This is a genomic window from Paraburkholderia sp. RL17-373-BIF-A (genome assembly GCF_046030175.1).
Taxonomy (GTDB): Bacteria; Pseudomonadota; Gammaproteobacteria; order Burkholderiales; family Burkholderiaceae; genus Paraburkholderia.
The window spans coordinates 57672-113519 of record NZ_JARESO010000029.1; the positions used below are offsets into that span (position 1 = coordinate 57672).

Consider the following 55848-nt stretch of genomic DNA (forward strand, 5'->3'; position numbering starts at 1 on the left):
TGGCCGTGCGCGGCCATGGTGAGCGTGTTCGAATAGGCGCTCACCACCATGTCAGCACTGCCGCCGAGAAGCGCCTGCAAAGTTTGCGGACCGCCCGCATACATGCTGCGTTCGACGTCGAGTCCTTCGTCCTTGAAATAGCCCTTGGCGAGTGCGATTTCGAAGGGATAGTAGGAAATCACGGAACTGGTGGTCGCGATGTCCAGATGGGTTTTCTCCAGCCCGCCCTGCGCGTGGCTGAGCGTGGCCATGCCGAGCGTCAATAGCGCGCAGCACAGCGTACGGAAAGTGTTTTTCATGTCGGTGTCTCCTTGTATTTGATATCGGCCTGTCTACCGCTCCGCATATGTCAGGGCGGTGCGCTTGTGCGTGCCTCGAACGCGGCGATCCGGTCGGCGAACTGCAAGGTGTAGTCCACGCCATCGATCCCCAGCAGCAGGCATTTGCGATTGAACGGATCGACTTCGAACCGGTAGTCGGCATCCCGCGTGCCGACGAGCTGACGCTCCAGATCGATCGACAGCGTCGTACCCGGCGCGTCTTCCAGCATCGCGAGCAGGCCGGCGACCAGCTCCGGCGGCAGCACCACGCACAGAACACCGTTTCTGACGCAGTTGTTGAAGAAGATATCGCCAAAGCTCGCGGCAATCACCGCGCGAATGCCGTAGTCCGCAATCGCCCAGACCGCCATTTCGCGCGACGACCCGCAACCGAAGTTCGGTCCGGCAACCATGATTTGCGCGTCGCGATAAGCGGCCTGGTTCAGCGCAAAATCGGCCCGCTCGTTGTCGTGGTCGTCAAAACGCAAGTCGTGGAAAAGATACTGGCCAAAGCCCTCCGCGCGTTGCTTGCGTAAAAAGCGCGCGGGAATGATCTGATCCGTGTTCACGTTCGAACTGGCAATAGGCAGCGCGACGGCTTCGACGCGCAAGAACGGTTGCATGCACGGCTCCCTAAAGAAATTGACGCACGTCGGTCAGATGCCCGGCGATCGCAGCCGCCGCGGCCATGGCCGGGCTCATCAGATGGGTACGCGATTCCGGCCCCTGGCGGCCGACGAAATTGCGGTTCGAGGTCGAGGCGCAGCGTGCCCCCGGCGGCACGGTGTCGCCATTGGTCGCGAGACACATCGAGCAGCCCGGCTCGCGCCACTGGAATCCGGCCGCCACGAAGATGCGATCGAGGCCTTCGGCTTGCGCTGCGAGCTTTACCTGCGCCGAGCCCGGCACGACCAGCGCCGTGACGTGGGCGGCGATGGTTTTGCCCTTCACGATCGCCGCCGCCGAGCGCAGGTCCTCGATGCGGCCATTGGTGCACGAACCGATGAACGCATAGTCGATCTTCACGCCGTCGAGCGGCCCGCCGGCGCGGAGGCCCATATAGTCGAGCGTGCGCTCGATCACCGCGCGACGTTCCGGCTCGCCGGCGCTTGCCGGGTCCGGCACCGCGCCGCTGATCGGTAACGCATCCTCCACGCTGTTGCCCCAGGTGACCATGGGCGCGATGCGGGTGGCGTCGAGCGAAACCTCGGTATCGAAGGCGGCGTCCGGATCGCTGAAAAGCATGCGCCATTGCGCCAGCCGATTGTTCCAGTCTTCCCCCGCTGGTGCGAACGGCCGGCCTTTTATGTAGGCGAAGGTGGTCTCGTCGGGTGCGATGATGCCCGCCCTCGCCCCTGCTTCGATCGACAGATTGCACAACGTCAACCGCCCTTCCATCGACATCGCCGCAATCGTGCTGCCGGTGTACTCGATCACATGGCCCGTCGCGCCCGAGGCGCCGATCTTTGCGATCAGCGCGAGCGCCACGTCTTTCGCACTGACGCCGCGTCCGAGTTCGCCGTCGATCGTCACACGCAGGGTGAGCGGCATGCGTTGCCATACGCTTTGCGTCGCCAGCACGAGCGCGACGTCCGACGCGCCGACACCGAACGCCAGGGCGCCGAGCGCACCGTGCGTCGAGGTATGGCTGTCGCCGCACACAATGGTCATGCCCGGCAGACTCAAACCTTGCTCGGGCCCGACGACATGCGTAATGCCATGCCGCGGATCGTCCATGCCGAATAGCGTGATGCCTTCGCGCTGCGCGTTGCGGGTCAGCGAGGCGACCATATCACGCCGTTCGGGGCCGTCGACGTCGTCGAGCGTGCGTCCCGTGGTCGGCGCGTAATGATCGGGCGTCGCAAACGTACGGTCGGGACGGCGCACGGTGAGGTTCTTCGCGGCGAGCACCTGAAACGGGTTGCGCGAGCCTTCGTGAATCAGATTCCTGTCGATATAAAGGAGACTCTGGCCGGTATCGTCGCGCACGACTTCATGGCTGCTCCAGATCTTTTCGAACAAGGTCTTGCCTTGCATGATGGACACAATCCGTCTCCGTTAGTTGTCGGCGCGCGCTTTGGCCGATGCGCCCGAGGCCGGTTGCCAGATCAGCAGGCGCCGCTCGATACGCGTCACCAGTGTGTCGATCAGCAACGCGAAGACGGTCAGCACCACGATGCCGGCGATCACCGCATTGATGTTGAAGGACCCTTCGGCCTCCAGAATCAGATAGCCGATGCCGCGCGCCGAACCGAGGTATTCCCCCACCACCGCGCCGACGAACGCCATGCCGACCGCATTGTGCAGGCTCGAGAAAACCCAGCTGGCCGCCGACGGCAGATACAGATAGCGCAGCATCTGGCTGCGGCTCGCGCCCAACATCCGCACATTCGAATGCACCACCGGACTGACTTCACGTACGCCCTGAAATACGTTGAAGAACACGATAAAGAACACCAGCGTCGTACCCAGCGCGACCTTCGACCAGATGCCGAGGCCGAACCACAGCGCAAAAATCGGTGCGAAGATCACCCGTGGCATCGCGTTGGCGGCTTTGATGAACGGATCGAGCAGCCGCGCCAGAAAATCGTTCAACGACAGCAGCAAACCCACCACCACCGCCGCGCCGGTCCCGACCAGAAACGACAGCACGGTCTCCACCAGCGTCACCCACAGATGCGGCAGGATTTCGCCGCTCTGGAACCATCGCCAGACCTGCACGAACACCGGCCCCGGATCGCCGAAGAAGAACACCGGCATCACGCCGAGGCTCACCAGCAGTTGCCACAGGCCGAGCGTTGCAGCGAGCAGCAACAGACGCCACAGCAGCATCAGATCGCGCGGCGCACGCGTGTTTGTCGGGCGCTTCGTCATGCGCACGGCGCCTTCGATCGGTTCAGCGTTTGCTCTGTTCATAGCCTTTCAGCACCTCATCACGAAGAACGTCCCAGATCTGGGTATGCAGCGCCACGAAACGCTCGGAATTACGGATTTCGGACACCTCGCGTGGGCGCGGCAAATCGATCGGAAACTCTGCGATCGGCCGCGTGCCCGGCCCCGCCGACAAGACGACGACGCGGTCCGACAGCGCGATGGCTTCATCCAGATCATGGGTGATGAACAGCACCGACTTGCGGTCCGCCTGCCATAGCGCGAGCAGTTCGGATTCCATCAACTGGCGCGTCTGGATGTCGAGCGCGCTGAACGGTTCGTCCATCAGGATGAGCGGCGGATCGAGAATCAGCGCCTGCGCGAGTGCGACGCGTTTGCGCATGCCACCCGACATCTGATACGGAAACTTGTGGCCGTGCCCCGCGAGGCCGACGCGCGCCAGCCACAGTTCGGCGCGCTGCCCGGCTTCGGCGCGGCTGACGTTGGCGAACTGCAGGCCCGCGGAGATGTTGTCGATCGCGCGCCGCCACGGCATCAGCGCTTCGCCTTGAAACAGATAGGTCGCGTGACGGTTGATGTCCGTCACCTCGCGGCCGAAACTGAGCACCCTTCCCGACGATGGAAAAAGCAGACCCGCCGCCATGTTGAGCAAGGTCGACTTGCCGCAGCCGGTCGGACCGACCACAGACACGAACTCGCCAGGCGCGACGCTCAAGCTCGCGTTGTCGACTGCCGTATAGCATTGCTTGCCGGACGCATGCGAAAACGTGCACGTGACGTTTTCGAACGCGAGCGCGGCACCGGCCTGCGCGGCCGCCGGTGTCGGCAACGCATCTGCGCGTCGCGTGCCGGATGCGCCTGACGGTTGAACACCCGGCAGCGCGGATTGGATCAACGCGGAACGAATCATGGCCGTCAACCCGCGAGTGCCGCGACCACCGCATCGCCCATGGCGCGCGTCCCGACCTGGGTGCAACCCGTTTCCATGATGTCGCCGGTACGCGTGCCCGCCGCGACGACCCGGCGCACCGCCTCCTCGACGAGCACCGCTTCCGTCTCGCGTTTGAGCGTGTAACGCAGCAGCATTGCCGCGGAAAGAATCGTGGCGAGCGGATTGGCGATGTCGCGCCCGGCAATGTCGGGCGCCGAGCCGTGGATGGGCTCGTACAGCCCCTTGCCGCCGGGCGCCATCGAAGCCGACGGCATCATGCCGAGCGAACCCGCGAGCATCGCCGCTTCGTCGGAGAGAATGTCACCGAACATGTTGCCCGTGACAATCACGTCGAAGCGCGTCGGTGTGCGCAATAGCGCCATCGCGGCAGCGTCGATATAAAGATGCGTGAGTTCCACATCCGGATATTCGCGGCCCACTTCCGTCATGACGTCGCGCCATAGCTGCATGGTCTCGAGCACATTGGCTTTGTCGACCGAACACACCCGCCTGTTGCGCTGCTGCGCTGCTTTGAATGCGACGTGGGCAATCGCCCGCACTTCAGATTCGCGGTAACGCATGGTATTGATCGATTCGCGCTCGCCATTCGCGCTTTCCACCGGACCGCGCGGTTCGCCGAAGTAGATATCGCTCGACAGTTCGCGCACGATAAGCATGTCGAGTCCGTCGATCACTTCGGGCTTGAGCGTCGACACGGACGCGAGTTCCCGGATCGGCCGGACCGGCCGTAAATTCGCGTTCAGACCGAGTGTCCTGCGCAGTTGCAGCAACCCTGAGCGAACCTTATTCTTGCGCAGCCACTGTTCATACTCGGGGCCGCCTACCGAACCGAACAGGATGGCGTCGCAGCGTTGCGCCATCGCCAGCGTTTCGTCGGGCAGCGGCTTGCCGGTCGCCTCCACACCGCTCATGCCGATGGCCCCATACTCGAGTTCGAGTTCGAAGCGCCCGTTCGAGACCGCTTTCAGAACCTTGACGGCCTCGGGAACGATCTCCCGGCCCACTCCATCGCCCGGCAATACGGCAACCTTCATTGCGTGTCTCCATGATTAGTTGGGTACAGCGGCGCAATGCATCGAGCACGCCGCTGTTCTGGCCTCGATATTAGGAACAGCGGCACGGGCTCGCTATTTCCGTTTGACGAAGGGGGCTTGTCGATCGGCGACGCTCACAGCCGGCGTCAGCGAGCCGGCGGGCGTCGCGTGGACCGGCGAAAGGACGCCAACGCCTTACGTCATCGGAGCGCGACGTAAAATGACACAGGCTGTACGCGCGAGCCGCGCAGCGGATGCGCGGCGACCATGGCGCTCCTTCAACGCGATATTCCTGGGGAAAGCACTAACGCCGGCAGTGCTTTGATGTGTCGAAACAAACCGGACGCGATCACCTCGGCGGTCAACGTTCGGGCAGGGAACCTGTATGAGAATCGACCTTTACACGCTGCAACTGTTTGTCGCCGTCATGGAGACCAAGAGTCTCACGCAGGCCGCCGCGCGCGAGCACATAGCGGTGTCGGCCATCAGCAAGCGCATGTCGGACCTGGAAGCGATGCTCAATCAGCGTTTGTTCGAGCGGCGTCCCACCCGGCTCGAACCCACGCGGGCCGCCCATGTCCTGCTCCGTCACGCCAACACGATTCGCCGCAACATCCAGCAGCTTGAAGTGGAGATGACGGATCTGTCGGAAGAAGTACGCGGTACCGTCCGGATTGCCGCGAGCATCGCGGTGGTCACGCAATATCTGCCGCAGCAATTGCGTACATTCTCCGGATTGCATCCCGGCGTCAGTGTCGAACTCACTGACAGTCTGAGTCCGCACGCGATCAAGCTCGTTGCCGACGGGCAGGCGGACATCGGCATATTCGGCGATCCGTTCGCGGCAAACGGCTTGAGCACGCTGCCTTATAACGAAGAGAGGCTAGTTGCGGTGCTGCCCGTGGGACATGAACTGCTAGCGCGGCCGAGCCTGAGCTTCGCCGAGATGCTGCCGTTCGAGTTTGTTTGCCTGCGCAGCGAAAGCTCGTTGAGCACACTGCTTTTCGCAGCGGCGGCCCGGCTTGATCGGCAGATCAGCCGGCGCGTCCAGGTAAGCGGCAACGAAGCGGTCTGCTGCATGGTGGAGATGGGCATGGGCATTTCGGTGTTGCCTGCGCCGTGGCTCGAGCGCCACCCGAGTTTCGCCGGTATCGAAACCCGGACGCTCGATGAGCCTTGGGCGCAACGTCACCTTCACCTATGTTTCAATGGCGACCGGCATACGTTGAATGTTCCGACGCAACTGCTGGTCGAACATCTTCGTAAGGCAGACTAACCGGCGCTTGCTGCAGCACATCTTGCTCGAAGCACGCGAATCATGTGCAGGCCAGTGCCAGATTGATGGACCGGCGTCGTGAAGCGGTGAGCAAGACGAGATCGCTTTGTCACGGCCACCGCTTTGCTGCCGTCGTTATCAGCTTTCCGCTTCGCTGATATTTCCGGTTGAGCCTGAGCCTGCGCGACGTTGAGGCGTTATTGCTCAAGCGTGGTGTCGTGGTCACGTACGACACGGTCCGCCGCTGGGCGAGCTTGTCGCCCAGACGGCCAGCAAACTCTCCAACTGCGCCCTTCGCCAAACCGGGCATGATCATCAAGGGAATAAATCTGCGGCACTGGCTGTTTTACCAAGACTCTCATAGTCTAACGAGCTAACTACATGCCATCCATTAGGATCCCGCGGTTTCTTCACAATCCGTCGCAAGCGAACGCGCAGCCAGGTTTCCAGTGGACGTCGACCCAATACCATGGCGTTATGGTCGGACGTCGGCCGCTGCATCCCGCATCGTTTGTCGGTGCGACGCTCGAAGCCCTCGGCAAGATCGCTAGCGGTGCGGCCGGCCGCAGGCTGATGGATGAAATTGAACTGGCCGCGGCCCTGATCCACACTACTCTGCCGTACAAAGTCGCGATCATCCCGTCCGGCGACGGTCAGCGCGTCTCCATAGCTCCTGGTTCATTCGGAGCGCGGGTGTACGCTGGCACGAACGGCGCAAGTGCGTCGAACCTCGTGCGCGCGCAGGGCGCCCAACAGGTTGGAAGGACAAGCGCACCCGTTCCATTGACAGGCAACGTGTCCAACTTCAATGCGGCCGCGTGGGCAACCGCCCAGATGCGGTTTCTCGATGGCGATATCGGTTCGCCATCCATGATTCGTTGGAATCCGGGCAAGTACGACTCGCCGGACGGACATCGCCCTCCCTTCATTGGACTAGCCCATGAACTGATTCACGCACTGCGCAGCCTGAAGGGCGCGACCGCCGTCTATGCTGAAGCCGACGAGCGCGCGGTGACCGGCCTTCACCCGTATCCGGCAGGCCCGATCACGGAGAACGCGATCCGCGCCGACCACGGCATCGCGCCACGAACCCGGTATTCAGGCCTCCAACCGGGCGCACTGACGACGTGAACACGGTTAAAGTCGAACTGCCTGTGCCAGGTTTTCATGGCTTGATTAGGAAGCGATCTCTTCCTATTATACAACCCATGGACAAATCAGTCACACCTTCTCCGGGACCTCGCAGCCCCGGACGCCCACGGGAGTTCGATCTCGATCACGCGCTGGACAAGGCCATCGGCACGTTCAGCGAGAACGGCTATTACGCCACCTCGCTCGGCAAGCTCACGGCTGCGATGGAGATCGCCGAGGGCAGCCTCTACAAGGCCTTCCGGGACAAGCGCGGCGTCTTCCTGGCCGCATTCGAGCGCTACGTCATGCTGCGCAGCGAGCGGCTGGCGCAGGAGCTGGCAAACACACGAACCGCACGCGACAAGGTCAGGGCCATGCTCGCCGTCTATGCCGAAGGCAGCCACGGCAAGACCGGCCGGCGCGGCTGCCTCGTCGTGGGCAGCGCTGTCGATCTCGCAAGCACCGATCCCGAAATGGCGAAGCGCGTCGCCGCCGTGCTCGCGAGCCAGGAAAGGCGTCTCGTCGAGTTCATTCGAGAGGGACAAGAAGATGGCTCCGTTTCCTCGCTGGTCGATGCTGCCGTCACCGCCCGCCTGCTGCTGTGCGTGGTGCAGGGAATGCGCGTCCTGGGCAAGACCGGCCGCTCCCGTGAGGAGATGGCAAGTCTCGTCGATAGCGCGTTGAAGCTGCTCGACTGAGCATTTGCCTAATTTGGAAGAGGTCTCTTTCTATATGAAACCGGCCACGCCAACCGACCTCCGCGAAACCAGTCCCACCAGGCGGTTGGACGCGACCGCTGATCACCCAGACTCGACCAGGAGTACACCATGTCGCATGACGTCGTTCAAACCTCCGCCGCGGACACGTTGCCGCCCTTCGACCCTGCGACGTTCTGGACGCAGTTCCACCACGATACCGTCGTTATCAAGGGCGTGCGGCTGCATTTCGTCGAAGGCGGCCGCGGCGCGCCGATCCTGCTGCTGCCCGGCTGGCCGCAGAGCTGGTACGCATGGCGTTATGTGATGCCGCTGCTTGCCAAGGCCGGCCGACGCGTGATCGCGCTCGACCCGCGCGGCATGGGAGACTCCGATCGGCCCGCCTCTGGCTACGAGATGCGTACCGTGGCCGCCGAGCTTCATGGTTTCGTCGAGGCGCTGAAACTGACCGCCGACGGGCCTGTCGACATCGTCGGTCACGATCTTGGCACCTGGATCGGCTATGCCTATGCGGCCGAATGGCCGGGCGACGTGAAGCGGCTCGCCGTGTTCGACGCGGCGCTGCCCGGCATCACCCCGCCGCCTCCGGCCGGCATTCCCTCGGCGGAGGCGAATGTCAAGACCTGGCACCTGGCCTTCAACCGGCTCGATGATCTGCCGGAGATCCTGCTGCAGGGACGCGAGCGGGAGTTACTGACTTGGCTGTTCAGGGCCAAATCCACTCGTCCCTGGACGATCACGCCGGCGGATCTCGGTGAATATGTGCGCGTCAACGCCGCCCCTGGCGCGACGCGGGCGGCGCTTTCCTACCAACGACACAATCTCGGGCCCGAAGGAATCGCGCACACTCGGGCCCGCGCCGAGCGCATGCTCGCCATGCCGGTACTCGCTGTCGGCGCGGAGAGCGGAGTCGGAGCAATGTTGCTCGACACGATGCGCTTAGTCGCGGTGGATGTGCGGGGTGCTGTGTTTGCTGGCTGTGGGCACTATATGCCCGAAGAAGCCCCTCGCGCAGTCGCCGAGCAAATCATCAGGTTCATGGGTAAATGAATGCGGCCGCAAGCCCACTCGCGACGGCGCTGTCAAGTTGACGAGCGTAGGCTACATGTCTGAATCAAGAGTAGTTATCCTTATCAGATAACTAGGTTGGCTGCCGTTGAGACAGGCCGGTCCTGTCATTTGGCGAAGCGCTCTTTTAGTATGGCGCGATGACATGCCGCGTTCATCTGAAGTCTGGGCAGCGCGAAGTGCTGCCGGATCGGGCCGAAGCATGCGAGAAACGCCTGCGTGCGACGCGTCGCGAAAGCCGTACATGCGGCGCTCGCGCCTGCGGATTGGCTGGTGGCTATTCTCGGCGGTTGTTCACGCGAGCAGCCGCTTTGACAAAGGCGTGCTTTACCTGAGCGAGTTCAGGAATATCAGCCTCCAGCGACGCTGCGGTGTAGCAACTATCTCGAAGCGGAAAATCTCAGGAGCGGTGAGCCTCGGCCGTGAACCGACCGATCGCGTGCGGAGCCGCGTTGATGAAGGCGTCAATTGTTACATCGAGAACGGTTTGGCTTAGCTCGTGGTCCGTTGACGTGCCAAAGGCGCAACGCCGAATTCCATGATAGAAAATCCCACCGTGAAAGGACCATACGTAGTCAAGTTCGTCTTCCGTAATGGGAATGTCGACCCCAGACGCCATCCTGTACTCCGCGCGTAATTCCTCGCACAGCGGCATCAGAATGCGCTGCTCAAGGATACGGAAGTACCTGCGATTTATTTCCACGCCCGAAAGACCCGCGAAGACATAAAGTCTCATCCAATCTCGATTGAAGACCACCTTCAGGTATGAGTTATAAAATCGGACAAGCCGTTCCCGAAGCGGAAGTGACCGGTCACGGATCAGCTTGGGCCATTGACTGTCCCAACGTTGGGTGAACACGGCGTTGAACACCGCATCAATCAGATCATCTTTCGATTGGAAGTAACGAAACATGAGTGGCTGAGTGACTCCAATCTGTTTCGCCAGGTCATGGGTCGAACCAGCAAAGCCATGCTCGGAAAAGAAATTGATGCTCTCCCGGATTATCTGCGCCCGCCTCTCGTCTGGCGATTGCCGGCGCCGCTTTTCTGGCACCGCAGCGACAACAGCGCTGGTGCGGGTCGATTTCGCTCTGCCGTTCACGTTACCTTGCATCCTCTCGAAAGTCCGTTGCCATTTTGGGCTGTCCCGTGACTTGGATCTTGGGCATTGGCCGCCTGCTACGTTGTCAACTGGCTACCGACGTCCGCGATAGGCGTGGGTGCGTCTTTCACGGCTACTGGCAGTAATCCGGATTGCGCTGCCAGTTCATGGCGAACAAGCCGCTGCATTGAAACCAAGTAGCTCACACGCGGTGCACCGTCGACGCCGCGCCCTTAGCTATTATATCGACAATGTGCACAGTAGGCCCGGTATTGGGCGATAGCAGACCTTCTTCACGGGCTCCCACTATGCGTCGACGTTCATTATCACCGTGTGCCACACACCGCACGGTATATTGTTCAAAAAGGCCCACGGTCGTTACTCGCCGATGACCATTGCCAGTCTCAGTCGTCGACAAAATAGACTGCCTCCGCTTGGCCGCGCAGCCGGATCGCCTCGTCAAACCACCGACGCCATCCTGCAGAGATTCTTCGCCATACACCAAGCATTGCGACCCAGTTAAAGTTCATTTCCGCCTCCTGCTCTGTTTGCTCCTCGGAGGGTGACTTTTCCCAGACCCGCGCGATGCTCTGGAAAATCGTCACGTCCATTGCGTTTCAGGCGGCCGTGTTCGACGATCCACCTGCATTGCCGCCTGCATGTTGATGTCCCTTGTGGCCGCTGGTCGACGGTACTCCGCAGTCCTTTTCTTCAAGAAAGGAAGCCACCGCTTGAGACGCTGTCTCCCGCTGGGTGCATTCGTCGAAACGTGGAACGACCAGATGTGGTCAAGCTCGTCATTGGTAATCGGACGTGCGTCAGCTCCGATCATGCCGAATTCCGCCCGCACCTCCACGGCGGATTCAACCGGTCGATGCAACACACTAGAGGCTGCCTGAGCAGCGGGAGTGTTGCAAATGAAACAGCGACGCCGGATTTACTATAGTGAGACGCAGAAGGCGCTGATGTGGGAACGCTGGCGCAAGGGCGAATCCCTGCAGAAGATCGCCCAACTGTTTGATCGGAACCACTCGTCGGTGCAGGGAATTCTGGCGCAGACAGGTGGAATCCAGCCACCACAAAGGTACCGATCGAGATGGGCGCTGACATTTGAGGAGCGCGAAGAGATATCGCGAGGGCTCGTGGCCGATGATTCTATTCAGGCAATTGCAAGGCGACTTTCACGAGCGCCATCTACCATCTGCCGCGAGATCAAACGTAACAGCGGACCAAACGGCTATCGGGCAAGCCACGCCGATCAACTCGCATGGGATCGCGCGCAGCGCCCCAAAGTCTGTAAACTGGTTCGGCACCGGAAACTGGCGCATATCGTCGCCGGTAAGCTTCAGTTGCAGTGGTCACCCCAGCAGATTGCCGGATGGCTCGGGCGGGCGTATCCAGACGACGAGGACTACCACGTGTCTCACGAGACCATCTATCGCAGTCTCTTCATACAGGCCCGTGGTGCCCTGAAGAAGGAGTTACTGGAGCACCTGCGGCGTACCCGTGCCATGCGTCGTTCCCGCCACCACACGCAGAAAACGGATGATCATGGCAGGATAAAGGACACAGTGTCGATCAGCGAACGCCCCGCGAGCGTTGAGGACCGTGCAGTGCCGGGCCACTGGGAGGGTGATCTGCTGTGCGGTAGCGGCAGCAGCCAGATTGCGACACTCGTCGAGCGCCAGACGCGTTACGTTATGCTAGTCAGGATAGCCAGCAAGGACAGCGAGACGGTCGCCAATGCACTCATCAAACACGCTTCAAAACTGCCGCAGGAACTCTATAAGTCGCTGACATGGGATCGGGGAACGGAGATGGCCGGGCACAAACACTTTACTGTGGCTACCGACATACAGGTCTACTTCTGCGATCCCCAGCATCCATGGCAGCGCGGATCAAATGAAAACACGAACGGATTGCTAAGACAGTACTTTCCTAAAGGCACCGACCTGTCCGTATATTCGCAGGCCAAGCTCAACGCTGTGGCAAGACGACTCAACGAACGTCCGAGAAAGACGTTGGGCTACGAGACGCCCGCCGAACGTTTCCAGCAAACTATTGCATCGACCGGTTGAATCCGCCCACGCAAAGCGGTCGCAAAACCGCTGTTCTATGATCCGGAAATAACGCCTGTTGATGCGAGTGTCCGAAAGACCAGCAAATACGTACAGGCGCATCCATTGCCTGTTGAAAACCACTGGCAGATAGACGTCGTAAAGGCCAACAAGCGCTCGCGCAACAGACGGGAACGGTCGCAGACCAGGCTCGACCATTTCACCGCACCATAGACCTGAAAAGACTTTGTCAAAGACCGCGTCGAACAGATCTTCCCAGGACTCGAAATACCGGAGCAGCAACGGCTGTGGCACGCCAATCTGCCTCGCCAACTCCCGGGCCGAGCCAGCGAATCCATGCTCGAGAAAAAACTGCGCAGCCTCGGGAAAATCGGCGAGGAACAACACCGGCCGAAAACAGCGCTTATCGTTGTTTATTACATGATAAGTTATATGTCAAAATGCATGAAGTCAAGCGTCCCCGGCTAGGGGTTTCCCCATCAGGATATGATCTGGGTTTAATGCATCCCGAGCCGCTGCACGCCGGCGATACACAGCAACGATTCAATGGAAAAGCACTGATGAATCTCGGTCCGGTCAATAGGGAAGTCGAACCCGAACGACGCCCCGCTACGGCCTATGAGGTCGCTGAACTCGCGGGCGTGTCCCAGTCCGCGGTATCTCGCGTCTTTACTCCTGGTGCCAGCGTGTCGGCGACCATGCGCGCAAAAGTCCTGGATGCAGCACAGCAGCTTGGCTATCGTCCCAACCTGGTTGCCCGCTCGCTAATTACCAGACGCTCGAGTCTCATTGGCGTCGCGGTACCTAGTACCGCCAACCCTTTCTACCAGGCAGCCCTTGACGCGCTTTCCGCCTCCTTTGCCAGAATCGGCTACCGGGTATTGCTATTCACCTCCGATCCTATGGCGGGCTCCGACCCGCTCCTTGACGAGGTACTGCGGTACCGGGTGGATGCGCTCGTTCTCATATCGACAAGCCTTTCATCCCATTTCGCGGACGAGTGCCTGCAACTGGGTCTTCCGGTGGTCATGCTAAACCGCAAGACCGACAGCGATTCGGTTTCCAGTGTTACCGGCGATAACCGGCGAGGGGCAAAGGAGCTTGCCGCCTTCCTGCTCGCCGGTAAACATCGGCGTTTCGCGTACGTCGCTGGACTTGAACATTCATCAACCAGCCGGGACCGGGAGGCCGGATTCCTGGAAGGTCTGGCCGAACGCAGGGTCCGTCGTATTGAACGCGTGGTCGGAAACTATTCCACTGCTGACACAGAGTCGGCCGTACGCACGCTGCTGTCGTCGGCAACACCTCCAGACGCCATCTTCTGCGCCAACGATTACATGGCACTTGTGGCTATCAATCTTGCCCGCACGGAATTCGGACTCCAGGTCGGTACCGACCTTTCCATCGTCGGGTTCGACGACATTGAGATGGCGCGATGGCCCATCTTCGGGCTGACCACCTATTCGCAGCCCGTTGATCTAATGGTCCGGCGAGTCGTCCAGGTTGTGGAGCGTCAGCTTTCCACAGCAGTGGCGCCCACTGTGCAGCACATCATCGACGGAGAATTGATCGTGCGTGGATCCGCGCGCATACCACAGACCGGCGTCGTGCGGTCCGCAGACCACTGGATCTGGCGCTCGCGGAAGCGCCCGGACACATCGCAATGAGCAGCGTCCGGTTTCACACCAAACTTACACTTATCAATTGATAACTTGAGATTTTTCCGAGACGGGCCTATCCTTATGGTGCGTTTGCATCCGTATGCAAACGTACGTTGCATTCGAATGCAATCCACAGATTAAACATGAAGGAGAACGCCAAATGGCCAAATGGCTCAAGCACGGCGCAGAAGCCGAAGTGATCAAGTCTGCAGCGAAAGAAGTACGCGATACCGTGGAAGCAACCCTCGCGGACATCGAGACGCGTGGGGATGAGGCAGTGCGCGAACTATCGATCCGGTTCGACAAGCTGGATCGCGAGGATTACCGGCTGTCGCAGCGTGAAATCGACGATTGCCTTTCCCAATTGACCAAACGCGACATCGCGGACATCGAATTCGCGCAGAAGCAGGTGGAAAACTTCGCACGACACCAACGGGAATCGATCCGCGACATCGAAGTGGAAACGCTTCCCGGCGTAATCCTCGGGCACAAGAACATTCCAATCAACGCCGCGGGATGTTATGTGCCGGGCGGCAAATACCCACTACTGGCTTCCGCGCACATGTCGGTAATCACCGCTCGTGTTGCCGGTGTACCACGCATCATTACCTGCGCGCCGCCCTTCCACGGCAAGCCAGCTCCCGCCATCGTCGCTGCACAACATATGGCAGGTGCGAACGAGATCTATTGCCTCGGAGGCATCCAGGCGATCGGTGCCATGGCAATCGGCACAGAGAAGATTGCACCGGTGGACATTCTGGTCGGACCGGGTAACGCCTTCGTCGCAGAAGCCAAGCGGCAGCTTTTCGGTCGCGTCGGCATCGACCTCTTCGCGGGTCCGACAGAGACGCTCGTGATCGCGGACGAATCGGTTGACGGTGAGATGTGCGCGACTGATCTGCTCGGACAGGCGGAACACGGTCCGGACTCACCCGCCGTATTACTGACAACCTCCGAAAAGCTCGCGCGTGAGACGCTGACGGAGATCGAGCGGCTGCTTAAGATCCTCCCGACCGCCGAAATTGCCCGCAAGTCGTGGGATAAATACGGCGAAGTCATTGTTGCGGACAGCGACGAGGAGATGGTCAAGATCGCCAACGACATCGCCTCCGAACATGTTCAGGTGTTGACCAGCGACCTTGATTATTTCCTGAAAAATATGACCAACTACGGTGCGCTCTTTCTCGGCCCGCGCACAAACGTTGCGTTCGGCGACAAGGCCATCGGCACGAACCATACGCTACCCACGAAGAAGGCGGCGCGCTATACCGGTGGGCTTTGGGTGGGCAAATTCCTGAAGACCTGCACGTACCAGAAAGTTATCACCGACGAAGCGTCTGCCCTGATCGGTGAATACTGTTCCCGCCTGTGCGCGCTGGAGGGGTTCGCCGGGCATGGCGAACAGGCTAATCTGCGGGTGCGCCGCTACGGACACAAGGAGGTGCCATACGGCGGCGCTGCGGTCTGAAAAACTTTCAGACCGCCCAGTTGCGGCAACGAGTGCGGAGCCACTCGCGGGTGGCTCCGTACACCGCGTGCCATAACGTACCTTCACTACCGATGAGCAGTTCGACGACAATGCAAAATGCGCCATCTAGCCGGCCGCCGTCCTTGCACCTGGAGCGTCGACAAGCGTCACCCTTCTCGGTCATCACCGCGTGAACGCTACCGGTATGACACGCGGATTGCCTGCGGCGAAGCTGCGAACACCGCCCACGGCGCGGCTTCCCTCTCCCAACGTTCTGACGAAGCGGTGTATTGTGTCCGCCGCCGAACATCCGCGCGACCACTCTATGCCATTGCCAATAGAGGGCCGGCCATTGCCACCGAAAGGATACCCAGCAGCTGATCGTAGTGCATCTGCATCTCGGCATAGGTAACATCCGCCCGCCCGTCGTGCAGGGGAACATCAGCAACAATAACTGGCTCCGGCCAAGGGAAGATCGTTATGTCCGATGCCACCTCCCGGCAATGCTCCAAATGCCGGTTAAAGTTTTCGGCCGACTCAGCGTCTATCATGCGTCGACTGCCCTCTCGGCGCCGCAAGCGTACAGCCTTCCTGGCCGTCTTGACCTCGACATATAGCTGCGCGAGCGTGCATCGCATCTCTGCCTCCAGAGCTTCGCCCATTAAAATTTTGCTGATCGCTCGGAACGAGGCGTGCGCACTGCGTCGGCCTCAACCACGAGAAGCCTGGGACGAACAACACGGACCTGGTTGCCATCCGGTGAAGACTCCCGACACCGCATGGATCGCGATGCTGCAACGCTTTGCCAATCTCTTAGTATGCTCGGTAACACTGTGGGGTCGCGCGGTCCGTCACACCGGACCAGGGACCGGTAAGCCAGACCGCGCGAGCGTGCCGAACAAGGCGGATCTGCTATTTCACCATTGGCACTATCGGCAAGAGCACGTAGTTTTCACGCCCTCCGCCCAGGTGCAGTGTCGTTGTACCACCGAACACATCGGCAGGCCGGTCACGAGGATCGTCGTGGAGAAACGGGCCACAGCCGGTGAACTCATTCTTCATGTTCGACAACTTGCCACCGCTCCCGCCTGGGTAGACGTAATCCTTGCCGCGAACGCTCAGGGCGATGCGCGCTCCCGGCGGCACAACGATTGACGTCGGCCAGAGCTCAATATCGAGTTCGTAGATCTGGCCAGGCGTGAGTGGTTGAATCTCATCGTGAGTGTGATACGGCCGGAAAGGCAGTGATTTATCCTGGTCGAGCTTCCGGTGGGACGCGCGCAGCCACCCCTGTGCGATCGGCGTGTGAGGGTCCAAGGCCCCGACGAATACCACCTCATTGAAGTCGGCAGAAAATACACGCAAGACCAGAAACAGATCCGCGTCCTTTGTCGTAGACGATACATGAAGTCGCGCTGCGATAGGCCCGGTCACCTCCACCTCCTGCTCGACCGGTGGCGTAACAAACGTAAGGCCGTCACCCAGCGCGTCGAACGGCAGTCTCGCAACTTGTTGCTGCTGCACGGTATCCAGCACGTGACCGTCAGCGTGAAGGTGGTAACGAGTCCACTGCGTGTGCGGGATCGGCCAGTTCTCCTCGAAGCGCTCGACGAATCTCTCCCCCGGGTGGCGAACCTGTAAGCGTACCTTCGGTTCCTGATCCCAGCCGTTGCTCACACCCTTCAGGAAGTAATCGAAAAAACGCTTCTGAATGGCGATGCCGTAATCGGTGTAGTAGTGCGTCCAGTGCTCGATACCGTGAACCTCGAACCACTTCTGCTTCGAGGCGGCGAGCATGTAACCCTCGAAATTGCCACGCGGGTGGAGCCCCTGGCCGCCCCAATTGGCAGCCGACAGCACAGGCACTTCGATATCGCTCCAGTCGGGCGTGCGGCACGTGTGAAATTCGTCGATCAATGGATGCTTGATGATTTCGTCCCACATGTCGATTCTGTTGCTACCGAGTTCCTCCTCGGTCAGCGTCGCGGGGCCCGACACCCATTCGCCATTCAACCGGCTACGATAACCGCGCTTGCCGAGGCCGTGTTGCACGGTCTTCACCTGCATGTCGTACCAGTTCTGAGCGAACGTGCAGTAGATTCCACCGTGGAAAAACATCTCCCGGTAGTAATCCTGAAAGCCTTCCCAGACACAGATCGCAGCGAGGTGCTTCGGCTTTTCCGCAGCAACCTGCCACTGATTGTTTGCATAGTACGAGATACCGCTCAACCCGACCTTTCCATTACACCAGGGTTGGACACCCGCCCAGTCGATGCAACGCGCGAAGTCCTTGATCTCCTGAGCCGACCAGGTCTCAAGGTAGCCCGGCGAGCGACCCGCGCCGCGGCTGTCGACGCGGATGCAGATGTAATCGTGCGGCACCCATTTCTCCGGGTCCGCTACCTCCCAGCTCTGATACGCGTTGGAGGAACCAGCTGCCACGTCGGGATGTTCGTCCACCATGCGGGCCCACGCCGTCTTGTAGCCGTCTTCGAAATGCAACAGCTTTCCATAGGGTCCGTGAGACATCAGGACCGGAAAGCGGCCCTCTTTGGCCGGCCGGAATATGTCCGCCCTCAGGACAATGCCATCGCTCGTTCTGATCGGCACATCCCATTCGATAATCATACCCAGCCGGGTCTCGGTCCTCAGCGTCCGTGATTCGTCAGCCGGCGCATCGTCGGGCTCAAGTCTCGTTGAAGTCATTTCGTTTCTTCCTCTTTCAGGTTAATCCTGGGGTCGCGGGCGCGGCGGTCCCTCTATCTCGACCGTCTTCAATGGGCGATACGGTTGACCGCTTGTCCTGGTGTATCTGATAGCGGTTCAATGCCGGTTTCGCCTCGTTCAGAAGCGTCAGCGGGAGCCAGCACGGCAAACAGAATGCCGATCAAAAGGCCACAACCCGCAAGAAACAGAAACGCGGGAAGAACCGCATCTGTTGTTGCGCGCGGTGTGATGACGTTGCCCGTTCCCGCAATAACAGCGAGGCACAACGGACCGAGAATCTTGCCGATGCCGTTCGCGGCCTGGCCTACTCCGATGGCGCGGGCTGCAAGCCGCGTGGGGAATATTTCCGCCGAATAAGGGCCGATCACGCACCAGCCACCGTCGAAAAATAGAGCACCAACCGCAACCATGGCCACAAACAGCGGGAATCCCGCGACGGTTTGCTGGGCACCCAGCCCGGCGACACCAAGCGAGACCGCGATGCCAAAGCCGAAGATCGCGCAAACCCTCCTACGCGTGATCCACATAGGTAGCAAGGAAAGAAGCAGCCGGCCGGCAATTCCCGCGAGCGCTACGACGATGAAGTATCTTGCAGCTTCTGAAGGCGATATCTTTAGCAGCAACGCGACGATCGTTGGCCCCCAGAGATAGACTCCGTAGCCAGCCGTACTCAGTGCGGCCCACGTCACAATCACCAGTAGTGTGCGACCAGGAAACAGCAATAGCTCGCTGATCCGCCCATTGGGCGCAGGCGCATTTGTAACGCTCGTTGCTGTAGTCATCGTGGGTAGGTCATCGGCATCCATGCCGAGCAAGAGCGCGAATACGTTGCGTGCCTCGCCAAGCCGCCCTTTGCTGATTAGCCACTGTCCTGATTCGGGGACATACAGCGCAGCAAACAACGTCACGAGTAGCGGTGCAAAACCTAGGGCTGCAACGCCTCGCCAGCCGAATGCGTGCAGAAGGGTCGCGGCGGAAATCGAGGCAATCAGCGATCCGACAGAAGCGGCGATGAACGGAAAACCCGTCAACCGCGTGCGATAGCTCGCGGGTGTGTGCTCGACGAGCAGAACCGTCTGTGTCGTCGCCGCGCCTGCAAGCCCGCAGCCGACGAGAAAGCGCAACGCAGCGAACCCCAGCCACGCCCCTTCCGGTAAGAATGCAACTGCGCCTGCACCGAACCCGCAGATCGTTGTACTGATCAACAACACGCGCTTTCGGCCAAACGCATCCGCCAGAGAGCCGCTGAATAGCGAACCCACGATCGCGCCGGCCCCAGCGCTAAGGAGAATCAGCGACGATTCTCCGTAGGTCAGGTGCCATCCTGGACCGAGAACAGCGAGCAGGAAGCCGACGAGATAAAAGTCAAAGAAGTCGAGTGTAAAGCCGAGGCAAAACACGGAGAACGCGCCGAAGTAGCGCTTTGTGGGTCGCGAACTCGCGTATAGATTCAGCAAGTCCCGCCGCTGCGTGAAAGGTTGCATGAGCTGTCTCCATCTGTAATTTAGTCTGTGTAGCGATAACGTCACTGCTAGCGGTTACGGCATGCAGCGCGCCACCTGCTGCTTCCGTCACTGCGCAGTCCAGCCTCCGTCTATCCTCAGACTTGTTCCTGTCACCATCGCTGCAGCGGGCGACGCCAGGTAACAAACGGCCGCGGCGACATCCTCCGCCTGCAACAGCCGCCCCATCGGCAATCGCTCCATGACCCAGCTATGAAACCTGGCGTCCTCGAAAAAAGATTTCGTCATTGGAGTCTCGACGAATGTTGGCGCTACCGTGTTAACGCAGATACGGTACGCGGCGAGCTCCAACGCCATGGCCTTGGTAAGCCCCTCGATCGCATGCTTCGTCATGCAGTACACCGACCGACGGATGGCACCCACATGCCCCATCTGAGACGACATGTTGATAATCGATCCTCTGTCTGTGCTGCTCGCAATCATCTTGCGAGCACATGTCTGCGCTACCGTAAACATTGACCGCACGTTGAGCATCAGCATGGTATCGAGCTGCTCCAAAGTAACGTCAACGAATTCGGTCGGGAAATTCGTTCCCGCGTTGTTCACCAGGACGTCCAGCCGATCCATGCGGTCGACCACCGCAGCAAACGCATCGACATCTGTGACATCGCATACGAGTGCGGAGGCCTGACCGCCGGCGTCGTGGATTTTCCTGACTACCTCGTCAAGTTCGTTCGCACTGCGACTTAGCGCGTAGACCTTGGCGCCACGTTGTGCGAGAGCGCCCGCGATCTCTGCACCGAGCCCTCTTCCGGCTCCCGTCACGAGAGCCGCCAGGCCATCAAGATCCGAAGACGATTTCTGCGACCGCATCATTGTTCCCGTGGAGGTATCTTCCGCATCTTGCTCTTCCGATGTACCGTTCAAGGGACTACTTGATGGCGAGCGGATTGAGAGGCGAGCCAACTGCTTTTGTAATCGGCAATGGCGGCGCGGTGAACATGAACTCGTACACGCCATCTTTCGCGCAGTCCTCCGCGAGTTCCTTGACGTAGAAAATCTCCCCCATGCTGATCCCAATCATCGGGATCACGACCCAATGCCACGGCTGCGTGCAGTCGTCGGTTTCATTCGGGCGTACTTCACATCCCCATGTGTCAGTGCAGATTGCCGCGATCTGTTTGTCGTGCACCCAGTTCGCCGTCTCGAAGGCGAGACCAGGAGCTGAACCACCGGCGTATCCACCCCAGTCCCCCTCGTGAAGACAACGCTCCATATGACCAGTCCGCACGATCACAAAGTCGCCTCGACGTACGGTCACACCCTGAGCTCGCTGAGTCGCCTCGAGATCCTCGATTGAGATCGCATCGCCGTCCTGCAGCGAATGGACACCAAGATGGCGCGCGACGTCGAGCAACACGCCGCGACCTACCATCTTCGCTTTCGTCTTCTCGATTCCGTTCTTCTGAGCGCCATCGCTATCCACAAGTCGTGCGTCGTAGCCGTTCCACATCTTGTCGTCAAAAAAGATGTGACTAAGGGCGTCCCACTGTGTGCCGCACTGCAGTGGCAGCGACACGGCGTCATCCGCATATCTAAGACCGCCAGCATCCTGGTTTCCGGCAACCGCGTCGGTCCCGGTGGCGAGCATCGTGTGGATCGGGTTAAAGCGATTGCCCCAGTGCCCCTTCTGCGGACCGTCGCGATCGAAGTTCAAACCGAGGGAGAACACCTTGCCTTTGCGAACAAGCTTCGCAGCGGCCTGAATGTCCTCTTCCGCGACGTAGTTGAGGGTTCCAATTTCATCGTCGGGACCCCACTTACCCCAATTCTTGCAGCGCTCGGCGGTGCTACGCACGTGGTCCAGAGTGAATTTGTTTGCGTCGTAACGATGTACCATTTCCGTCTCCTTGTTTATTATTTGATAAATTATAAGTCGCCGAGTCAAATGTCAAGGGACTCATATGGCGCCAGCTAATGTTTTTTGCAGAACCTGGGGTACTTCCTGATCCACCATACAGGGCAGAATGCATCGTCCCCCGGCGTCGCTGCGGCCGCATCATGGAGCCGGACCGGCCGAGCGATACCGGCACCTGGTACACTCAACCGGTCAGACACCTCGTCACACCGCTTTACGCCTGGATGAGCTTGTCAGGTGTGATTGGCAGATCGCGTACACGTACTCCGATTGCGTCGAATACAGCATTCGCTACGGCCGCTGCGACGCCCGTCGCGCCGAGTTCACCGATCCCCTTGGCACCGAGCGGACCGGAGTTCGCGTCAAATTCGTCGACAAACGCCACGTCTATGTCAGGTGGGATGTCCGCGTTCACCGGAATGGGGACACCGGCAAGATCTTTTGCAAGCCAACGCCCGAGTGTCGGCTCGTAGTGGCTGGCCTCCATGGCGGCCATACCCCATCCCCAGACAATGCCACCAATCATTTGTGATCGGGACGTCATGGCGTTGATGATCCGGCCCGCGCTGTAGACACCCGTTGCCCGGCGAAGTCGCAGCAGTCCCAGCTCGGGATCAACAGCGACTTCTACGAAGACAACCCCGAAAGATCGCGTGGGGAATCCCGGAGAGCCCATATCTACCGGCGCGTTGCCAGGCAAATCAAATGCTCCGTCCGACGCGAGTTCAGCCACCCCAGCTTCGCCCAATATGTCCTGGATGGTGCGCGACGTACTGCCGTAAGCGATACGTCCGCCCTCTAGCGAAACCTGGTCCGCGGGCCAGCCGGCCAGCTTCGCCAGTTTGGACCGGACATCCTGCGCAGCCTTTTGCACTGCGGCACCCGTGCTTATCGTGGTGCTTGAGCCGTAGGTGGGCCCGGCATACGGCAGGTTCGTGTCCCCCGATAAGGCCGTCACGCGCGCCGGGTCCAACCCGAGCACGTCAGCAACGATCTGAGGAAACACCGTGGCAGGCCCCGTGCCAATGTCGCAGAAGCTTGATTCAAGTTGAGCCGTCCCGTCAGCACGTAGCCTCACCTTCGCGGTCGAGTGAAACCGTGCCTGCCCCTGACTGCAGTCCGCCATCCCGCATCCGATCCGCCAGTGACCGTCAAGCGTTCCGCCTTTCGGACGTTCGCGCCACCCGAAGCGTCTTGCGCCTTCGTCGTAGGCCTCCCGAAGCTTTTTCGACGACCACGGTTTGCCGCTCTCGGGGTCAAGCTCCGTGTAGTTAGCCAATCGCAGATCAAGAGGATCGACGTTTAGCGATCTCGCCAGTTCATCCATGGCCGAGCCAAGTGCCCAAGATCCCGGACCATCCCAAGGTGAACGCATGAAGGTCGGCAAAACAACGTGACCACGGCGGATTCGGTGAGTAGCAGAAATGTTCTGGCAGGCGTAGAAGGACTTTGCGGGTACCGCACCAAATTCCACATAGTCGTCGGTCATACCTGTCACATTCACGGCCTGATGGCTAACACCGAGAAGCCTACCCTGCGCATCCGAACCAAGGTGTACTTCATGGGTCATCTGAGGTTGATAGCCGACCATGCCGTATTGCTGCTGGCGGGTCAGCACCATCTTGACTGGCCGACCCGCGACGCGGGCAGCCATGCTGACCAGGATTTCATGAGGCCATACAAAGGCTTTGGTGCCAAAGCCTCCGCCCGTATGCGGGGCGACGACGCGAACTTTGGAATTATCGATTCCGAATGCTGCCGCCAGCGTGTTCTGCACCGCCGGAAGATGCTGCACAGCATCGTACACAGTCAGCCTCCCACCCTCCCAAACTGCGAGAATGGCGCAAGGCTCCATCGGGTTGCCATGACGAGAGGGTTGCGTATATTCGCCGCCTGCGCTGAACGCCGCACCAGCAATCGCACCAGCGGCGTCACCCTTGTGGAATTCGAGTGCATTCGCTTTCGAATAATTACCCTTCTCTGGAGCAACGTCCGTGGCAGGCGCGGTGTCAGGTACGACAAACGGGCGCCTTTCATAGCGCACGCGTACGACAGCAGCGCCCGCTTCGGCTGCCTGCAGACTCTCCGCCAACACCATGGCGACCGGCTGTCCCTCGTAGACGATGTCGTCCGATTGCATGGGAATGAATCGCGTCGCAAGGGGCGGCACACTGATTTCGTCCAGCTTTCGATGCGCTCGCGGCATGTCGGACGGCCTCAACACTCTGACCACTCCGACTCGTGCCAAGGCGGCGCTCGTCTCTATCGAGACGACACGTCCTGCTGGAATCGTCGCATTGACGAACACCGCATAGAGTTGAGACGGGAGGTTCCGATCGCCCGAATAGAGCGCGGCACCCGTTACCTTGATGGGGCCGTCATGCCGGGGAATGGATTGACCCAGATTGCTCATCATGTCCTCGCTGCCGTATCGATGGTGCGCAATACTGCGTTGCGTGCGATAACAACCTTATAGCCGTTGCGCGAAAGTGGGCGCGCGTCGACCAGACCTGCGTCGACCGCTGCGTTGATACCTGCGGAGCCTAGACGCTGACCGACCAATTTGCGCTCAGTTTCGTCCAACCTCCATGGCCGCATCGCCACTGAACCCAGCGCGATCCGCGCGTTCGCGATGACATCACCGTCAAGTTCGAGCGCCACGGCTGTCGACACAGTCGCGTACTCGTAGCTTTCGCGCTCGCGAATCTTCAGGTAGGCGGACTTTGGCCAGGCTCTCGGCAGTTCAACCGCGGTAATCAACTCCCCGCCCGCGAGTCGGTGATGCGCCGCCGGGTTTTCGCCGGGCAGCACGTGGAAATCGCGAGCTGGAATTCGCCGGCCTCCCCCGGGACGGTCTGTTATGAATACCGCATCGAGGGCCGCAAGCGAGACCGCCGGGTCCGATGGCTGTACAGCCACGCAGTCCTCGGTCCAGCCGAAAATGGCGTGCTTCTCGTTGAACCCGTGCAGCGCAGCACAGCCCGAACCCGCAACGCGTTTATTACAGGGTGTCGGCTCATCCGCGCGGAAATATGGGCATCGCACACGTTGTAGCGGATTTCCACCTATCGTCGCCAGATTCCGGATTTGCGCCGATGCAGCCTTCAGTATCGACTGCGAGAGGACAGGATAGTCACGCATGACCTGAGGATGCTGGGCGATATCGTTCAGCTTGCTCAACGCGCCGATGGTCAGCCCGCCAGACGATGTCTCTCGGATCTCCGACAAGCCCTCGATTCGACCGATATCAATGATCTTCGTTGGCCTCTCGATCCCAATGCGCATCCAGTTCAATAGCTCGGTGCCTCCTGCAAGGAACGCTGAGCCGCTGGAATTGGCAAGTGCGAGTGCTTCATCGGTCGATGACACCCGCTCGTATTCAAACGGCTCCATGGGCGCCTCCGTGCATTTCGACCGAAGCCGTCTCGACTGCCTCGGCGATTTGAGGATAGGCCGAACACCGACAGAGGTTTCCGCTCATCCACTCCCGAATTTCCGCATTGGACCGTGTGTGTCCCTCTTCAATGCAGCCGACCGCGGACATGATCTGCCCCGACGTGCAGAACCCACACTGGAAAGCATCGCATTTTATGAAGGCACGCTGCACCGGATGCAACGAATCGCCAGTTGCAAGTCCCTCGACCGTCGTCACGCGGCGGCCCTCCAGTGTGGCCGCGAGAACGAAACAGGAGTTGACTCGTCTTCCGTCCAACATAACCGTACAGGCGCCGCACTCCCCACGGTTGCAACCTTTCTTGGCACCGGTGAGGTGCAGCTGCTCTCGCAGTAGATCGAGCAACGTCACGTCGGAGCGCACTTCTACACGATGCGCAACTCCATTGATCGTGACCGATATGCGAACGAGATTGATTGCACGCGGAGCGTGAGACCTGCGCTCCGTCGACGTAGGGACGGGTGCAGCCTGGACGCCATTTAACGCCACTGACGTCGCAGCGGCGAGAGTCGACCGGAATAGACCGCGGCGGGTCATCGTAAGGCCACCCCCGGCTTGATGTTCATCGCCGTCGGCCAGATCTGATTTTGCTTCCCGTTCGTCTTTCATATGTATTCCTAAATATATGCATAACATTACGAACACAAAGCGTGCCTCGATTTCATGGAAGACAGCTACTCAAGAGCGCTTTGAGACACTTTCAAACCGGGGACAGGGTTTATTGTGCGCGCACGACACCGAAGGCTCGATAGCGTTTATGTCATTTTTAAAATGACAATTTGTCATTGATATTCCCTGCGAATTGCTTGTTCCCCATCTAAGAGCTTCGTACAACCGCGACTTCACGTACGGCTAGAGCGAACTCTCATTCTTTCATGTCGAAAGAACCGGCGACGGCTGACAACCTTACCAAGGTAGAATTTCATTGCGGTAGTTCGCAAATACAAGTCCGTGCGTCCCGCGGCGCCTTTCCAGCGCTTCTACGACACCGGGAATACTCGTGTCGATGTCCAGAAGCGCTTCCGGGCCGCCCATTTCAGTACGGACCCATCCTGGCGCGACCACGTAGAAGGTGCGCGTATCCCCCGCACGCCGCGCGACCAGGGATCGCATCAAGGTATTGAGCGCCGCCTTGCTGCCGCGATATACCTCCCAGCCTCCAGTGGTATTGTCGGCGATACTTCCCAGCTCCGATGACATAACCGCGACCATACCGTCCGGACGCACATATTCGACCATCCGCTCGACGACGCGCATCGGACTCAGGGCATTCGTCACCATGACCCGCACAAACTCTTCCGTCGAAACCTCGCCGATCGTTTCCTGCGGGTCATTGGTCACGCCGGCATTCACAAAGAGCAGATCAAAACTTCTGTCCCCGCAACGCACGCATAGATCTTCCACTTCGTCCGGCTTCGTAATATCCACGTATTCAATTTCTAGTGCGTCGCTAGCCTTTTGCAATTCGTGCAACGCTGTTTGACCGCTTTCGCGGCGCACAGTGGCAAGCACGTTCCATCCGCGGTGCAGATACTCACGCGAAAGTCCCAGTCCCAACCCGCGGGACGCGCCAATAATCAGAACAGTTGGTTTCTCAGACATGACATAATTCTCCTAGGGGAATTTAACTAGCCGATCTCGCGTTACGAGTGGGATATCGGGCCTGCAACGCCCGGAACAGCCGTACAGTCGGACGGATTCGATCAGACGGTTTCAGCCATACGCTGGATCATCCCGCGCACGACCGTTTCCAGCGGAACACTGCCTTTGACCGTACTTAGCGGGTATTCGAATTCGATCCATCCTTCGTTGAAGCCGTCCAACATCTGGATACGCGGCAACGGATTTTTCATTCCTTGCGACGCGAACAGACCTTCCCACGTATCCCGAGCCACAGACTCCATCCGAATATCTCTACCCAGTAACCGGGAGAACACTTCTGCGACTTCGTTCGGCGTCGTCCGACGCGGTCCCTCGAGTTCTATGATCCGGTGATCAGTCCAATTCTGGCGGAGCAGGCTCGCCGCCATCCGACCTACATCGGCGGTTGCTACCATAGGAACAGGCCTGTCTAACGGATAAAGGAAACTGGGAATTACGCCAGACGCAAGCGCCGGCTCCAGGTCGAAGGCGGTGTTTTCCATGAACCATCCCGCGCGGAGGCACGCGACTGGCATTGGCAGCAAGCCGAATGTTCGCTCCATCATTCCTGATTGCTGCAGCAAGCTGGGCTGCGTTGCCTGGGCACCGATAGTGGACAGGCAAACTACACGCTTGGGCATTGATACGGCCAGCGCGTCGCTCACTGCGGCGATTGTGGTCCTCGCCTCTGGAAACCCGGGTGCCGGATCGAAATTCGGAGGTAGCAAAATGAAGACTGCTTCCGCCCCGTCAAAGGCACGCGCCAAGGCGACTGCGTCGTTCATTTCAGCTACTGCCACCTCGCATCCCTGGTTTGCCCAGTCCTCTCCTTTTACTGGATCACGAACGACTCCACGCACTTCCAGGCCCGCAGCAAGCAGAACACGTGCAACGACACCTCCTACTTGCCCGGTAATTCCAGTAACCGCAAACATCTGCCCCTCCTGATTCGCATCGTTCGATGGGGCAATTTTGTGCGCCGACACGTCTTTTCGCGATAACATCAGTGTCATTTGATATATGCTGCGGGGGCATTGATGGCCGGCTTCGACGAACGAATTCTGAACGGGATGGGTGTTCTGTCCGCGATAGTCGACACCGGCAGTTTCGCTGCTGCGGGTGACATGCTCGACATGTCTCAGTCGGGTGTCAGCCGCTGCATAGCACGGCTTGAAACGCGCCTAGGGGTCCGTCTCCTGGACCGCACGACGCGTTCTGTCACACTGACGGATGAGGGCCGCCGCCTTTACGAGCAAGTGATACCACTGCTTGCGGCGCTTGAAGAGGCCGCGACGTCCGCTACCGAGGGAGCGACAGCGGTACGCGGTCGCCTGAGGGTCAATGTCGATCCATTTTTTTCCCGCCTGCTCCTTGCCCCGAAGTTAGGGTCATTTATCGATCAGTATCCGGAGCTCCGACTGGAATTGGTCACAAGGGATCAGCTCGGCGATATGATCGCCGACGGCTTTGACCTAGCGGTCCGATTTGGTGAACCGCGACCTTCCAGTCTTGTGGCACGAAAGCTCCTCGATACGCGCATCCTGACCGTTGCAGCGCCCGCCTATCTCAAGCGCAAGGGCCGCCCCGAGCAACCCTCCGAGCTCGAAAATGACGCTCACCAATGCATAAGGTTCCGGGATCCCGAAACAGGGCGACCCTTCGACTGGGAATTTCACCGCGGGCGCAAGAAAATTTCCATTGAGGTGGCTGGGCGACTCACTGTCAACGATGTCGGCACAATGCATAGCGTCTGCGTGGCCGGGCACGCCATTGCTCAGGTGATGGAGCTCGGTGTAGAACAACTACTCGCGGATGGCCGGCTCGTGGAGCTGTTCCCCGACTGGCCCGACGATCGATTCCCACTTTACGCACTCTATCCGTCCCGCCATCATGTTCCGGCAAAGGTGCGCATGTTTCTCGATTTCATTGTGTCGCTCAGCGCAGCCCCAGAAAAGATGCTCGATAGGCGAACCAAGGCTAGCCGTCCCTAACGGCCAAGTCGCTCACTATCTTTTGGCTCAGAAGGTGGTCGCGTGTAGATGAGCGGTTCACCCGTCCTCCCGTGACCCTGCACTGACGAGTTTGGATCTCCCGGCTGCTAAAAAAACCGGCGCATTTCCGAGACTTTAACGACACACGTCCCCTATCGCGGTAGACAGTAGCGTCCGGCTCCCAGCTAAACCGTCGTCCGTCGCGACCTCAAGACGTAGCGGGGACGTCGTAACCCCAGCCCGTCTCCCAACGACGCGGATACATGCCGAGCATTTTGCCAGCCGCACTGGCCGCAGAAATTTGCCGCGCCGCGTTTCGGTAGCGCGATTCACTTCAGCCTGTCAGTTTCCCGGCGATCCGTTCATGACAATCCGGCATCGATTAAATGACTGCGATGCTATTTCAGTTTCATCTCCTTTTGTCCACAATCCATTCCACACCATACGTTCTTCTCTTAACCCAAACCGAAGGAGATTTGCCATGAACTTCCGCCAACTCACCCTGGTCGTCGCAACTGCCCTCGTCTTTCCAATCGCGAGCCATGCCCAGGAAACCGCTTCCACTGTAACCCGTGCCCAGGTCCGCGCCGAACTCGTTCAGCTTGAAAAGGCCGGCTACACGCCTGGCCGCGCCAACGATCCCCACTACCCGGACGACATTCAAGCCGCTGAGGCCAAGATTAGCGCACAGCGCAACACCGATGCCAACGTCGAAACCAGTTTCGGCGGCGTACAGGACAGCCGCACGGAATCGGGCAGCCACACTGTCGTTAAAGGGCTCGGTTCAATTTATGCGCATCGCTGAGCCACATGCCGTCCGGCGCGAAAGTATCTACACTCTGCCTCGCCGGACGGGCGGCTTTCAGGCTGGACTTTCGTCCGCCCGAACTATATGTAGTAAATCGCCCGCACGCTTTACTACGTACCAAATGCCGCATGCGCAGCCCTGCTACTGTCACAAGTCTTGAATCCACTCGTGATCTTTAATGACATTGCGTCATATCACTTCTGACGTGACGGATATTCATTTACCAAGTCGTCCAACTTAAGCTCCAAGAAACTTCATCGGAAGGCAGCGATGCGTCGAATCAACGCTCTGCCAAGTTATTCGCCATCAACCAATTGTTTGGATACCAGATTGGGCGGTCTATTCGCCTGACAGGTTTAATACCGTTTAAAGGACTAAGTCAAATGTACGCGATTACAGGAATTACAGGAAAAGTCGGCGGTGTCGTCGCCCGAACGCTTTTGAAGGCAGGACTGCCTGTTCGTGCCGTTGTCCGAGACATCGCAAAGGGTCAGCCATGGGCAGAGCTCGGTTGCGAAATCGCTCTTGCGGAAATCGGCGACGCCGAGGCACTTACGAAGGCTTTTGACGGTGCAGACGGCGTGTTCTTGATGACACCTCCAAACTACGATCCCCAACCTGGCTTCCCGGAAACACAGGCTAACGCTGTTGCAGTCAAGAAAGCGCTGGAGACTGCGCGGCCAAAACAGGTAGTATTCCTTTCGACAGTTGGTGCGCACATCGCCGAACCGAACCTGCTCAATAACTCCAAGATGACCGAGGAGATGCTTCGCACCCTGGACCTCCCGGTGTGCATGCTCCGTGCGGCCTGGTTCATGGAAAACGCGGCGTGGGATGTAGATGCGGCGCGCACCGGGGCAATTCATTGCTTCCTGCAACCGCAAGACCATCCAATACCGATGGTGGCCGCTGATGAGATAGGAAGCAACGCCGCAGAAATCCTTCGTGACGAATGGACCGGCGTGCGAATTGTCGAACTGGAGGGGCCTGCGCGCTATAGCGCAAACGACATCGCGTCCGGGTTCAGCGCCGCCCTCGGCCGTCCTGTGCGCATGGTCCCGGTGCCGCGCGATACATGGGAAACACTGTTCCGGTCCCAAGGCATGCAATATCCAATGCCCCGTATTCGGATGATCGATGGATTCAACGAGGGTTGGATTGACTTCCAGGGCGGTATTGGCATTGAGCACCGCAAAGGCCAAATTCCTCTCGATGATGTCCTGAAGGCGCTTGTCGCGTAACTGGGCAAAGATACGTCGACAGAAAATCGGTTTCTGTCTCCCGCTACCTATCCGCCCGAACAAATGACAAGATGGCATTGATGAGATGAGAGTCGCGATATTGTTGGCTCGGTGGAGTCCTCGGAAAATCGACCCGTTGATTAGTTAATCGGACCGCTGGGGGTTGAGCAAAACGTAGTCAACGCCCAGCCGCAAATCAGGGGGTTACAGTGGCGACAGATCTATCAATTGAGGAATCGCACGGTTCCTCAACTCACCGCATCGGCTTTGCGATGACTGCGCTTATGGCGCTCGCATGCGGACTTATCGCAGCCAGCAGTTACCTCGCACAACCTCTTATCGTCTTCATCGGGCCCAAGGTCGGACTGCCGCTTTGGGGCGCAAGTCTGGTCATGACACTCAGCCAGGCCGGCTACTGCGTCGGACTAGTCCTTCTCGCCCCACTCGGCGATCTCCTGGAAAATCGACGACTCGTTTTGTTGACACTTACCGGACTCTGCGTCGCGTTGACTGTGATGGCGGGCGCTACCAATGTTGTTTTGCTCCTGGTGGCCGCGTTTTCTCTTGGTGTCGGAACCACCGCCGTACAGATGCTTATCCCTTTGGCGGCGCACATGACTGACGATGCGTCCCGAGGTCGAGTAGTCGGCAAGATCACTGGCGGACTACTCGCAGGCATCATGCTTGCGCGACCTGTCGCGAGTGTCGCTGAAAACGTCGTGGGGTGGCGTGGTCTATATATTCTCGACGCCGTCATTCTTGTCGCGCTCACGTTTCTTCTCAGTCGCCAGCTTCCAGTTAGGCAACCGGACGCAAAGCACGACTACAAGGCGTTGATCGGATCTTTACGTTCGCTAACGCGAACGCACCGAGCCCTACGGCAACTCTCGGCGGCCCAGGCATGCCTATTCGCGGCATTTAGCCTCTTTTGGGGTACTGCGCCAATCATCCTCATGCACCGATTCGGGTTCAACTCGACGGCAGTGGCATTGTTCGCGCTCGTCGGGGCGGCCGGCGCATTGTCGGCACCTGTCGCTGGCTACGCCGCCGACCATGGGTTCGGACGGATTGGTCGCATGGGTGCGATTTCGGTTGTCGTCTGCGGGTTCGCGGTGGCGGGGACCTTGGATTCGGTGGCAGGATGGGTCATAGGAGCGCTGATGATCGACGCAGGTGTGCAGGCATCCCACGTCATTTCACAGCGAACCATACTAGCGCTGGACCAATCAGCCAGCAGTCGCCTGAACAGTCTGTACATTGCCATCTTCTTCCTTGGCGGCGCCTTGGGCTCTGCTCTGGTCTCGCCCCTGCTGCTGACCAATTGGCGATGCACCGCAGTGGCAGGAGCGCTGATTGCCTCATTAGCCGCGGTATTTTTTCCAGGTAAGATGCAATGATCAGCGCGGCTAGCAGTCGGGCCAAGGGGCGCGTCGAGCGCGCGAACCACTACCACACGCGCTTTCCACGATCCGGACGAACGCCTACCGATCGGCGTGGTTTCGCCGATCGACAAACTTGTGCAGAGCGAGTGCCCAGCCAATTAACTCCCTGTCCGTACCCGGCTTCCCGACCAGTTGCACACCGACCGGCAGGCCATCCTCGCTCAACGCAGTGGGCAAATGGATGCACGGCCAGCCCAGTAGGGACCACGCTTTATTGAAGGCCGCGGTTCCAGTCGATTCGAGCCCTCTGGGAGCCGGACCCAAAGCGCTCGACGTCAGGACGACGTCCGCATCGCCGAAGTAATCCGCCCAACACAAACGCTGGGTGTCTTGCCACGCCTTCATCTCGCGATAAGTCTGCGCCGGCATCTCCAGTCCTTGGTCGATAGCCTCACGCAACGGCCGGCTCAGTTGCGCTGCGTGCTCAGAGGCCACCGGTAAGAGGCTGCGCGCCAGTTCGTAACGCATGATCACCGAATGCGCTTCGAGAAATCTGGCTGGGTCCGTTAATTCGGGAACCGGTTCGATCGCCGTCAGATCGCGAAGCGCACTCCTCGCATCTTCGAGAGCGGCCTGTGCTGCGTGTTCCAGCACATGTCCGGGATTGCCCGGCAAAAAACCGATCTTTACCGTCCGCATATGTTCGGTTGAGTACAGCTGAGGTGGAGCATCGGGGAGCATGACTTCCGCGACCCGCGCCACGTCAGCCACATCGGCGCAGTACCAGCCGATCACATCCAGCGACTCGCACATTATCTTCATACCGTCGCGACCGAGCGCCCCGAAACTCGGTTTGAAGCCGACGACACCGCAAAACGCAGCCGGCCGGATCATCGATCCGCCAGTTTGCGTGCCCAATGCCATTGGCACCATGCCTGCAGCTACGGCAGCGGCCGAGCCGCTCGATGAGCCTCCCGGCGTATGTTGGCGGTTTGCCGGATTGCGCGTGGGTCCCGGCGTCATATAAGCGAATTCGGCCGTCACCGTCTTGCCGATCGGCACCGCTCCGGCTCGCCGTAACAAGGCGACGCAGGATGCATCGAATTGGGAGGGCGAAGTGCTGCAGGCCTCGGAACCGCATCGCGTCGGCATGCCGGCCACGTCGATGATGTCCTTCACGCCGAATGGAACCCCCGCCAGCGGACCGGATGCGGTCCGCGCGGACGCGTCAATGAGGTCGCTCGCAGACGCGACATGCGACCAAGCGTTCAACTCTCGTTCTCGCCGTGCAATGACCGAAAGCGCACGGCGTGCTGCATCGAGTGAATCGTCCACCCCCGTTTGCACTCGACGGGAAATCTCGACGACGGAATAGGCATCGGTTGCCATTTTCATTCCGGGATCGTCAATAGTTGGCCGCGCTGCACTTTCCTCAACTCCGCCCTGCCGCGCTAAAAGGATGTTCCTGCAACCAGTGATTCGCGATATCGATGCGGCGGCACATCCACACATCCTCCCGCCGCGCGAGGCTGTCGAGCAAACGCTCGAGTCCCGCGGCACGGCCAGGATGACCGATCAAACGCATGTGCAGCCCGATAGACATCATCTTCGGCGCTCGAGCGCCTTCGCGGCACAGCATCTCGACCGCGTCGTTGACGAACATGTAGAAGTCCTCCCCGGTCGCCATCGCGCCGCGCGCGAACTTGACGTCGTTATTTGTCAGGCTATACGGAATCACCAGATGCGGCTGCTGTTGCACCGTCGTCCAGTACGGGAGCTCGTCGTTGTACGCGTCAGAATCGTAAATGAATCCACCATGCTCAACCAGCAACTTGCGAGTATGAACGGTCGGCGCATAACGGCAATACCAACCCGCTGGTGGCCGTCCCGTGGAGTGGGTAATAGATTCGAAGGCACGCCGGATTTCCTCCGCTTCCTGCTCTTCAGTGAGATCTTGCGCCCTCACCCAGCGCCGACCGTGACTGCACACGTCCATGTCGCCATCGCGGATTACCTGCGCGAATTCCGGATTGCGCTCCAGCGCCTGCGCGCAGGCGAACGCGGTGGCAGGCAAACTGCGCTCCTCAAGCAGGCGCAGTACGCGCCAGATACCCACCCGGCTGCCATACTCGAACATCGACTCGGCAGCGAGATCGCGGCCCTCGAAGCCGCCCGCCCCTCCTTCGCCCAGGCCACTTTCAGAGTGGCCGTCGCCATCAGAGAAGGACGCTTCCGCGCCTTCCTCATAGTTGATGACTATATTGACTGCGAGTCGGGCGTCGTTGGGCCACCGGGGGTGGGGCGGCCGGCGTCCATAGCCGGTGAAGTTCCGTTCCAGGTGATCATATTTGCCGTCCATTGCGTGCTCCTGCTCTATAGCGCGACCATAACAGGCTCGGCCAGTCTCGTTACGATGGTGTCATCGCTGCGGCCGCTGTCCGCCATGATCACCGCTACCTCATTGACGTCGTCGAGCGACGTAAACGCGAAGTGCCAGACCGAGCGTCGATAGCACACGCCCTGGCCGCCGTCACTGGTAAAAGCGGAGAGCGTGGCGAGGTCGGGAAGGCCGTCTTCGCCGGGTAGTGCAACCGCGATCAGGTATGGAACCTCGCGCATCGGAATGAAGGTCTGATGGGAGTGCGGATGGCATTCCATCGTATCGATGGTGATAGACCGAGTGCGGCTCGGCTGCAAGCGGTTAATCCACAGACGCGGCGTAGTGCCAGCGTCGAGTCCGGCAAACGGCATTGAAAAATCGCGCCGTCGCTTTTCGGTCTTGTTTTCGAGAACTTCGCCATAGACCTCGAACGCGTTCGCGCTTAATGGCTTTACATCGATGTACGGTGCTGCGCCTGCCGTCGTCATATCAAACTGCCTTCCCTAAAGCACGTCGCGATGTTGTGAACATCGGTGTGCGACTAAAGAGTACCGTTAGCACGGTTCCCAAGACCAAAAAGCCCGCAAAAATCCACGCCGGCAGAGCGAATCCACCGCTGACCTGACGACTCCATCCCAGCAGACTGGGTGCGATCACACCAGACAGGTTAGCCAATGAATTAATGACGCCAATTGCCACGGCTGCCGCTGTGCCGGTCATCAATTCGGAAGGCAGTGTCCATAGCAGCGCGTTGGAAGCATAGACGCCCATCGCCGCGAAGCAGAGAGCGATCATGGCGGCCCAGTGCACGGGCAACAGGAACGCGAGAGCAATGAAACCGAGCGCACCGAACAGCGTCGCCGTGGCCAGATGCGCGACGCGTTCGCGATGGGTATCGGAATGGCGCGCCCATGACACCATTGCAATCACGCCAGCAAGATACGGTACGGCGCTCAGAAAACCAACCGTCGTATTGCTATAGCCAAAACTCTTGATGATCTGCGGCAAAAAGAACGCGATGCCGGTCGTACCAAATACGATGCAAAACAGCGTGCCGGCCAGCAGCAAGACAGCGCGGTTCGCGAACGCTGCTGACAACGGATAGCGTGCCTCTGAGTCGAGTGCGCGACGCTCGCTCTCGAGCATGCGTTCCAACCTGTCCTTGTCGTCAGGGCTCAGCCACGTCACGTCCGCGGGGTGATCGGCCAGCCACCATAGACAACCGATGCCGAGTACAACCGCGGGGATGGCTTCCAGTAGAAACATCCATTGCCAGCCGCGCAGGCCAGATACGCCGTTCATGCCGTCGAGGATCAGCCCGGAAATCGGACCGCCGATCAGGCCCGACAGTGGGATTGCAACGATGAAAATGCCTGTGACCCGTCCCCGGTAACTCGCGGTGAACCATCGGCTCAAGTAAACCACAATGCCCGGGAAGAAGCCTGCTTCTGCCATGCCAAGCAGGAAGCGCAGTACATAGAAACTCTTCTCGCCCGACACGAACATCATGGCGCCGGAGACCAGCCCCCAGGTCACCAGGATGCGTGCGATCCATCTTCTTGGCCCGACCTTCGAGAGTATGAAGTTGCTTGGCACCTCGAACAGAAAATAGCTGACGAAAAACGCACTCGCCCCGATTCCGTATGCAACGCTCGACAGCCCGACGTCCGCGTTCATTTGCAGCGACGCGAAGGCAATATTGACCCGGTCGACGAACGCGACGAAATAAAGCAGCATCAGGAAAGGCAGAATTCTCCATGCCACCTTTGTCATGACCGTTTGTTCGACACCGGAAAAGTTGACGCTTGCGACTTTATTCATTGGGGTGTCTCGGTCTGAGGGGGTTGGGCCGTTACGGCGCGCATCCGGTCTTCGGGATGCGATAACTGGCATTATCAAAAGCGGCCTTACAATAATCAACTATTGAAAATTATTCACACCGTATAAGAAAAGGTTATTGTGAACACGAGACTGCTGGGTATCTTCAGGACCGTCATGACGTCGCAGACCACGGTCGGTGCTAGCCGTGTGCTCGGGATCTCGCAGCCGGCTGTCAGCACTGCGCTCGGCCAACTTGAATCGGAACTTGGATTCCCGCTCTTCAATCGCGTGGGAAACCGGCTGGTCCCGCGCGAGGAGGCTAAGCTGCTGTTCAGCGCATCAGAAGCCATGTTCATGTATTCCGAGGCTCTCGACCAGACCGTCGAGGACATCAAGGAGAACCGCCTCGGACATGTGCGTGTGAGCGCCACGCCGCAGCTCGGGCACTCGATACTTCCGCAGGCAATTCAGCGTTTCATGATCGGCAAACCCGACGTAAAGGTGTTCTGCGACGTCGTCGATTCATTCAAGGTGATCGAAAGCGTTGAAGCGCTGGCGGCCGATTTCGGCCTGGCGATGGCGCTCGAACCCGAGCTTGACCAGTCGCTGAAGATGGTGAAGATCGCGTCGATCGAGATGGTTTGCGTCGTGCCCCATGGACATCCGCTTGCGCGGCGCAAACGCGTCGTGCCGGCCGATCTCGAGCCGTATCCGCTGATCGGTCTGTCGAGTCTGGCGCGCGTCAGCACGCAAATTGCTGCGGCATTCCGCGACGCCGGCGTGCCGTACCGCGTGGCTGTCGAGACACGCTATTCGGAGACCGCGTGCAGGCTGGTAGGCGCCGGCGCCGGTGTCGCGGTGGTCGACGCACTGTCGGCCGTCGCACATACCGGTCAGCAGCCGATTGTCGCGCTGCCGTTTCGGCCGAAGAACACGATCGACGCGTGGGCGATTTCCTCGAAAGACCGCCCTCTGACGCGACTCGCGGAAGCGTTGCTGGTTGAAACACGTGATGCGATAAAGGCTCTCCGGCCATAGGGCCCGTTAAACCTCAGATCCCAACCCGATCGGATTCGGGCGCGCGGGCGTGGTCGTCCGACTTTTCGGAAGTGGCGCTCCGTCTGTTCGCGCCCGTGATTAACGGGTCATGTAGGTCACGCTGCTCATTGCCCGATCGCGGGCGGTATGCGCTCATGCCAATCAGTCACCTGCTGATAAGCCTGACCGATACGCAGCGCCAGCGATTCATCATATCCACGGCAAACGATTTGCAGCGAGCTCGGCAAGCGCTCGGCGGTAAAGCCGTTTGGCAGCGACAGCGCGCACATATCGAGAAGGTTGACGAAGCGCGTGAGGCGGGTTGGTTGGTCGTTTTGATTCACCTCGCTGAGCGGTATGGCCACCGTCTCCGTTGTCGGTGTCAAGAACGCGTCCACCCCTGCCAACGCGGTTTTCATCCCCTGCTTCATCTGGTCCCGGCGGTGCAGCGTTGCCAGATAATCCTGAGCCGAGATGCGGGATGCACCAAGGACGCGAGAGCGGACCACTTCGTCGAGCGGCAGGCGCGGATCCTCGACGAGATGCCCGTGAGTGAAATACGCCTCCGCCATCGTGACGTTGGTCATTGAAATGAATTCAACGAGGCTAAACGGCAGAGCGATATCGACGATCTCCGCGCCGAGCCCGCTCAGCACTGCAAGTGAGCGGTCGTAAGCGTCCAGCACATCGGCCGCGACACCCAAACTTTCCTCGGACGGAAGGCGCGCGAGCCGCAGACCGCGGACGCCATGCTCCAGCGTCGAGATGGGATCGGCCGGCAGGTGGCCGCTCGTGCGATGATCGCGCGGGTCGGGGCCCTGCAGGAGATCGAAAAGCAGTGCCACGTCCCGAACTGTATGGGCCATCGGACCGGGCGTATCAAGAGTGGGGCTGAGCGGCAGGATGCCATACGTGCTGATTCGACCGATCGACGTTTTCAGCCCTGTAATGCCGCACCACGCAGCGGGCTGGCGGATCGAGCAACCGGTATCGGTACCCAGCGCCCAAGGCGCGAGGCGGGCCGCGACGGCGACGGCGGAGCCGCTGCTCGAGCCTCCAGGCGTGCGCGGCACGTCAGCGTCCCACGGATTCCACGGTGTGCCTCGATGCTGGTTCATCCCCCACGCGCCACAAGCGAATTCCACCGTGTGCGTTTTGCCAAGCACAATCATCCCTTGGCTCACCAGGCGACGCACGACCGTTGCCGTTACGGTCGCGCGATGATCGAGCCGGCTCGCGGAGCCGCCTGTCGTGATCCGTCCTTCGATGTCGATGATGTCTTTGATGGCCACCGGGATACCATGCCAAGGTCCCACCGCATGGCCCGAACGAATCGCCTTATCCGCTGCCTCAGCGGCGAGTCTCGCCTCTGGCGCATAAACCTCCACGAATGCGTGCAGCTTCGGGTCGTGCGTTGCGATACGCGCGAGCAGCGCATCCATCAAGTCCACAGGCGACAGACGCCGTGCCGCGATTTCCCGCGACAGGACATACGCGGGTGCGAGAGCAATATTGTCAGTCAAGTCAGGATCTCCACTTCATGCCGAGTACAGGCCCTCGACAGGTTCGTATAGGCAGCGCGGAACGGTGTGCACTTCGGTCTTACTGCATATTGACCAGAGTCGCATATTATTCGCAACTTCAGGCGTTGCGCACAGCCGCGTGACTCGAACAAAAAAGTCTACGGGATTCCCGGGGCGATTCAAGTATCAAGCGGCAGCTGAATTCGGCCTGCGAGCAATAAAGTCAATTTCGACGAGCGCGTCGCGCGCCAATCCAGTCACGCCTATACAGGTCCGCGCCGGCAATTTCCCAGGCGGGAAACAGGCAGCATAGACCGCGTTCATCGTCGCGTAATCTCGTTTGAACTCGGTCAGAAAGATCCGCACGGAGAGGACATGTTCGAGGCCAAGCCCGATCCCCTTTAACACGAGGACCAGATTGTTCATGACCTGGGTCGTCTGTGCGGCCACACCTTCTGGAAGCGGTGCGCTGTCATCGTCCGGTGATGTCGGCATCTGGCCAGTGAGAAACACCCAGCCGTTTTGTTCGGTTGCATGCGAGAAGGGACCGACCGGGGTAGGCGCGCCCTCCACCATCCAGAACTTCGTTGATGAATCCATCTGCTGTCACTCCATGAACAAAGAAAAGCGTCGTATGAGTCCGCACCCGGCAGAGCTCCTACGCCTCGCGCTGGCACATCCGGCACGCCAGCCCATGTGCAACGCCCGCGGCCCGGACGAGAACGCTTAGCCCCCCGCGCCGCCAATGAAGACGTTCTTGCGGATCGAGCCATGCACGCCCCAGTTGCCATCGACGACTTGCGTGACGCCGAAATCCGCGGCGACCGACATCAGCGCGATGGCCTCGTCCTCGCTCAGCCTGTGTACGGTCATCAGGAAGCGGCGCAGCTTGCGGAACGCATCACGCATCGCCTTGTCGAGGCTCGCGTGCTGTGCCACCTCGATCTGTCCGGCCGGGCCGAGCTCCGCCAGGTAATTCGCGAAGGTGAAGCCGTACACCGACCATTGGTCTTCGGTTTCCAGCATTGGGTGCGTGAGGCCTTCGAGGATAGTGCCCCCCAGGTCGTTCCTCTTGTGCAGCACGAATTCGAAGTCTCCGGTCAGCGAGGTCTCGATGGCGGTACCGCCGAGCTCGCTGTCACCCTGTGCCGCATGCGGATCGCCGACGGAAAAAAATGCGCCTTCGACAGCGACCGGGTAGTACATCCGCGCCCCCTTGCCGACACGCCAGTCGTCGATATTGCCGCCGGTGTAGCTGGGTGGATTGGAGCTGACGTAGTCGACCTCCGTCGGCGCAAGTCCCATGGTGCCGAAATGCAGCCGGGCGGGTACCTTCACGTTCGACAGGATGCTCTCCCGCTTCTTGACCAGCGAATGATCGACCTTCACGCCGGGGTAGTCGATCGTCGTATGCACGATGCCGTCCGGATCCGTCTGCGGCGTCCACACGTAGTTGTAGACCGCACGTGCGAACGACTCGCCCGAGGAGTCGAGCTCGAAGATCGTCACGACTTCACGCGGCTTCGGTTCCTCGATCAGATCGCGATACTGGAAGCCCCAGGATGCGGCGACGTTCGAACCGAAACAGCGGCCGCGATAACACGCATTGCAGCTCGGCCGCGGCCGTACGTCGAGTATCCGCACTTCGAGCACGTCGCCGGGCTCGGCCCCTTCGATCGCGACCGGCCCGGTCAGCAGATGCACGCCGACACCTTCGCCGGAACCGACTGTAAACGGTCCATCGGTTGGCCCCGCGCCACGGCGCGGCATGGCCTTGTGCTCGCGGGTCCAGTTAAAGATACTTTCGGCGCCGGGGTCGCCCGCTACCATCCGTTCGTGATCGTCGTTCGCATGGTGAGTCAGCGTCTCGATCGTGATCCGGTCGCCGGAGCGCACCGATAACGCGGGCGCGACTTTCTTGCTGAAGTAACCCCAATGAACCGTTTCAGGCGACACAGGCAAAGTGTGGTGCTTCATGGTTGTTCGATTCTCGCAAAGCGCCCGGCGCAAAGGGCCGGGCAAAGCTGAACGGCACGTGCCGTCACGACGCGACTTCGAGCCGATTGTCGGCGCCCATCACGCTCAGGAATCGCGCCGTCAACGGATCGCGCGGGTGTGTGAGCACTTCGTGCGCAGGCCCCTGTTCGACCACCGCGCCGCCGCTCATGAACACGACGCGATCGGCGACCTGATCGGCGAAGCGCAACTGATGCGTTGAGATGATCATCGTCAGACCGCCTTCGTCCACGAGGCGCTGGATCACGTCGAGTACTTCGCCGACGAGTTCGGGATCGAGCGCGGACGTCGGTTCGTCGAGCAGGAGCACGCGAGGATTGGGCGCAAGCGCGCGGGCGATCGCGACGCGTTGCTGTTGGCCGCCGGATAGATGGCGCGGCAACGCGTCGGCGCGATGACTGAGGCCAACGCGTTCGAGCAGTTCACGCGCCCGGCGCTCGGCATCGGCAGGCGCCATGCCGTGCACCCAGCGCAGCGGCCCCGCGATGTTCTCGCACGCCGTCAGATGGCTGAACAGATTGAAATGCTGGAACACCATACCGACGCCAGCACTCGCACGCTCATTGGCGATATCGGCCTGCGTCATCGGCTGACCATCGACTCGAAAACCGAGGCGCTTACCGCCGATGCGGATTTCCCCCGAATCCCACTGCTCCAGGTGATTGATACAGCGCAGCAGCGTGCTTTTGCCCGATCCGCTCGGCCCGAGCAGCGCGATAACCTCGCCGTAGCGGACGGTGAGGTCGAAGCCGTCGAGCACCGTCTGCTCACCGTAACGCTTGCTCAGCCCCTTCACCTGCACGGTCGCGCTCTGCTTCTGGAGCGTCGCGTAGCGCTGCGCGCGCTCTGCGTGAACATCACGCCGAACGTCACGCGCGTTAGGCATTGGCACGGGCGACGGCGCCGGTTCGAGCAACGCATCGGCGGGAAGTGTCGCGCCCGCGCCGGGTGGGTTCGCCGCAATTCGGGCACGGCGCCACGGCAGCAGCCGTGCAAAGCGTCCAGACGGGCTGCGATCGAGATCGAGCGACGTTTCGGCGAACAACTGAATCGCGGCGATCACGCCGGTCAGCACGAGATACATCAGCCCGGACGCGAAGAAGATCGAAAAGAAATCGAACGTCGACGACGCGAGCTGGGTGCTGCGCAAGGTCAGTTCGTCGACGGCGATCACGGATGCCAGCGACGAGTTCTTCAACGCGCTGACCGATTCGTTCCCGAACGCCGGTATCATCGTGCGGATCGCCTGCGGCGCGATCACGCGGCGCAGCAGCACGGTCGGCGTCATGCCGAGCGCCTGCCCCGCGAGCAGTTGCCCACGGTCGACACCGAGCACGCCCGCGCGCAGGATCTCCGCGATGAACGGCCCCTCGTTCGCCGCGAGCGCGAGACCCGCTGCGCCCATCGCGCTCAACTTCAAGCCGATGTGCGGCAACGCGTCGTACGCGAACACGAGTTGCAGGATAAGCGGCGTCCCGCGAAAAATCACCGTGTAGCCTCGCGCGATCGCGGCGAGCGGCCCCACCTTGCTCAGTTGCATGCTCGCGAGCACCAGTCCCACGATCAGACCGCCCGCCAGCCCGAGGGCCGTGACCGCGATCGTAAAACCGATGCCGCTTAGCAGATACGGCAGGCCGAGATAGTGCAGAAACAAATTCATCAGTTCAAGGCAACCAGCTTGGGGGTTTCGAGGTTTTCAACGCCGAGCGACCACTTCTTTAGCAAGTCGGTCTGGATGCCGGCCTTCTGGATCGCGACAAGCGCTGCCATCACGGCTGCGCGTATTGCCGGGTTGGTTTTCGGTACGCCGATACCGATCGAATACGGCAGCGTCACCGCACTGGCCTTTTCGAGTTGGTTCGGATACGCCTTGACTGCCTGGTCCACCGTGTTCACGTCGTTGATATACGTGTCGGCGCGGCCCGCGAGAATCGCCTGGATCGCGTTCGCGTTGTTGTCATACAGCTGCACGGCGGCTTCCGGCTTGTTCGCCGCCTTGCAGGCCGGCGCAAGATTCTGGATCAACGGCACTTCGACGTAGCCGGTGTTCTCGGCGGCAGTCGTGCCGCACATCGTCGGGTTGATGCCGCTGATCTTCTTCGGATTGCCCTTCGCGACGAGCACGCCGTCGAACACCTTCGAATAGGTGATGAAGTCCGCCGCCTTCGCGCGCTCTTCGGTCGCATACATGTCGGAGATCACGATGTCCGCCTGGCCGCTTTGCAGCGTCGGCAGCAGCGCCGCAAACGAGACCGGCTTGTACGCAATCTTGAAGCCGAGGCAGTTGCCAATCGCGTCGCCGAGGTCGATGTCGAAGCCGATATATTTACTCGGGTCATTCGGGTCCAGCGCTTCATAGCCCGGCGTGTGCGGATTGATCGCGTTGATCAGCGTCTTGCCCTTGAATTGCGGGTATTTCGCCTGTAGCGCCGCGCATTCGGCAGGCGCGGGCGCGGCAGCCTGTGCGTGACCCGACAGCAGCAGCGCCAGCAGACTGACGGCGCCAAGAACCAGCTCGCGCCAATGGCGGGCAAAACCGCCTGCGCGCCGCACTCGATGCCCATGATCGACAAGATTGGTATACATCCCTGAACCCCCTGAAGCGGCAGATGCCAATGGCCCACACCATGTACGCCTTGTTGCATCGCACCAGCGCGAGAGTATGTGAACGAAATTCCGCGGACTTGTCCCAGCGCGCACAAATGCTTGTACGGGGATGAAGGAGTTGGCATACAGCGAATCGCCGACGAGGAGCGGGCCAGAACCTCGCGGCGAGAGACGCAGAGGTAGAGTCAAGGTGAAGCAAACCCTTTGCCCTGGCGGAGGCCGACATGAAGTTCTGCGGAAATAGCCCTGCGCTCGAACAACAGTGTGGTAGTGGTCAGTGATGCCGAAGACCGGATCGCACTGTAACGTCGCCCGTCGAATGAGCCCGGTGCAATCGTCGCGGCGCTCGAACCTCACTATGGAGACCTTGCGGGCGTGGTCGTGGAATCGACTTACAACTGGTACCGGCTGGTAGATGGTCTGCGGGAGCCTGATACCGCGTGCACCTGGCATACGTTGCGGCGATCAAGCGCGACGCGCCGACTATCGGCTACCGACTGCTAAAGACGTGCCCGGCGTTGGTGAAGTACTTGCGACGGTGATCATGCTGGAGACCGGAACGGTGGCACGGTTTGCCAGCGTGGGGCAGTTCAGTTCGTACTGTCGCTGCGTCGATAGCGTAGGGCAAAGCAACGGCGGGGAGAAAGGCGAAGGCAACACCCGCGACGGCAATGCATACCTCGCGTGAGCGTCCATCGAGGCGACGAACTTTGCATTGAGGCAATGCGCGCCGGCACGGCGTTTCTATGAACGCATGTAGCGCGCGACCAACCGGATCGTCGCGCTCAAGGCCGTGGCCCACAAACTTGCGCAAACCTGCGCCCGGCGCCATCCAGCCCGAACTTCACCGACCAGCGCAGCACCGTCTCGTATGTAAGCTGAATGCCGCGTGCGGCCAGCAGTTGCTCGACCATGCGCAGGCTGAGCGGGAAACGGTAGTACAACCACGCCGCACAGCTAATCACATCGGGCGGGAAGCGATAGCCCGCAAGTTCGCAGTACCCGCCCGGCTATGCCTTCATGTCGATCGCTTGTGTTGACCGCAGCACGGATGTTGCATTGCGCGGCAAACCCGTGCCTGTGCCTGTCCCCGCGTGCAAATTGGTGCTTACATCAACACCTGGCCGCCATCGACCACCAAGGTCTGCCCGGTGATCCAACCCGCGTGCGAGCTGGCGAGAAACAGCACCGCACTCGCGACCTCCGCGGGCGTCCCGAGCCGGCCGAACGGAACCGAACGCAGTATCCGCTCATACAGCTCGGGATCGGAAGTCTTGCGCTGCTCCCACGCTCCACCGGGAAACTCGATCGAGCCAGGCGCAACCGAGTTGACACGGATCCGGTCCGGCGCGAGTGTCAATGCATGGGAAGCTGTGTAGTGCACGACCGCTGCCTTGATCGCCGCGTAAGACTGGGTGCGTGTCGACGGACGCAGCGCTGAGATGGACGTCACATTGACGATGGCGGCGTTGGCCGACTGCCGCAGGAATGGAAGCGCGGCATGACCCGCTCGCACCGTTGCCATGAGGTCGACCTGGATGCCGGCCTCCCAGCCGGCTTCGGTATCCCCACCTCCGAAACCGGATGCGTTGTTAATCAAAATGTCGATACCGCCGAGCGCGTTGCCGGCCGTCGCAATGTAAGCGGTGATCGCCTCGCCGTCAGCGAGATCGCAAGGTGCGGTATGGACCGGACGGTCATAGACGGCCAGTTCGGCCTCGACCGCTTTCAATCCTTCCAGGTTGCGTGCACAGACGGACACGGCGGCGCCTGCCTGCGCGAACCCGAGCGCGATGCTGCGGCCAATACCGCGCGAGCCCCCCGCGATGACGACACGTTTACCGTTGAAATCGAAACCCATGTTTTTTGCCCTCCAGGACAGCTAAACGAGCACGTGACCGCCGTCGACAACAATGACTTGCCCTGTGCTAAAGCCCTGCTGCATCAGGTAAAGATACGTTTGCGCGACGTCGCTCGCCTCCCCAACCCGCCGTACCGGAATCTTCCCGGAGATATGGTCGTAGAGACTCTCGCGATCGGCTTTGCTCATGTTGTCCCACAGCGCGGTACGCAAGACGCCAGGTGCCACGGCATTCACGCGGAGCGGCGCAAGCTCGACGGCTAGTGTCCGTGTGAGTGATTCGATCGCCCCCAGGATACTGGCCGGGATTGCCCACGTAGGCAGTGGACGCGACGAGGCCACTCCACTCGTAAGGGTGATGGAGCCGTTCTCGCGAATGAGCGGGGCCGCATATTTGACGGCCTTGAGCGCCCCCCAATAGCGCACCTCGAAGGCCCGCTGCGCGGCTTCGATGTCGAGTTCAGCAAGGGTTTGCAGGAACAACGACTCCCCGGCGGTGTAGACGAGGTGGTCTAGCTCACCGATGCGTGCAAAAAACGCGCGCACTTGCCCCTCGTCGGTAAAGTCGAGTGACTCGCCGCGCGTGCCTCGAGGTAGGCGCTCAAGTGCGGCAGCGACGCGCTCCGGCCTGCTCGAGGCGATGATGACTTCGGCTCCGGAACGCGCCGCAGCTTCGGCTACGGCAAAGCCAATTCCTGACGTGCCCCCGGCCACAACGACCCGGCTTTGTTGAAGAGTAATGCTGGTAGATTGGCTGTTTCCCATGCTTGAAGTTTCCGTGAGAGAGCGGTCCACGCGGTGGCGTCCAGCGTAACGCAGCATGTGCTGCTGAACCACAGATCGACGCGCTACCGCGGCCGCGTCCGAGTGTACGGGATTTGTGGCAATCGCGTTGAAGGCGCCGCGCGAGAGTACATTTGAGTACATTTCTCGGGAGCTTCGCATTCGGTGGACCAAGGTGACGTGGCTCTGTTGCAAATAGGGTCGGCGGATCGGTTGGAGTTATCGGAGCAAAACGAACGGATGACCCGCGACGAGCAAGCTGAAGAGTCTGGAGAAGTTGTTCGGTGGACGCCATTTCGATCGGGAGACCATCATTGTGGGTTGTGGTGCGAGTGCATACCCGTGTGTGTCTCCGGTTTCAACACTGCCTTGAGCGCGCGGAACCGGTCACGCACGTCGTTCATGTTCAGCGCGCCACCCGAGTCCACTACGTAGATGCAGGTCGCCCCGTAGCTTTCCATCTTCTTTACCTCGCCTGCCAGATTCCTCGGCGTCGTCATGTGGCTCATCATCAGGAAGCCCACCGTGTCCATGCCCAGCTCACGCGCGTAGCCAAACTTTCCTTCGGCCCTTATCCATTACTGAATCTTCAATCCAGCAAATTTATGCGGCCCGCAGGCAACATCGACCCTGGACATTTCAGAAGAGAAAGGGAGATCGGCATGCAATTGAAAGCATCGCTCTACGCCAATCGAGGACCGACTCCGGGCGTGAAAAACCGCTTTCTAGTCCACATGTTTTCCGCACAACTGTTTTGTGCAAAACATCACTTTTACCGTGACGTTCATCTTGAATGATGTGGCGGTGACGTGAAGACCTCATCTCCAGAATCGAAGTCAGCTCTTTGAATGCCGGTTAGCAAATGGTGTCCAGAGCACATGTGGACCTCTCGAACAATCGGTAATAAAAAACGCTGACGGTTTAGCCTTCGCAGGAAACGGCGCTCGCACGCCTGTGTCCGGTTCTTGACACACATCCCTCTGCCCAACAATGACAAGGTATTCCCGGCATTTGCGGGTAAAGAGAAATGGACTCACCCCGCATTCATACGTGCCTGACTTCTTATTTGTCCTTCAGCAGGAATGCCGAGCTTTGTGTACATTCGCGCTTGAGTTGCGTTGCAGCACATCGGCACGTGGCCCAAGGCGACCCTCTTCGTTGCGCATGTCTTTCTCTTCCAAACGCCGGGCAATTGAAAGATGCACGCAAGCTTTTTGACTGATCGTAAGCAGCAGAGCAATTCTCAAGAAATGCAGATTATGCGTAGCCCTATCCAGTATTCCGTCACGGTCGAATATGCCGTCAGCTCAAGTGCGTCTTGTGCTTGTGGCAAGTACAAGCACGCGGCTGCGCGCCACCGCACGCCGCACTAGCCTCCGCCAGGACACTCTTACGTTTTACCCCAAGCTCTGGAATTCTCATGCTCGGCCTAGTCCGTATCGCCCTTCGGCGACCCTACACCTTCGTAGTCCTGGCGATCTTCATTCTCATCATCGGTCCTTTGTCCGCGATGAGGACGCCAACCGATATCTTTCCGGATATCAGGATTCCCGTGATCAGCGTCGTGTGGCAGTACACGGGTCTGCCCCCGGACCAGATGGTCGGCCGCATCACCTCGCCATTCGAACGCACGCTGACGACCACGGTGAACGACGTCGAGCATATCGAGGCGGAATCGGTCGCCGGCTTCGGGATCATCAAGATCTTCTTCCAGCCGGGCGTGAATATCAGCACGGCGAACGCGCAGGTGACCTCGGTTGCGCAAACTCAATTGCGGCAGTTGCCTGCAGGTACGACGCCTCCTCTGATCCTGAACTACAACGCGTCGACCGTGCCGATCATCCAGTTGGCGCTGTCCGGCAAGGGACTCTCCGAACAGAATCTCGGTGACCTTGGCCTGAATGCAGTGCGCCCGGTTCTCACGACGGTAGCAGGCGCAGCGATTCCTTACCCGTTCGGCGGCAAGACACGTCAGGTGCAAATCGACGTCGACCCGGCGGCACTCCAGGCGCGGGGCTTGTCCGCACAGGATGTCGCCAATGCGCTCGCCGGCCAGAACCTGATTACGCCGGTCGGCACGGAAAAGATCGGTGACTACGAGTACACGTTGCAACTGAACAATGCACCGTCGCAAATCAAAGCGTTGGGCGATCTGCCGGTCAAGGCGGCCAACGGCACCACGGTCTATATTCGTGACATTGCGAACGTGCGCGATGGCAGCCCGCCGCAGACCAATATCGTGCACGTGGACGGCCGGCGTTCGGTACTGATGTCGGTGCTTAAGAACGGTTCAGTGTCGACGCTCGGCATCATTTCCGGCATCAAGCAGCGGATTGCTGCAGGCAAGGCGTCATGGCCCGATAACCTGCAGATCGAGCCCATCGGCGACCAGTCGCTGTTCGTGCGTGCGGCGATCACCGGCGTGGCGCGCGAGGGCGTGATCGCGGCCGTGTTGACGAGCCTGATGATCCTGCTGTTCCTTGGCAGTTGGCGCTCGACGATCATCATCGCAACCTCGATCCCGCTCGCCATCCTTGGCTCCATCGCCACGCTGTCCGCGCTCGGCGAGACGTTGAACATCATGACGCTCGGCGGTCTCGCGTTAGCGGTAGGGATTCTGGTCGACGACGCCACGGTGACCATCGAAAACATCAACTGGCACCTCGAGCATGGCAAGGAGGTGGAGACGGCTATTCTCGACGGCGCCGCGCAGATCGTCACGCCGGCGTTCGTCTCGCTGCTCTGTATCTGCATCGTGTTCGTACCGATGTTCTTCCTGAACGGCGTCGCGCGCTTCCTGTTCGTGCCGATGGCTGAAGCGGTGATCTTCGCGATGATCTCGTCGTTCATCCTGTCGAGAACACTTGTGCCGACGATGGCGAAATACCTGCTGAAACAGCATGTGCACGACGAGCACGCCGAGGACACGAAGCGCCCCGGTCCGCTCGGGCGTTTCCAGCGCGGCTTCGAAGCGCGCTTTGAAAAGGTGCGCAGCGCCTACCGCAGGTTGCTCGAACTCGCGCTGACCCACCGGCGTCCGTTCGTCAGCGGCTTCCTCGGCTTTGTCGCCCTCTCCTTCGCGCTGGTGCCGTTCCTCGGCCGCAACTTCTTCCCTTCCGTCGATTCCGGACAAATCCTGATGCATGTGCGCGCACCGGTCGGCGTTCGGGTTGAAAAGACCGCGCAGATCTTTGCGAATGTCGAAGGCGCGATCCGCCAGATCATTCCGCCCGCGGATCTCGGCACCGTGGTCGACAACATGGGTCTGCCGGTCAGCGGCATCAATACCGCGTACAACAACACCGGTACGGTCGGCTCGCAGGACGGTGACATCCAGATCGCGCTGAACGAAGGCCATCGTCCAACCGACGAGTATGTTCGCGTCATGCGCGAGAGATTGCCGCGAGAATTCCCGGGCGTCACGTTTTCGTTCCCGCCAGCGGACATCATCAGTCAGATCCTGAACTTCGGTTCGCCGGCGCCGATCGACCTGCAGATTCGCGGCAATAACCTGAACGCCAACTACGCGTATGCGGACCGTCTGCTGCGCCAGGTTCGCGATGTGCCGGGCGTGGTCGATGCGCGGATCGAGCAGTCGCACGGCAACCCGACCTTCAACGTCGATGTCGACCGTACGCGCGCGCAATTGCTCGGCATCACCGAGCGTGACGTGACGAACAGTATGGTGGTGAACCTCGCGGGTTCCAGCCAGGTCGCGCCCACGTTCTGGCTGAACAACGCGAACGGCGTCTCTTATCCGATCGTGATGCAAACGCCGCAATACAGCCTCGATTCGCTCGCCGCCCTGCAAAATCTGCCGATCACGGCCAGCGGCGGAAGCACCGCCCAGATCCTCGGTGGTCTGGCGACAGTCGAGCGCACCAGCAGCAATGAGGTTGTCAGCCAGTACAACATCCAGCCCATCGTCGAGATCTTCGCGACCACCCAGGGCCGCGACCTCGGCGCGGTGGCATCCGATATCCAGCGCATCGTGCACGACAACGCCGGCACCTTGCCCAAGGGCTCCGCCGTTGCGCTGCTGGGCCAGGTCCAGACGATGAACAGCGCCTTTGCCGGCATGTTGTTCGGCCTGCTTGGTGCGGTCGTGTTGATCTATCTGCTGATCGTGGTCAATTTCCAGTCGTGGGCCGATCCGTTCGTGATCGTGACCGCGTTGCCTGCCGCGTTGGCAGGTATCGTCTGGATGCTGTTCGCGACCCACACGACGCTCTCGGTACCTGCATTGACCGGTGCGATCATGTGCATGGGGGTGGCGACGGCCAACTCGATTCTGGTCGTCAGTTTCTGCCGCGAACGTTTTGCCGTCCACGGCGACCCATTCAAGGCCGCGCTCGAAGCGGGCTTTACGCGTTTTCGCCCCGTGCTCATGACCGCGCTCTCCATGATCATCGGCATGATGCCGATGGCGCTTGCCTTAGGCGAAGGCGGCGAGCAAAACGCGCCACTTGGCCGCGCGGTGATCGGCGGTCTGCTGTTTGCCACCACCGCTTCGCTGTTCCTCGTCCCCGTCATTTTCTGTATCGTTCACGCGCGCCCCGGGCGCGCGGCTACCCCGGCATCCGTCTCGGGAGGTCCTGCTCATGTCGTCTGAATCTACTTTTCCCACTGATACACCGTCGCGCCGCCCGCTTCTGGTAGCAGGCGTGGTCGGCCTGCTGGTCGTCTTAGGCATCGTCGTCGCCGGTCTCACGCTGCGAGCCGCCGATGCCCGCAAACTAAAAACCTGGACTGACGCCCAGGCCGTGCCGACCGTCAACGTGATCCAGCCCTTGCGCGACGCAAACGGCCCCTCGCTGCAACTGCCCGGCCGCCTCGAAGCGTTTACACGGGCGCCGATTTTCGCGCAGGTCAGCGGCTATCTGAAATCATGGAATGTCGATATCGGCGCGCCGGTCAAAGCGGGCCAGGTACTCGCCGAAATCGAAACGCCCGAGCTCGACCAGCAACTATTGCAAGCGCGCGCGGATCTCCAGAGTGCACAGGCGAATGCTTTGGTTGCGGGTACGACTGCGAAGCGCTGGGAAGCGCTAAGCGGCACCGATTCCGTCGCCCAGCAGGATGTCGATCAGCGCACGGCCGATTACGCCGCCAAGGAAGCGATCGTCGCGGCCGCGAAGGCCAACGTGGACCGCCTCGTCGCGACCAAGGCTTTCGCGCGCATCGTCGCGCCATTCGACGGCGTGGTGACCGCCCGCGACACCGACGTCGGCGCGTTGGTCAACGCCGGCAGCGGCGGGGTCGGACAGGAGCTGTTCGCGGTCTCCGACGTCAAGCAGTTACGCGTGTATGTCCAGGTGCCGCAGAACTACGCACCAGCGATACACGACGGCACGACCGCCAACCTGACCGTCCCGGAGTATCCCGACCAGCAGTTCACCGCGCGCGTGGTGGCGGCGGCAGACTCGGTCAATTCGAGTTCGGGAACGACGCTGGTTCAACTACTGGTCGACAACGCCAACGGCAAGCTGCTGCCGGGCGGCTTCGCCAGCCTGAAATTCTCGTTGCCCGCCTCCGCCGATTCGGTCCGTGTACCGGCCAGCGCGCTCGTCTTCGATAGCCGCGGCGTCGTGGTCGCCACGCTTGGCGCGAACGGTCACGTGCTGTTCAAACAGGTGAAGATCAATCGCGACCTGGGCGACTCGGTGGAGATCGGCTCAGGGCTCGCCGCAACCGATCGCGTGATCGATACACCGCCCGACGGACTCGCCGACGGCGACAGCGTGGAGGTGGCGACGGCGACCGACAAGAAGGCAGCTGCACATGGTTAAGTATGGACTTCCGGCGCTTCTCGCGAGCGTCGTCGCGCTCTGCGCCTGCTCGTTCGCGCCGCAATATCACGTCCCGCCGACGCCGATCGCGGCGCAATACAAGACGGTCGGCCCGTGGACCACGGCACAGCCCGCCGACCGGATAGACCGCAACGGCTGGTGGAAGATGTATGGCGACGCGCAACTCGACGATCTCGAAGCGCGTCTGCTGGCCAACAACACCGACTTGCGCGCGGCGTACGCACACTATGAGCAAGCGCAGGCTTTCGTGGCGCAGGTCGAGTCGGGACTGTACCCGTCGGTCAGTGTGAGCGCCGTGCCGCTGCGTGAGCGCCAGTCCGACAACCGGCCGTTGCGCGTGGGCGGCCCGAACGACTACAACTCCGTCACGCTTGGCGGCGAAATCAACTATGACCTCGACCTTTGGGGGCGTGTGCGCGACTCCGTGGTGGCCGGCAAGGACGAGGCGCAGGCGACCCAGGCCGATCTGGCCTCGGTCAGGCTGAGCCTGCAGGTCGAACTCGCGGACAGTTGCCTCCGCTTGCGCGGCCTCGACCAGCAAACCGAGCTGTTGAACGAAACTGTCGTGGCGTATACGAAGGCCCTGCAACTCACGCAAACTTTGCATAACAGTGGAATCGTGTCGGGCCTCGACGTTTCCCGAGCGCAAACGCAACTTTCGTCAGCGAAGTCGCAGCTGTCGCAGAACCTGGCGCAACGGGCTCTGCTTGAACACGCGATCGCGGTCCTGGTCGGAACCTCTGCGTCCGAATTCAGCCTGCCGCCCCAGACCGCCGCCATCGCGTTGCCGGCGATTCCCACCGGCCTGCCGTCGACGCTGCTGCAGCGCCGGCCCGACGTCGCTGCGGCGGAACGCCGGGTGGCCGAGGCCAACGCAAAGATTGGCGTCGCGCGGGCGGCCTACTTCCCGGACATCATGCTGAGCTTGCAGGGCGGTGTGCAAAGCGCAGCCTACGCCGGCCTCGTTAGCGCGCCCAATCTGTTCTGGGCCGTCGGCCCGCAGCTCGTGCAGTACGTGTTCGACGGCGGGTACCGTCGTGCGCAACTCGATTCCGCCAAGGCGGCAACCGAAGAAGCGGGAGAACGCTACCGCGGCGTCGTACTGTCTGCATTCCAGCAGGTTGAAGACAACCTTGCCCTGCTGTCGTATCTCGGTACTGCGTTGGGTGAGCAACGGGACGCAGCCAACGCCGCACAGTACTCGGTCGACCTCGCGTTGCGTCAATATCGCCAGGGCGTGGTGGGCTACCTCGATGTCGTGCAGGCACAGACGGTCGCACTCGAAGCGCAACGCAGCGTGCTCGATATCCAGACGCGCCAGTTGAGTGCGAACGTGCAACTCCTGCATGCGCTCGGCGGTGGATGGTCAAGCGACGAACTGGCTCAAGCGGCTGCGGCGCCGGCACTCGTCGCTACAGCAGCGGCAACGGCACCCAGCGCGAATTGACCGCCGCTACACGGCGCGGGAACGGCAGCCCCGAATTGTTGGCTATTTCGGAGCGCGTTCCCTGTCCGGACTATTGCAACCTGTTGGCGGTCGCGGAAACGTTGAACCCGGAGTCGTCGTGGCGATCAGTCGGCCGTGCGTCTTCCGAAACCGGCGAACGGTGGTTGCTTCTGTTCGACCTGGCAAACCGCGCTTTGGCCTCGATCACGTGTCTGGTCGCAGCCGCCGTCAGTTGCTGATCGTGAATGGCGAGAATTTCCTCAAGCATACTCGCGACCTCCGCACTGACTTGCCACACGCCGTCACACTGTGCCCTGCCAGCAGCTTGATCCAATGCGGCCTCGGCGCGCCGATACAAATCGACAGATGCATTACCGAATCCGGCCTCTTGTAAGTAGTACGTCAGATAGACGGCTCTGTTCAGCTCACTGATCAGATGAGCGTTTCCTTGCCCTTTGCGGCAGACCGCAAGCGCAAGGTGATTTGCGAGCGAGATATCAGAGGCAGCTCGCCTCGTCATTGGGAGCAGCATCTCCTTGCTCAGGTGACGCCGACCAAAAGAAACGCGGCCCGTGGGCCGGCGAGTGCTATGGGACATTGAAGGTGTATCGACTAGAGAGTTGCGAAACGGCCCTGCTGACTCGCGAATCATCGACATTCACGGTTGGGTCGCGTCAATTCTATAGCGATATCGGCGAGGTTGCATTTACGATAAATTTGCAACGGCACTGTGCCGCTTAGCCACAATCGAATTCCGAGGCCACTTGCAAGAAGGCCTGGATCAACCGGATCCGCACCGAGCCCGTCGAGCTCGCAGCGTTGATGCGGCGTAATGCAATGTTGCCGAAGGTAGCTCTCGGCGAGTTGCCCACCGACAACATTGCGGTCGTAACGGAGAAACGGTTCCGTCTGCAATGTGACGTGCGGATCCGTCACCTTCATCGCGGCAGGCTCAGGAGCACGAGCGGCTCTTCCCTGAACGTGTGCCAGTCGCAACTTCTCGGCAGATTGAATGGTGGCCGTGCGACGACCGCGGCATCGAGATCGCCACTGACCACTCTCTGATACAGGTCGTGCGAGGTGTCAGGCTCGAAACCGCGCGACCACGACGGCGGAGCCGAATATGGGCCGTAGCTGAGCCTGGGATAGCACGTTGGATCCGCTCGTGCTCGATATCCCCACTCGCGCGCTGGTCGGCATGTGAAATGCCGCTCCTGGCGAGCGGCATTGTGCCCATTGCGCTCAGCCGCCGTGAAGCGCGTTGCTCAAGCCGGCGTCGGACAGCGCACAAAGTGCCACCGCCGACCAGTCATGTTCAGCGCCGATTCCTTGCGAGCGCAACGTCAGGAACCGGTCGTGGACGAGACTTGCGAGCGGCAGCGGAACGCCCAGTGCCTCAGCGGCTGCCAGCATCAGGCGGTTGTCCTTCTGGCCGAGCGGCAACGAGAAGCCAGGCGGCTGGAATTGCTGCGACGCAATCAGCGGGCCGTAGATTTTGTATGGCGGCGCATTGAAGTTTGCACTCGTCAGCAGCTCGACCAGACGCATCGGATCGATGCCGGCCTTGCCCGCTACGGCACAGGCTTCGCCCAGCGTTTCGATGATCACGGACAGCATGAAATTGCCGATCAGCTTCACCAGGTTCGCCTGCGAAGGATCCTCGCCGACAATGCCGACCGACTGCCCAAGCGTTTCGAGAAGCGGCACGGCAACCTTGAGGTGCTCGTGCGCGCCGGCCGCCATGATGAACAGCTTGCGCGCCGCCGCGGCATCGGGCCGGCCGAACACCGGCGCGGACACGAAGGCAAGACCCGCTTCACGGTACTTCGCAGCGTGATCCTGCGCGGCGGCGACACTGATCGTGCTCATCGAGATGTGCAGCGCACCCGGCTTCAGTGCGGTGGCGATGCCCGCCTCGCCGAACGTGACCGCTGCGTGCGCGGAATCGTCGGCCACCATCGTGAAGACTACGTCGGCCCCCAGCGCCGCCTGCGCGGGACTCGACGCGACACTCGCCCCCGCTTCGCGCAATGGTTCGGCGCGGGCTGGACTACGATTGAAAACCTGCACGTCGTGCCCGGCGTCGATCAGGTTCTTCGCGATCGCTGCGCCCATCGAGCCAAGTCCTACAAATCCAATTTTCATAATGCCATTCCAAATGATCGGCCGCGCGAATGCGGGCCTGTTCAGACTGCGAATTGATAGACCTGACGGCTCACGTCGAGTGTCACGTCGCCGT

The 55848-nt window shown here is 60.4% G+C and carries 47 protein-coding genes and 6 pseudogenes (1 of these 53 cut by a window edge); 18 read left to right on the forward strand and 35 right to left on the reverse strand.

The genetic code is table 11. The features are described 5' to 3' along the window. The 6 genes in view from P0D80_RS29980 to leuB are tightly spaced (at most 50 nt apart) and all read right to left on the reverse strand, a layout consistent with a single transcriptional unit that may run on beyond the window. Positions 1–299, reverse strand: the start of a protein-coding gene (locus tag P0D80_RS29980; protein ID WP_408179618.1) for an ABC transporter substrate-binding protein. It extends 733 nt beyond the left edge of the window; the window shows 299 of its 1032 coding nt (coding positions 1–299); its start codon is at positions 297–299; the stop codon falls past the left edge of the window. A gap of 50 nt (positions 300–349) precedes the next feature. Further along, positions 350–943, reverse strand: a complete 594-nt coding sequence (gene leuD, locus P0D80_RS29985) for a 3-isopropylmalate dehydratase small subunit (protein WP_408289193.1) — start codon at positions 941–943, stop codon at positions 350–352. Positions 944–953: 10 nt separating this feature from the next. Further along, positions 954–2357 (reverse strand): 3-isopropylmalate dehydratase large subunit, encoded by a 1404-nt coding sequence (gene leuC / locus P0D80_RS29990; RefSeq protein ID WP_408179676.1) that lies wholly within the window; start codon positions 2355–2357, stop codon positions 954–956. A 21-nt stretch (positions 2358–2378) separates the two neighbouring features. Next, positions 2379–3194 carry an ABC transporter permease gene (locus tag P0D80_RS29995; protein ID WP_132381225.1) on the reverse strand — a complete coding sequence of 272 codons (816 nt, stop codon included), beginning with the start codon at positions 3192–3194 and terminating at the stop codon, positions 2379–2381. A gap of 22 nt (positions 3195–3216) precedes the next feature. After that, positions 3217–4122: an ABC transporter ATP-binding protein gene (locus P0D80_RS30000; protein ID WP_408289196.1), complete on the reverse strand. Its 906-nt coding sequence runs from the start codon at positions 4120–4122 to the stop codon at positions 3217–3219. A gap of 5 nt (positions 4123–4127) precedes the next feature. After that, on the reverse strand, positions 4128–5198 hold the full coding sequence (gene leuB, locus P0D80_RS30005; RefSeq protein WP_408289199.1) for a 3-isopropylmalate dehydrogenase: 1071 nt from the start codon (positions 5196–5198) through the stop codon (positions 4128–4130). Between the two features lie 385 nt (positions 5199–5583). Between leuB and P0D80_RS30010 the strand changes: the two genes are divergently transcribed. From P0D80_RS30010 to P0D80_RS30025, 5 genes and pseudogenes are all read left to right on the forward strand, one after another. Then, positions 5584–6474, forward strand: a complete 891-nt coding sequence (locus tag P0D80_RS30010; RefSeq protein ID WP_408289203.1) for a LysR family transcriptional regulator — start codon at positions 5584–5586, stop codon at positions 6472–6474. A gap of 86 nt (positions 6475–6560) precedes the next feature. Next, a pseudogene (locus tag P0D80_RS51910) lies at positions 6561–6722 on the forward strand (IS6 family transposase); the annotation flags it as partial. A gap of 133 nt (positions 6723–6855) precedes the next feature. Then, positions 6856–7605, forward strand: coding sequence for a M91 family zinc metallopeptidase (locus tag P0D80_RS30015; protein ID WP_408179615.1), 750 nt, complete (start codon positions 6856–6858; stop codon positions 7603–7605). A 77-nt stretch (positions 7606–7682) separates the two neighbouring features. Then, a complete protein-coding gene (locus P0D80_RS30020; RefSeq protein WP_408289206.1) occupies positions 7683–8303 on the forward strand; it encodes a TetR/AcrR family transcriptional regulator in 621 nt (206 codons plus the stop codon). Between the two features lie 129 nt (positions 8304–8432). Beyond that, the gene (locus tag P0D80_RS30025) at positions 8433–9371 is read left to right on the forward strand and encodes an alpha/beta fold hydrolase (RefSeq protein ID WP_408179613.1); all 939 of its coding nucleotides are present in this window, start codon (positions 8433–8435) and stop codon (positions 9369–9371) included. 125 nt (positions 9372–9496) lie between these two features. Here the strand turns inward: P0D80_RS30025 and P0D80_RS30030 are convergent. From P0D80_RS30030 to P0D80_RS30040, 3 genes and pseudogenes are all read right to left on the reverse strand, one after another. After that, positions 9497–9765: pseudogene (locus P0D80_RS30030) on the reverse strand (IS6 family transposase); the annotation flags it as partial. 24 nt (positions 9766–9789) lie between these two features. Then, positions 9790–10503, reverse strand: coding sequence for a TetR/AcrR family transcriptional regulator (locus P0D80_RS30035; protein WP_408179611.1), 714 nt, complete (start codon positions 10501–10503; stop codon positions 9790–9792). A gap of 392 nt (positions 10504–10895) precedes the next feature. After that, positions 10896–11102 carry a hypothetical protein gene (locus tag P0D80_RS30040; RefSeq protein WP_408289211.1) on the reverse strand — a complete coding sequence of 69 codons (207 nt, stop codon included), beginning with the start codon at positions 11100–11102 and terminating at the stop codon, positions 10896–10898. Positions 11103–11408: 306 nt separating this feature from the next. Between P0D80_RS30040 and P0D80_RS30045 the strand changes: the two genes are divergently transcribed. Further along, the gene (locus P0D80_RS30045) at positions 11409–12569 is read left to right on the forward strand and encodes an IS30 family transposase (protein ID WP_408289214.1); all 1161 of its coding nucleotides are present in this window, start codon (positions 11409–11411) and stop codon (positions 12567–12569) included. 246 nt (positions 12570–12815) lie between these two features. On the opposite strand, the pseudogene P0D80_RS30050 reads toward P0D80_RS30045, so the two are convergent. After that, a pseudogene (locus P0D80_RS30050) lies at positions 12816–12956 on the reverse strand (TetR family transcriptional regulator); the annotation flags it as partial. 173 nt (positions 12957–13129) lie between these two features. Between P0D80_RS30050 and P0D80_RS30055 the strand changes: the two are divergent. Together P0D80_RS30055 and hisD are read left to right on the forward strand one after the other, a co-directional pair. Beyond that, positions 13130–14236, forward strand: coding sequence for a LacI family DNA-binding transcriptional regulator (locus P0D80_RS30055; RefSeq protein ID WP_408179609.1), 1107 nt, complete (start codon positions 13130–13132; stop codon positions 14234–14236). A gap of 154 nt (positions 14237–14390) precedes the next feature. Next, the gene (gene hisD, locus P0D80_RS30060) at positions 14391–15698 is read left to right on the forward strand and encodes a histidinol dehydrogenase (protein ID WP_408289218.1); all 1308 of its coding nucleotides are present in this window, start codon (positions 14391–14393) and stop codon (positions 15696–15698) included. 323 nt (positions 15699–16021) lie between these two features. Here the strand turns inward: hisD and P0D80_RS30065 are convergent, their stop codons facing one another. From P0D80_RS30065 to P0D80_RS30110, 10 genes are all read right to left on the reverse strand, one after another. Beyond that, positions 16022–16360: a hypothetical protein gene (locus tag P0D80_RS30065; RefSeq protein ID WP_408179606.1), complete on the reverse strand. Its 339-nt coding sequence runs from the start codon at positions 16358–16360 to the stop codon at positions 16022–16024. A 250-nt stretch (positions 16361–16610) separates the two neighbouring features. Continuing rightward, positions 16611–18404: a CocE/NonD family hydrolase gene (locus P0D80_RS30070; RefSeq protein WP_408289222.1), complete on the reverse strand. Its 1794-nt coding sequence runs from the start codon at positions 18402–18404 to the stop codon at positions 16611–16613. A gap of 68 nt (positions 18405–18472) precedes the next feature. Next, on the reverse strand, positions 18473–19909 hold the full coding sequence (locus P0D80_RS30075) for an MFS transporter (RefSeq protein ID WP_408179604.1): 1437 nt from the start codon (positions 19907–19909) through the stop codon (positions 18473–18475). 87 nt (positions 19910–19996) lie between these two features. Then, positions 19997–20815, reverse strand: a complete 819-nt coding sequence (locus P0D80_RS30080; protein WP_408289226.1) for an SDR family NAD(P)-dependent oxidoreductase — start codon at positions 20813–20815, stop codon at positions 19997–19999. A 4-nt stretch (positions 20816–20819) separates the two neighbouring features. Continuing rightward, the gene (locus P0D80_RS30085; RefSeq protein ID WP_408289229.1) at positions 20820–21788 is read right to left on the reverse strand and encodes a cyclase family protein; all 969 of its coding nucleotides are present in this window, start codon (positions 21786–21788) and stop codon (positions 20820–20822) included. A gap of 232 nt (positions 21789–22020) precedes the next feature. Then, on the reverse strand, positions 22021–24222 hold the full coding sequence (locus P0D80_RS30090) for a xanthine dehydrogenase family protein molybdopterin-binding subunit (protein ID WP_408289232.1): 2202 nt from the start codon (positions 24220–24222) through the stop codon (positions 22021–22023). Next, entirely contained in the window at positions 24219–25199 is a 981-nt protein-coding gene (locus P0D80_RS30095; RefSeq protein WP_408179599.1) for an FAD binding domain-containing protein, read from the reverse strand. The genes P0D80_RS30090 and P0D80_RS30095 overlap by 4 nt, the downstream gene beginning before the upstream one ends. Then, on the reverse strand, positions 25186–25869 hold the full coding sequence (locus P0D80_RS30100; protein WP_408289236.1) for a (2Fe-2S)-binding protein: 684 nt from the start codon (positions 25867–25869) through the stop codon (positions 25186–25188). The genes P0D80_RS30095 and P0D80_RS30100 overlap by 14 nt, the downstream gene beginning before the upstream one ends. Before the next feature lie 297 nt (positions 25870–26166). After that, entirely contained in the window at positions 26167–26862 is a 696-nt protein-coding gene (locus P0D80_RS30105) for an SDR family NAD(P)-dependent oxidoreductase (RefSeq protein WP_408289239.1), read from the reverse strand. 101 nt (positions 26863–26963) lie between these two features. Further along, positions 26964–27836, reverse strand: a complete 873-nt coding sequence (locus tag P0D80_RS30110) for an NmrA family NAD(P)-binding protein (RefSeq protein WP_408289303.1) — start codon at positions 27834–27836, stop codon at positions 26964–26966. A gap of 102 nt (positions 27837–27938) precedes the next feature. Between P0D80_RS30110 and P0D80_RS30115 the strand changes: the two genes are divergently transcribed. From P0D80_RS30115 to P0D80_RS30130, 4 genes are all read left to right on the forward strand, one after another. Then, positions 27939–28892, forward strand: a complete 954-nt coding sequence (locus P0D80_RS30115) for a LysR family transcriptional regulator (protein ID WP_408179596.1) — start codon at positions 27939–27941, stop codon at positions 28890–28892. A 481-nt stretch (positions 28893–29373) separates the two neighbouring features. Further along, complete coding sequence (locus P0D80_RS30120) at positions 29374–29697, forward strand: DUF4148 domain-containing protein (RefSeq protein ID WP_408179595.1); 324 nt, start codon at positions 29374–29376, stop codon at positions 29695–29697. 386 nt (positions 29698–30083) lie between these two features. Further along, entirely contained in the window at positions 30084–30941 is an 858-nt protein-coding gene (locus P0D80_RS30125; RefSeq protein WP_408289244.1) for an NmrA family NAD(P)-binding protein, read from the forward strand. Positions 30942–31150: 209 nt separating this feature from the next. Beyond that, positions 31151–32338: an MFS transporter gene (locus P0D80_RS30130; protein WP_408289247.1), complete on the forward strand. Its 1188-nt coding sequence runs from the start codon at positions 31151–31153 to the stop codon at positions 32336–32338. 84 nt (positions 32339–32422) lie between these two features. On the opposite strand, the gene P0D80_RS30135 is transcribed toward P0D80_RS30130, so the two are convergent. Genes P0D80_RS30135 through P0D80_RS30150 form a run of 4 tightly spaced genes read right to left on the reverse strand, consistent with a single transcriptional unit; the run spans position 32423 to position 36524 of the window. Beyond that, the gene (locus P0D80_RS30135) at positions 32423–33712 is read right to left on the reverse strand and encodes an amidase (protein ID WP_408289250.1); all 1290 of its coding nucleotides are present in this window, start codon (positions 33710–33712) and stop codon (positions 32423–32425) included. A gap of 43 nt (positions 33713–33755) precedes the next feature. After that, positions 33756–34682, reverse strand: a complete 927-nt coding sequence (locus tag P0D80_RS30140) for a polysaccharide deacetylase family protein (protein ID WP_408179591.1) — start codon at positions 34680–34682, stop codon at positions 33756–33758. Positions 34683–34696: 14 nt separating this feature from the next. Then, a complete protein-coding gene (locus P0D80_RS30145) occupies positions 34697–35191 on the reverse strand; it encodes an ureidoglycolate lyase (protein ID WP_408289254.1) in 495 nt (164 codons plus the stop codon). Between the two features lies 1 nt (position 35192). Next, positions 35193–36524: an MFS transporter gene (locus tag P0D80_RS30150; RefSeq protein WP_408289258.1), complete on the reverse strand. Its 1332-nt coding sequence runs from the start codon at positions 36522–36524 to the stop codon at positions 35193–35195. Positions 36525–36662: 138 nt separating this feature from the next. Between P0D80_RS30150 and P0D80_RS30155 the strand changes: the two genes are divergently transcribed. After that, on the forward strand, positions 36663–37562 hold the full coding sequence (locus tag P0D80_RS30155) for a LysR family transcriptional regulator (RefSeq protein WP_408179589.1): 900 nt from the start codon (positions 36663–36665) through the stop codon (positions 37560–37562). Between the two features lie 125 nt (positions 37563–37687). On the opposite strand, the gene P0D80_RS30160 is transcribed toward P0D80_RS30155, so the two are convergent. From P0D80_RS30160 to P0D80_RS30180, 5 genes are all read right to left on the reverse strand, one after another. Next, the gene (locus P0D80_RS30160; protein WP_408289262.1) at positions 37688–39004 is read right to left on the reverse strand and encodes an amidase; all 1317 of its coding nucleotides are present in this window, start codon (positions 39002–39004) and stop codon (positions 37688–37690) included. Between the two features lie 267 nt (positions 39005–39271). Continuing rightward, complete coding sequence (locus P0D80_RS30165; RefSeq protein ID WP_132379906.1) at positions 39272–39685, reverse strand: RidA family protein; 414 nt, start codon at positions 39683–39685, stop codon at positions 39272–39274. A gap of 126 nt (positions 39686–39811) precedes the next feature. After that, positions 39812–41062, reverse strand: a complete 1251-nt coding sequence (locus P0D80_RS30170; RefSeq protein ID WP_408289266.1) for an acetamidase/formamidase family protein — start codon at positions 41060–41062, stop codon at positions 39812–39814. Positions 41063–41126: 64 nt separating this feature from the next. Continuing rightward, on the reverse strand, positions 41127–42761 hold the full coding sequence (locus tag P0D80_RS30175; protein WP_132379902.1) for an amino acid ABC transporter permease/ATP-binding protein: 1635 nt from the start codon (positions 42759–42761) through the stop codon (positions 41127–41129). Then, a complete protein-coding gene (locus P0D80_RS30180; protein WP_408289270.1) occupies positions 42761–43687 on the reverse strand; it encodes an ABC transporter substrate-binding protein in 927 nt (308 codons plus the stop codon). Before P0D80_RS30180 ends, P0D80_RS30175 begins: the two co-directional genes overlap by 1 nt. 502 nt (positions 43688–44189) lie before the next feature. Between P0D80_RS30180 and P0D80_RS51915 the strand changes: the two are divergent. Continuing rightward, positions 44190–44585: pseudogene (locus P0D80_RS51915) on the forward strand (transposase); the annotation flags it as partial. On the opposite strand, the pseudogene P0D80_RS30190 reads toward P0D80_RS51915, so the two are convergent. The 4 genes and pseudogenes from P0D80_RS30190 to P0D80_RS30205 all read right to left on the reverse strand — a co-directional run. After that, positions 44545–44673 (reverse strand): annotated as a pseudogene (locus tag P0D80_RS30190) (IS6 family transposase); the annotation flags it as partial. The pseudogenes P0D80_RS51915 and P0D80_RS30190 sit on opposite strands and share 41 nt — an antisense overlap. A gap of 143 nt (positions 44674–44816) precedes the next feature. After that, complete coding sequence (locus P0D80_RS30195; protein WP_408179583.1) at positions 44817–45569, reverse strand: SDR family NAD(P)-dependent oxidoreductase; 753 nt, start codon at positions 45567–45569, stop codon at positions 44817–44819. Between the two features lie 21 nt (positions 45570–45590). Next, entirely contained in the window at positions 45591–46334 is a 744-nt protein-coding gene (locus P0D80_RS30200) for an SDR family oxidoreductase (protein ID WP_408289277.1), read from the reverse strand. A 338-nt stretch (positions 46335–46672) separates the two neighbouring features. Continuing rightward, positions 46673–46903, reverse strand: a pseudogene (locus P0D80_RS30205) (hydroxymethylglutaryl-CoA lyase-like TIM-barrel protein); the annotation flags it as partial. On the opposite strand from P0D80_RS30205, the gene P0D80_RS30210 reads away from it, so the two are divergent. From P0D80_RS30210 to P0D80_RS30225, 4 genes are all read left to right on the forward strand, one after another. Beyond that, a complete protein-coding gene (locus P0D80_RS30210) occupies positions 46853–47149 on the forward strand; it encodes a hypothetical protein (RefSeq protein WP_408179581.1) in 297 nt (98 codons plus the stop codon). The pseudogene P0D80_RS30205 and the gene P0D80_RS30210 sit on opposite strands and share 51 nt — an antisense overlap. A 623-nt stretch (positions 47150–47772) precedes the next feature. Beyond that, positions 47773–50964: an efflux RND transporter permease subunit gene (locus tag P0D80_RS30215; RefSeq protein ID WP_408289281.1), complete on the forward strand. Its 3192-nt coding sequence runs from the start codon at positions 47773–47775 to the stop codon at positions 50962–50964. Next, on the forward strand, positions 50954–52141 hold the full coding sequence (locus P0D80_RS30220) for an efflux RND transporter periplasmic adaptor subunit (RefSeq protein WP_132379846.1): 1188 nt from the start codon (positions 50954–50956) through the stop codon (positions 52139–52141). The genes P0D80_RS30215 and P0D80_RS30220 overlap by 11 nt, the downstream gene beginning before the upstream one ends. After that, on the forward strand, positions 52134–53609 hold the full coding sequence (locus P0D80_RS30225) for an efflux transporter outer membrane subunit (protein ID WP_408179579.1): 1476 nt from the start codon (positions 52134–52136) through the stop codon (positions 53607–53609). Before P0D80_RS30220 ends, P0D80_RS30225 begins: the two co-directional genes overlap by 8 nt. 70 nt (positions 53610–53679) lie before the next feature. Here P0D80_RS30225 and P0D80_RS30230 read toward each other — a convergent pair whose 3' ends face one another. Continuing rightward, positions 53680–54129, reverse strand: a complete 450-nt coding sequence (locus P0D80_RS30230) for a hypothetical protein (RefSeq protein ID WP_408289286.1) — start codon at positions 54127–54129, stop codon at positions 53680–53682. Positions 54130–54851: 722 nt separating this feature from the next. Continuing rightward, the gene (locus tag P0D80_RS30235) at positions 54852–55754 is read right to left on the reverse strand and encodes an NAD(P)-dependent oxidoreductase (protein WP_408289289.1); all 903 of its coding nucleotides are present in this window, start codon (positions 55752–55754) and stop codon (positions 54852–54854) included. Between the last annotated feature and the right edge of the window lie 94 nt (positions 55755–55848).

What these genes read in the sequence shown, in the direction of transcription:
- hisD (WP_408289218.1), top strand. Translation starts at nt 14,391, where the DNA reads ATGGCCAAATGGCTCAAGCACGGCGCAGAAGCCGAAGTGATCAAGTCT.
- P0D80_RS30040 (WP_408289211.1), bottom strand. Translation starts at nt 11,102, where the DNA reads ATGGACGTGACGATTTTCCAGAGCATCGCGCGGGTCTGGGAAAAGTCA.
- P0D80_RS30085 (WP_408289229.1), bottom strand. Translation starts at nt 21,788, where the DNA reads ATGGTACATCGTTACGACGCAAACAAATTCACTCTGGACCACGTGCGT.
- P0D80_RS30195 (WP_408179583.1), bottom strand. Translation starts at nt 45,569, where the DNA reads ATGGGTTTCGATTTCAACGGTAAACGTGTCGTCATCGCGGGGGGCTCG.
- leuC (WP_408179676.1), bottom strand. Translation starts at nt 2,357, where the DNA reads ATGCAAGGCAAGACCTTGTTCGAAAAGATCTGGAGCAGCCATGAAGTC.
- P0D80_RS30045 (WP_408289214.1), top strand. Translation starts at nt 11,409, where the DNA reads ATGAAACAGCGACGCCGGATTTACTATAGTGAGACGCAGAAGGCGCTG.
- P0D80_RS30225 (WP_408179579.1), top strand. Translation starts at nt 52,134, where the DNA reads ATGGTTAAGTATGGACTTCCGGCGCTTCTCGCGAGCGTCGTCGCGCTC.
- leuB (WP_408289199.1), bottom strand. Translation starts at nt 5,198, where the DNA reads ATGAAGGTTGCCGTATTGCCGGGCGATGGAGTGGGCCGGGAGATCGTT.
- P0D80_RS30105 (WP_408289239.1), bottom strand. Translation starts at nt 26,862, where the DNA reads ATGTCTGAGAAACCAACTGTTCTGATTATTGGCGCGTCCCGCGGGTTG.
- P0D80_RS30135 (WP_408289250.1), bottom strand. Translation starts at nt 33,712, where the DNA reads ATGGCAACCGATGCCTATTCCGTCGTCGAGATTTCCCGTCGAGTGCAA.
- P0D80_RS30180 (WP_408289270.1), bottom strand. Translation starts at nt 43,687, where the DNA reads ATGTATACCAATCTTGTCGATCATGGGCATCGAGTGCGGCGCGCAGGC.
- P0D80_RS30025 (WP_408179613.1), top strand. Translation starts at nt 8,433, where the DNA reads ATGTCGCATGACGTCGTTCAAACCTCCGCCGCGGACACGTTGCCGCCC.
- P0D80_RS30020 (WP_408289206.1), top strand. Translation starts at nt 7,683, where the DNA reads ATGGACAAATCAGTCACACCTTCTCCGGGACCTCGCAGCCCCGGACGC.
- P0D80_RS30125 (WP_408289244.1), top strand. Translation starts at nt 30,084, where the DNA reads ATGTACGCGATTACAGGAATTACAGGAAAAGTCGGCGGTGTCGTCGCC.
- P0D80_RS30110 (WP_408289303.1), bottom strand. Translation starts at nt 27,836, where the DNA reads ATGTTTGCGGTTACTGGAATTACCGGGCAAGTAGGAGGTGTCGTTGCA.
- P0D80_RS30010 (WP_408289203.1), top strand. Translation starts at nt 5,584, where the DNA reads ATGAGAATCGACCTTTACACGCTGCAACTGTTTGTCGCCGTCATGGAG.
- P0D80_RS29995 (WP_132381225.1), bottom strand. Translation starts at nt 3,194, where the DNA reads ATGACGAAGCGCCCGACAAACACGCGTGCGCCGCGCGATCTGATGCTG.
- P0D80_RS30120 (WP_408179595.1), top strand. Translation starts at nt 29,374, where the DNA reads ATGAACTTCCGCCAACTCACCCTGGTCGTCGCAACTGCCCTCGTCTTT.
- P0D80_RS30035 (WP_408179611.1), bottom strand. Translation starts at nt 10,503, where the DNA reads ATGCAAGGTAACGTGAACGGCAGAGCGAAATCGACCCGCACCAGCGCT.
- P0D80_RS30175 (WP_132379902.1), bottom strand. Translation starts at nt 42,761, where the DNA reads ATGAATTTGTTTCTGCACTATCTCGGCCTGCCGTATCTGCTAAGCGGC.
- P0D80_RS30150 (WP_408289258.1), bottom strand. Translation starts at nt 36,524, where the DNA reads ATGAATAAAGTCGCAAGCGTCAACTTTTCCGGTGTCGAACAAACGGTC.
- P0D80_RS30015 (WP_408179615.1), top strand. Translation starts at nt 6,856, where the DNA reads ATGCCATCCATTAGGATCCCGCGGTTTCTTCACAATCCGTCGCAAGCG.
- P0D80_RS30075 (WP_408179604.1), bottom strand. Translation starts at nt 19,909, where the DNA reads ATGCAACCTTTCACGCAGCGGCGGGACTTGCTGAATCTATACGCGAGT.
- P0D80_RS30095 (WP_408179599.1), bottom strand. Translation starts at nt 25,199, where the DNA reads ATGGAGCCGTTTGAATACGAGCGGGTGTCATCGACCGATGAAGCACTC.
- P0D80_RS30165 (WP_132379906.1), bottom strand. Translation starts at nt 39,685, where the DNA reads ATGGATTCATCAACGAAGTTCTGGATGGTGGAGGGCGCGCCTACCCCG.
- P0D80_RS30230 (WP_408289286.1), bottom strand. Translation starts at nt 54,129, where the DNA reads ATGACGAGGCGAGCTGCCTCTGATATCTCGCTCGCAAATCACCTTGCG.
- P0D80_RS30145 (WP_408289254.1), bottom strand. Translation starts at nt 35,191, where the DNA reads ATGACGACGGCAGGCGCAGCACCGTACATCGATGTAAAGCCATTAAGC.
- leuD (WP_408289193.1), bottom strand. Translation starts at nt 943, where the DNA reads ATGCAACCGTTCTTGCGCGTCGAAGCCGTCGCGCTGCCTATTGCCAGT.
- P0D80_RS30070 (WP_408289222.1), bottom strand. Translation starts at nt 18,404, where the DNA reads ATGACTTCAACGAGACTTGAGCCCGACGATGCGCCGGCTGACGAATCA.
- P0D80_RS30065 (WP_408179606.1), bottom strand. Translation starts at nt 16,360, where the DNA reads ATGGGCGAAGCTCTGGAGGCAGAGATGCGATGCACGCTCGCGCAGCTA.
- P0D80_RS30235 (WP_408289289.1), bottom strand. Translation starts at nt 55,754, where the DNA reads ATGAAAATTGGATTTGTAGGACTTGGCTCGATGGGCGCAGCGATCGCG.
- P0D80_RS30140 (WP_408179591.1), bottom strand. Translation starts at nt 34,682, where the DNA reads ATGGACGGCAAATATGATCACCTGGAACGGAACTTCACCGGCTATGGA.
- P0D80_RS30215 (WP_408289281.1), top strand. Translation starts at nt 47,773, where the DNA reads ATGCTCGGCCTAGTCCGTATCGCCCTTCGGCGACCCTACACCTTCGTA.
- P0D80_RS30115 (WP_408179596.1), top strand. Translation starts at nt 27,939, where the DNA reads ATGGCCGGCTTCGACGAACGAATTCTGAACGGGATGGGTGTTCTGTCC.
- P0D80_RS30000 (WP_408289196.1), bottom strand. Translation starts at nt 4,122, where the DNA reads ATGATTCGTTCCGCGTTGATCCAATCCGCGCTGCCGGGTGTTCAACCG.
- P0D80_RS30090 (WP_408289232.1), bottom strand. Translation starts at nt 24,222, where the DNA reads ATGATGAGCAATCTGGGTCAATCCATTCCCCGGCATGACGGCCCCATC.
- P0D80_RS30220 (WP_132379846.1), top strand. Translation starts at nt 50,954, where the DNA reads ATGTCGTCTGAATCTACTTTTCCCACTGATACACCGTCGCGCCGCCCG.
- P0D80_RS30055 (WP_408179609.1), top strand. Translation starts at nt 13,130, where the DNA reads ATGAATCTCGGTCCGGTCAATAGGGAAGTCGAACCCGAACGACGCCCC.
- P0D80_RS30160 (WP_408289262.1), bottom strand. Translation starts at nt 39,004, where the DNA reads ATGGATGCGCTGCTCGCGCGTATCGCAACGCACGACCCGAAGCTGCAC.
- P0D80_RS30100 (WP_408289236.1), bottom strand. Translation starts at nt 25,869, where the DNA reads ATGAAAGACGAACGGGAAGCAAAATCAGATCTGGCCGACGGCGATGAA.
- P0D80_RS30200 (WP_408289277.1), bottom strand. Translation starts at nt 46,334, where the DNA reads ATGGGAAACAGCCAATCTACCAGCATTACTCTTCAACAAAGCCGGGTC.
- P0D80_RS30170 (WP_408289266.1), bottom strand. Translation starts at nt 41,062, where the DNA reads ATGAAGCACCACACTTTGCCTGTGTCGCCTGAAACGGTTCATTGGGGT.